The sequence below is a fragment of the Brachybacterium sp. 107 genome, from assembly GCF_052379725.1.
In the GTDB taxonomy this organism is placed as follows: domain Bacteria; phylum Actinomycetota; class Actinomycetes; order Actinomycetales; family Dermabacteraceae; genus Brachybacterium.
The window spans coordinates 1-56874 of record NZ_JBQSYW010000008.1 but is presented as its reverse complement, the minus strand read 5'-3'; the positions used below and the strand labels follow the sequence as shown (position 1 = coordinate 56874).

Genomic DNA, 56874 nt, shown 5'->3' with positions numbered 1-56874 from the left:
GAGGGGAGCCGTCACCCGGGGGCATGAGCCGTTCCCCGCGGCCGCCCCCGAGGTCTCCTGGCGGCGTCCAGACGGCCCCCGTATCCTGGGCGCATGATCGCTGCCATCCAGATGTGGATCTTCCTCGTGCTCGCCCTGGCCCTGCTGGCCGTCGAGATCTGGGCCTTCGTCAATGCCCTGCGCTTCCGCGCCGACGCCTATGTCGCGGCGAGCAAGCGCACGAAGGTGTTCTGGTGCATCCTCACCGGTGTCGCGATGCTGCTGGGCTTCCTCTCGCTGCCCTACCCGATCGGCCGCGGCGGCCCCTCGATGCTGTTCATGCTGGGCGGCGTCATCATCGCCGGCATCTTCCTCGCGGATGTGCTGCCCGCCCTGAAGCGGGTCATGGGGCGCGCCGCCGGCAACCGCTGGTGAGCTGACCCCAGCATCGCCTCACCCCCTCAGCACTGCATGCGTGCCGTAGAACGGCGATCCACTGCATTGCTGCTTCCCAGGGACCGGTGTGGCGTCGAGGAATGATCACCTCGTCCCCAGGAACGACGGAACCCCGGAGCCGAAGCTCCGGGGTTCCGTCGTCGTACGAGACCTGCCTATCGACAGCTCAGCTCATGGCTGCTCAGACGTGGGTGCCGGCCGAGCGGAGGTTCTCCGCCGCCTCGACCAGGCGTGCGGCCAGTCCGGCCTCCGCCTTCTTGCCCCAGGCGCGGGGGTCGTAGGCCTTCTTGTTGCCGACCTCGCCGTCGATCTTCATGACGCCGTCGTAGTTCTCGAACATGTGCGAGACCACCGGGCGGGTGAAGGCGTACTGGGTGTCGGTGTCGATGTTCATCTTGATGACACCGTTGTCGACAGCGGTCTGGATCTCCTCGATGGAGGAGCCCGAGCCGCCGTGCATGACGAGGTCGAACGGCATGTCCTTGCCGTACTCGGCGCCGACGGCCTTCTGGATGTCCAGGAGGATCGACGGGGTCAGCTTGACGTTGCCCGGCTTGTAGACGCCGTGCACGTTGCCGAAGGTCAGTGCGGTCAGGTAGCGACCGCGCTCGCCCAGGCCGAGCTTCGCGGCCGTCTTCAGGCCGTCCTCGGGGGTGGAGAAGAGCTTGTCGTTGGAGACGTCGGCCTGCACGCCGTCCTCTTCGCCGCCGACGACGCCGACCTCGATCTCGAGGATCTTCTTGGCCTCGACGGACTTCTCGAGCAGACGCTCGGCGATCTCGAGGTTCTCGTCGACCGGCACGGCGGAGCCGTCCCACATGTGCGACTGGAAGAGCGGGTTCAGGCCCTTCTTCACACGGTTCTCGAGGTCCCACTCGATCAGGGGCTCGACCCAGGTGGGCAGAACCTCCTTGGCGCAGTGGTCGGTGTGGAGCGCGACGTTGATCGGGTAGTTCTTGGCCACCGCGTGCACGAACTCGGCGAGCGCGAGCGAACCGGCGACGCGGTCCTTGACGGTGGAGCCTGAGAGGTACTCGGCACCACCGAAGGACACCTGGATGATGCCGTCGGTGTTCGCATCGCTGAAGCCCTGCAGGGCGGCGATGGCGGTCTGGGAGCTCGAGACGTTCACGGCCGGGTAGGCGAACTTGCCCGCCTTCGCGCGGTCGATCATCTCTGCGTACTGATCCGGGGTTGCGACTGCCATGGGGCATTCTCCTTCACTGAAGAGGGTCTGCGACGACCGGCGGCATGGAGTCGCCGCTCAGGGTCATTCGATCGTGCCCATTGTTCCACAGTGCGCTGGGCGGCCTCTGGTCGGAGGTCCCTCGCGGACACCGCCCTCAGCGCAGGGGTCGGTCGGGGATCTCCGCGTGCTGCAGGATCCAGCTGTGCATCGCGATCGCCGCCGCGGCGCCCACGTTGATCGAGCGCGTGGATCCGAACTGGGTGATGCCGACGACGAGGTCCGCCGCGTCCAGGAGCTCGGCGCTGACCCCTGGCCCTTCCTGGCCCACCACCAGCACGGCGTTGCGGGGCAGCGCCGTGTGCTCCAGCGGCATCGCGCCGGGGACCAGGTCGATCGCCACGAGGGGACGCCCCTGCTCCCGGGCCCACGCGATGAGGTGCGCTGCGTCGGGATGGTGGATCTCGTGCTGGTAGCGGTCGGTGACCATCGCGCCGCGGCGGTTCCAGCGGCGTCGGCCGACGATGTGGAACGCCCCCACCGCGAAGGCGTTCGCCGTGCGCACCACCGAGCCGATGTTGGCGTCGTGCTCGAGGTTCTCGATCGCGACATGCAGCTCGTGGCGATGGGTGTCGAGCTCGGCGATGATCGCCTCGCGCCGCCAGTACCGGAACCGGTCCTCGACGTTGCGCCGGTCCCCGCCGGCCAGGAGCTCGGGGTCGAGGTGGTCGCCCTCGGGCCACGGGCTCGGGTGCGGGCCGACGCCGACCACCCGCTCGGGAGTCGGCTGCGGCTCGGGAGTCGGCTGCGGCTCAGGAGTGGGCTCGGACTCCGCCATCATCGGCCGGCTCCGGCGCCGGGATCGCCCTCGACGGCCTGCTCCTGCTCCTGCTCCTGCTCCTGCTCCTGCTCCTGCTCCTGCTCCTGCTCCTGCTCCTGCTCCTGCTCCTGCTCGAGGATCTCGTCGTCGGGGTCCGGGAGCCCGAGCTTGCGGCGTCGGACCTCACGACGGATGATCTGGACCGCGAACACCACGATGACCAGGGCCACGATCACGTAGACCACGTTGGAGAAGATGTCGGTGTACGGCTCGATCACGGTCCAGTTGCTGCCCAGGAAGTACCCGATGGTCACGAACACCGTGTTCCAGATGGCGCTGCCGGCGAGGGTGAGCAGGCTGAAGGTCCACAGCGGCATCGCGTACAGACCAGCCGGGATCGAGATCAGGGAGCGCACCCCGGGGACCATGCGGCCGAAGAAGATCGCCTTGTGCCCATGCCGGTCCATGAAGTCGACAGTCTTGTCGTAGTCCTTCACGTGCAGGAGGGGAAGCTTGAGGAAGAGCGTGCGCAGGCGCTCCGGACCCAGCAGCCGGCCCAGCCCGTACAGCAGCCACGCCCCGGTCAGGGATCCGACGAGGGAGGCGAACAGCATCGCCCAGTAGTTCTGGTTCGGACCGGCCGCGGCCACACCGGCCAGGGGCAGGATCACCTCGGACGGGATCGGGGGGAACACGTTCTCGAGGAAGATCAGCAGGCCCACGCCCAGGGCGCCGAGGCTGTCCATGGTGCTCACGGCCCAGTCGACGATGTTCATGCGGATCTCCTCCGTGTGCGGTCCGGCCGTCAACGGCGCAAGGGGCGCGATGGGCGCAATGGTTGTGGGCGTACCGGATGCCTGCTGTCGTCGTCCGCCCGGTCAGGTTCTCCGACGGACGTCACGTCGCCTCGCCCGGAGCAGCATGCCGACCCACCGTCCATGGTAGGTGCAGGGATTCGCCCGACGCGGCACCGCGCGCCCGGTTGCGCAGGACCTTCACGAACACTGTTCCGCCTGACCACGGCACCGCCGCGGTCTACTCTGTCGCCATGACCTTCAATCCGAATGCGGAGATCCGCTCCGACAACGTCTCCCGTGCAGGTGGCGGCGGGGGCGGCGGAGGTTTCCGCCCCGGTGGGTTCCGCCCTGGAGGCCGCGGGCGCGGCGGGCTGAAGATCGGCGGTGGCAGCGGCTGCGTGCTGGTCGTGATCCTGGTGATCTACATCGTCCTGGGCGGCAACCCGCTCGAACTGCTCGGCGGATCCGACCCCTCGAGCACCCAGCAGGGCCCTGTCGCCGAGGGCGGCGCCCTGGAGGAATGCCAGACCGGCGAGGACGCCAACCGGCGCGACGACTGCCTGGTGCAGGCGACCGTCGAATCCGCGGACTCCCTGTGGGCGCAGCTCGCCCCGGACTCCGGCATCGACTTCGTCGAGCCCACCGGAAAGGTCTTCACCAGCACGGTCCAGACCGGATGCGGCGCGGCCACCGCGGACGTCGGCCCTTTCTACTGCCCCGCCGACTCGACCCTGTACGTCGACGTCTCCTTCTTCGACTCCCTGAGCTCGCAGTACGGGGCCGACGGCGGCCAGCTGGCGAAGATGTACGTGGTCGCCCACGAGTACGGCCACCACATCCAGTACCTCTCCGGCACGATGCAGGGCCTGGACCGTGAGCACACGGGGACGCAGTCCGACGGGGTGCGGCTCGAGCTCCAGGCCGACTGCTACGCAGGGGTCTGGGCGCACCACGCCTCGACCTCCACCGACGACAACGGCCAGACGATGCTGTCCCCGCTCACCGAGGACGACATCAGCTCGGCGCTGTCCGCGGCGAGCGCGGTGGGCGATGACCACATCCAAGGTGACGTCGCCGGCGGCGAGGTGCGTCCGGAGACCTGGACCCACGGCTCCTCGCAGCAGCGACGGGCATGGTTCACCACCGGCTACCAGGAGGGCACCGTGGCATCCTGCGACACCTTCTCCGCCGATCAGGTCTGAGGACCTGCGGGGCGGACGCGACCTACCGGGAAGCCCTGACTACTGGCCAGGTGCTGTCAGATCTCCAGCTCGGAGATGTCGTAGGCCGCGAGGTAGCGGTACCCGGCGGCCTCGACGGCCTCACGGGAGGCCTCGGAACGGTGCACGATCACCGCGACCGCGGCGATGTCCGCACCAGCCTCGGTGAGCGCCTCGCAGGCGGTCAGGACGCTGCCACCGGTGGTGGAGGTGTCCTCGACGGCGATGACCCGGCGCCCGGAGACCTCGGGGCCCTCGATACGACGCTGCAGGCCGTGGGCCTTGTTGGCCTTGCGCACCACGAAGGCGTCCAGCGGAGCGGCCGGGCTGCCCGCTGCGGCTTCGTAGGCGGAAGCATGCATGATCGAGGTGGCGACAGGATCCGCGCCCAGGGTGAGCCCGCCGACGGCCTCGACGCCGGGCACGAGGCCCTCGCGGCGCAACAGGTCCAGCATCACGCGGCCGACGAGCGGAGCCGCCTCGTGGTGCAGCGTGATCCGGCGCAGATCGACGTAGTGGTCGGCCTCGGCGCCCGAGGAGAGGATGACGTGACCACGCACCACGGCGATGTCGCGGATCAGCTCGCGCAGACGCTCGCGCGCGACATCGATCGGGGCGGACGGGTCAGGAGCAGAGGGGGTCTGAGGCATGCGGACAGGATAAGGGACCGTGCACAAGGGACCGCTCATCGCCGCAGGAGCTCAGCGCAGCCGCCGCTGCGCACTACGCCTCTTCGTCCCGCTGCCACGGCGCCCGGAGCGCACGACGCGATGCCTTCCGCTGGGACTGGAGGACCGCCCGCTGCTGGAACCGGCGGTACCAGTTCGGAGAGGTCATCGCCCGGATGAGCGGCCTGGGCGCGATGCGGGAGAACTCGCCGGCGGTGCGGTACTTGACCGAGGGGATCGACAGCACAGTGCCCTTGGCGGTGTCCTTGAGCGCCTGCTCGACCACGAACGGCGCCTTCAGCCAGGTGACACGAGGCATGCCGTCCATGGACATCGAGGCGCGCTCATGGAACTCGGTCTGCACGAACCCGGGCAGCAGCGCGGTGGCGCTGACGCCCGTGCCCTTGAGCTCCATCGCGAGCGACTCGGTGAAGACGGTGACCCAGCTCTTGGACGCGGCGTACGGGCCAGCCGTCGTATAGCCCGCCAGCGAGCTCACGTTGAGGATCGCGCCGCGCCGCCGCTGCACCATGGTGCGGGCCGCGGCATGGGAGAGCACCAGGACAGCCTTCATGAGGGTGTCCATCTGCTTCTCGTGGTCCTCGACGCCGATGTCGAGGAAGCCGCCGCGCAATCCGTAGCCGGCGTTGTTGATGAGCAGGTCGATCCGATCGACGGGGTCGGTGAGACGGACCGCGACCCGCTCCAGCCGCTCCCGGTCGGAGAGGTCCGCGGGGAGTATCTCGACGCGGACGTCGTGGACGTCGCGGATCTGCTCGGACACAGCATGGAGCCGGTCCTCGTCCCGTGAGACCAGCACGAGATCATGACCTGTGCCTGCCAGCTGCCAGGCGAATTCCAGACCTAGTCCTGATGTCGAACCGGTGACGAGTGCGCGCGCCATGGCCACAGCTTACGACTGCACGGAGCCTGCCGTGGCCCGCGGCGCCCCGCGCCGCGCCCGTCATGCCCCGTAGGATCACGGGCATGCGCATCGCCACCTGGAACATCAACTCGCTGCGGGCACGGATGGACCGTGTGCTCGCCTTCCTGGAGCGTCACGAGGTCGACGTCCTGGCATTGCAGGAGACCAAGGCCAAGCCCGAGCAGCTGGATCTCACGGCACTGCAGGAGGCCGGGTACGAGGTCAGCACCCACGGCCTGAACCAGTGGAACGGGGTCGCCCTGATCTCCCGCGTCGGCCTGAGCGACGTGCAGACCCAGCTGCCGGCCGTCCCTGCCTATCCCGAGGACGAGACCGGCGTGGTCGAGGCCCGCGCGATCAGCGGGGTCGTCGGCGACGAGCTGCGGATCTGGTCGCTGTACGTGCCCAACGGGCGCGAGGTGGACCACCCCCACTACGCGTACAAGCTGCGATGGCTCGAGGCGCTGCGCGCCGAGGGCGAGCGCGAGCTCACCGCGGACAAGGACTCCCGCACCGTCCTGGTCGGCGACTTCAACGTCGCCCCGCTCGACGAGGACGTGTGGGACATGGCCGCTTTCGAGGGGAAGACGCACGTCACCGAGCCCGAGCGGTCGGCGTTCCGCGCGATCGTCGACGCCGGCTATGCCGACGTGGTGCGACCTGACCACGAGGGCCCCGGCGTCTACACGTACTGGGATTACCAGGCGCTGCGGTTCCCGAAGAAGGAAGGGATGCGCATCGATTTCGTGCTCGGCTCCCCAGCGGTGCAGTCGGCGGTCACCGGTTCCTTCATCGACCGCGAGGAGCGCAAGGGCAAGGGCGCCTCGGACCACGCGCCCGTCGTGGTCGATCTGGAGTTCTGACCCCGCGGGGCCAGGCTCTGACCTCGGATCGGCTTCCGCGGCCCTGAGGGAAGGGCAGAGGCCCTCTGCACGTAGTGGAGCGGTGCCGCGATCACTCGCGACACCACTCCGCACGAACCGTTGGCATCGGTATCAGGCGTGCACATTTTTTGGCTGCGGTGGCGCTTTCGACGCCTCACAGCCGGTCCGTTGCGGGGACCAGTCGCACGTGGGTTCCGGTACTGGTATTCGTGTTATGCAGGTCACACTACGCCGGACCCGAGAGGCATGCAAGCCCTCGGCGTCGCGGTCCTTTCCTCCCCAGAGGGTGGTTGTCCACCGCCGCCGGGTCGGCCCTGCACCGAACGCTCCGTGGCGTCCACGATGACGGCATGACCAGCACCTCAGCACCAGCTCGACGAGCCATCACCCCCGCTCCCGGAGTGCTCGACAGCGGCGCGAGGGCCCTCCCGACGGGCTCAGCGCCCGGCAGTCCGGGTCGCCGGCCCGCACGCTTCCCCGGAGCGTCATCGCCCTCTCCCACCTCGGCCGACGGGGCTCCCCCGCGAGCGCTCTGGATCGGCGCGGATCCGGCATTGCACGAGCTCGTCCGCGACCACGCCACCGCCGTCGGCATCGACCTCCTCGACGCTCCCGGGGACGCTGCGCCGAGGTGTCTGGTGATCGACGACGTCGAGCTCGGCGGGCCCGGGGCACCTCCCTCCCCGGGGCGGCTCCCCCTGCTGGTGGTGACCTCGCAGACCGAGGTGGCCCGCGCGCTGTGGGAGCGAGCGCTGGCCGCGGGCGCTCGTGCCGTGCTCCCCCTTCCCGGCAGCTCCGAGGAGCTGCTGTCCCAGCTGACCGAGCTCGCCCGCCCCCGCGCGGCCACCACGGTGATCGCCGTGGCGGGTGGCTGTGGCGGCGCCGGCACGTCAAGCTTCGCCGCCCGGTTGGCGGCTGCGGCGCGGCCTTGCGGTCCCGTCGTCCTGATCGATGCGGACCCCCTGGGAGGGGGCCTCGATCTCCTGGTCGAGGGCACCGACGCGGTCGGCATCTCCTGGGAGGACGTGGCCGGTCTCGGTCCGGACGACGGCATCGCCCTGCGGGACGGACTCCCGCGGATCGACGAGATCGGCCTCCTGGGATCCCGGGCTCAGCTCGGGCCGGAGCCGAACGCGCTCTCCCGTGTCCTCTCCGCGCTCGCCCCGCTCGGAGGGACGGTCGTCGTCGACCTGGCCGACGACCTGGTGCCGGTCGCGGCGGAGCATGCCGATCACGTCCTCCTGGTCGTCCCCGCCTCCGATCACGCGGTACGAGCCGCCGCGCGCAGGCTGCGGACCTGGCACCTCCCGGACGCCATCACCGAGATCGTCGTGCGCCGACGAGGGCCGCTGACGCCCACCGAGGTCGCCGACGACCTCGCGCTGCCGCTGGCCACCTCCTACCGGGACGGTCCTCGAGGTGCCGTGCCGCTGCTCGACGTGCGCCGCCGAGGTGCCGACCGGGCCGCCCGTCGCCTGCTGCAGCGCCTGCTCGAGGAGAGCCGGTCATGACCCCGGTGACGAGTCGCGGTCCGGAGCAGGCGCTCGCACCGCTCATAGATCTCGTCCGCGAGGACCTGGTCCGCAGCCCTGGGATCGTCGACGTCCCGCGTGTCGCCCGAGCTCTGCGCCGCCAGGGCAGGGTCCTCGGCGCGGCCGCGACCCTCGACCTCACCGCCCGCCTCCGCGACCACATCGACGGGCTCGGCCCGTTGCAGCCCCTGGTCTCCGCCGGCGTCACCGATCTGCTGGTCAACGACGACGGCTCGGTCTGGATCGACGACATGGACGGTCTGCGCGCCGCCGACCTGCATCTGGGCCCTCAGCAGGCTCGCGATCTCGCAGTACGCCTCGCGACGTCGGGAGGTCGCCGCCTGGACGACGCCGTGCCCTGGGTGGATGCGCATCTGCCCTCGGGGATCCGCCTCCACGCCGTGCTCCCGCCGCTATCCCCCGGGGGCGCGATCGTGTCGCTGCGCCTGCCCGGCGGAGACGCGCTGGATCTCGACGCGCTCGAAGCGCTCGGCGCCTTCGGGAAGCACGGCCGGGACGTGCTGCTGGCGATCGTCGCCTCTCGTCTTCCGTTCCTGGTCACCGGAGGAACTGGGACCGGGAAGTCCACTCTGCTGGCCGCCATGCTGAAGGAGGTTCCGCCGGGCGAACGGATCGTCGTGGTCGAGGACGTGCTGGAGCTGACCGTCGACCACCCGCACGTCGTGCACCTGCAGTCCCGTCACGCGAACAGCGAAGGGGCGGGAGCCGTGGACCTCATCGCTCTGGTCCGGCAGAGCCTGCGCATGCGACCGGATCGGATCGTGCTCGGCGAGTGCCGAGGGGCGGAGATCCAGGAGCTGCTGCAGGCCCTGAACACCGGCCATGAAGGAGGGTGCGGCACGGTGCACGCCAATACTGCCCACGACGTCCCGGCCCGCCTCGAGGCCCTCGGCGCTCTGGGAGGCCTGGGCCGGAGCGCCCTCGCCGCGCAGGTCGCCAGCGCCCTCGAGGTGGTGATCCACCTCGGGCGCCGCAACGGGCTGCGGGTCCTGGAGGAGATCGCCCTGCTGCATCGTGAGGACGACGGCATGCTCCGGGCCACCACCGCGTGGCACATGGACGGCGAGGAGCTCCAGGACGGTCCTGCCGCCCCGGCACTCGCGGCCCGGCTCGGCCGCATCTCCCGAGAACACCCTCCAGGACCCCACCGGGCGGGCAGGAGAGCAGCATGACCCTCCTCGTCTCCCTCACCGCGGCCGCTGTCGCCACCACGCTCGCGGTGGCCTGGGTGGCAGCTCCGCCACGCCTGGCCGTCGGCCCTCGCTCCCGTCCGAGGCGAGTCCGCCGGGCAGCCGCCGGCCGTCTCGAGGTCGCCCGGATGGTGGAGCAGCTGGCCACGGTGATCAACTCCGGCGCCGGGCTCCGGCAGGCGTGGAGCGCCGTCGCCCTCTCGCTCCCCGCGGGCGAGCTGACCGACCTGGCCCGCGCGGCGGCCGCCGGCGCTGATCCTCGACGCGCCGCCACGGGCGCTCTTGCCTCCTCCGAGACGATCAGCTCCTTGGGCGCTGCGCTCGTGGTGGCCGAGCGCACCGGCGCTCCGACCTCCGGCATGCTGCAGAGCCTGGCGGAGGCCCTGCGGGACCTGCACGACGCCGCCCTGGCGCGCCGCAGCGCCTTCACCGGCCCGCGCTCCACGGCCCGCATCCTGCTCGTCCTGCCGCTGGCCGGTCTCGGACTGGGCATGCTGCTCGGGGGCGATCCGCTGCGCCTGCTGATCGGCTCGCCCGCCGGGAACCTGCTGGGCGCTCTGGGCATCGCACTGACGGGCCTGGGGTGGTGGTGGATGCAACGCCTGATCCACCGGGCCGATCCTCCATCGACGGGTCGGGTGGATCCCTCGGTGGTGCTCGAGCTGATCGCCGGGGCGCTGGAATCCGGGCTGCCCCTGGGGAGGTCCGTCCGCTCGGTCGCCGAGGCCCTCGCACCCGGTCCCGACACCGAGGCGCTCACCCGTGCGGCGACGGCTCTCGAGGCCGGCCTCGCCCCGGAACTCGCCACAGCGGGCCTGCCCGCCGAGTTCGCGGCGCTCCGAGAATCCGCGATCCTCGCGGAATCGGCCGGGGCGGATCTCTCCCGGGTGCTGCGCTCCGCCGGCCGGGATGCCCGCCGCGGACGCGCCCGGGACTCCGAGGTGCGCGCGGCACAGCTCGCGGTGCGCCTCGTCCTGCCCACCGGGGTGGCGCTGCTTCCCGCCTTCGTGGTCCTCGGGATCATCCCCACGGTGATCTCCCTGCTCGGAGGCACTATCGCCCTCACCACCGCAGGGGCCACGCCGCTATGAGCCGTACGCCCACCCGTCACCTGCCCTGTTCCGGCGAGCGCGGCGACGCTCGCAGGGCTCCCACTGTGCGTCGGTCCCTTCCCGGGTCGACGCCGGGCAGCCACGGCTGCCCTTCCGGACCGGCACCTGCCGGTCCGGGTCGAGCGGCACCTGCCGCTCGCCACTGGGCGGTGCCCACCGCCCACGAAGAGGAGGAGACACCATGTCCGCCACGAAGAACCGGATGCGCCGATCCCTCGATCGCGTGCTGCGCGACGAGACCGGCGCGTCCACCGCGGAGTACGCCATCACGGTGCTCGCCGCCTGCGGGTTCGCCGCCGTCCTGGTCGCCCTGCTGGCCTCCGGAGAGGTGCGCGAGCTCCTGATGGGCATCATCACCTCTGCGCTGTCGATGGGGTCGTGATGCCGCGGTCCGCCCGGTCGTCCCGTTTCCGGGACGACCGGGGGTCCGCCACGGCGGAGACGGCGATCGTGCTGCCCGTCGTGGTGATGATGGTCGTCGTCATCCTCCTCGCCGGTGCCGGGCTGGGAGCACAGCTCCGTCTCGAGAGCGCCGCCCGAGGAGCTGCGCGCGAGATGGCCCGCGGGGAGGAACCCGCGGCGGCGATCGCCACGGCGCAACGGATAGGCGGGCCCGGCACGCAGGTGCAGGTCTCCGGGGCCGGGGTGTGGGTGCGGGTGGACACCTCCCGTGCGCTCGAGGCCCCGAACGGCGTCCTCGGCGGGGCCCGCTGGGAGCTGAGCGCCGACGCCGAGGCGCGGCGCGAGCCGCATCTGATCACCGGCGGTGACGGATGAGCACGGGCGCGGCAGGAGTGCTCGCCTGGACGGGAGCCGCCACGGCGGTGGTGGCGGGGCTGTCCCTCCTGGGCACCGGAACCATGGCGCACTCACGCGCCGCCACTGCCGCGGACCTCGCCGCGCTGGCAGGGGCGGACTCCCTGGCCGCCGCCGGCGGGGAGCCGTGCGCGATCGCCGCCGAGGCCGCCTCCCGCAACGATGCCCAGCTGCTGCAGTGCGAACTGCGCGAATGGGACGTGCTCGTCCAGGTCCAGGTCGAGGCATCCCCGCTGCCACCCGCGACCGCCCGCGCCCGTGCCGGTCCAGGCCCCGCAGACCTGCCTGGGTCACAGGACCAGCCCGGGGCACAGGACCGGCCATGAGCCCGAGGATCTCAGGGGTGGAGCAGACCCAGCAGCCGTTCGGCCTCACGCTTCGACAACGGCTCGTTCCCGTTGCCGCACTTCGGAGAGACCACGCAGGCAGGGCAGCCTGCCTCGCATCCGCAGTCGGAGATCATGTCGGCCGTCGCCCGCAACCAGGCGTCGGCGTCGTCGGCCCCTCGCTCGGCGAACCCTGCACCACCGGGAGCACCGTCGTAGACGAAGATCGTCGGCTCCCCGGTGTCCTCGTGCAGTGCGGCGGAGAGCCCGCCGATGTCCCAGCGGTCACAGGTCGCCAGCAGCGGGAGCATCGAGATCGCCGCATGCTCGGCGGCGTGCAGAGCACCGGGCAGCTCCTCCCCCGGGATCTCCGCGCCGTCGGTGGTCGATCGCGGGATCACCCACCACACCGCCTTCGTGGTGAGGGTGCGCGGTGGGAGGTCCAGCGGGTGCTGGGCGAGCACCGCCTGGGTGAACACGTCCCGCACCTGGTATCCGGTGACCTGATCGGTGACGTCCACCGTGCCGAAGCACAGCTGCACCCCGCCGGACCACGCGACCTCACGGTCCGTCTGCCGGATGCGGACGGTCGACGTCGACTGCGGGTGCGTGGAGTGCAGCGGGTCCTCGCGATGCACGAAGGCGACCGCCCGCTCCACATTGAGATGGTTGACCACATAGCTCGTGCGCTGGTGGAGATAGACCGCGCCGTCGTGGACCTGGGAGTGGGCGCTCGCGGCATCGACGGTGCCGAGCAGGGTGCCGCTGGACTCTTCGACGATCCGCACCGGCTCCCCGCCGCTGCCCCGCAGATCGGTGAGCTCGTGGGCGGATTCGGTCATCGTCCAGAACCAGCCGGTGGGCCGCGCCCGCAGCACGCCCCGAGCCGCCAGCGTGGTCAGCAGCTCGCGTGCGCTCGGGCCGAAGATGACCTCCTCGCCGTCCCGGATGGCGAGCTCGGAGGCGGCCGCGCACAGATGGGGCGTCATCACATAGGGATTGCCCGGATCGAACACCGCCGCCTCGACCTCCGCCCCGAAGATGGTCTCGGGATGGTGGACGACGTAGGTGTCCAGGGGATCCTCTCGCGCCACGAACAGCGCCAGGGCGCCGCCGTCTCGGTCCTGTCGCCTGCCGGCGCGGCCGAACTGCTGCCACAGGGAGGCGCGGGTCCCGGGCCAGCCGGCGATCACCACCGCATCCAGGCCGGCGATGTCGATCCCCAGCTCGAGCGCATTCGTCGAGGCCAGTGCCTTCAGCTCGCCGGAGCGCAGGGAGTCCTCGAGCTCCCGGCGCTCACGGGCCAGGTACCCGCCGCGGTATGCGGCCACCCGCCGTGCGCTGTCCGCCAGCTGCGGGGAGAAGGTGTGCTCGGCCTTCTGCTCGAGCAGGCGCCGCGCACCGCTGGAGACCAGCTCCGCCCCGCGGCGGGAGCGCGCGAAGACCAGGGTCTGGACGTCCCGTTCGACGAGGTCGGCCAGCAGTGCACCGGCCTCGCTCGTGGCCGAGCGCCGCAACGGCTCCTCGGAGGATCCCCGTCGCGTGCCGCCTGCCGTCGCCTCCTCCGGGTCCGTGTCCCCGTCTGCGCCCATCCCCGCGTCCGCGTCTGCTCGCGCGTGGAGGTCTGTGCCGTCGTGCAGCTCCGTGCCCCCGTCGCCCGCACGTCCGGTGGTCATCGGACCCCGCCCGTCGACGCGGGCGATCGTCCCCGGTTCCCAGAGGCCGATCGTCAACCCGGCCCGTGGCGAGCCGTCCTCGGTCACCGCGGTGACGTCCTGGCCGATCAGTCGGCTCGCGGACAGCTCCGGGGTCGCGGTCGTCGCAGAGGCGAGGATGAACGTGGGCTCGGCCCGGTAGTGGGCGGCGATCCGCCGCAGGCGCCTGATCACCATCGACACGTGGCTGCCGAAGACACCGCGATAGCTGTGGCACTCGTCGATGACCACATAGCGCAGCGCACGGAAGAAGCTCGCCCACTGCTCATGGCCGGGGAGGATGCCGAAATGCAGCATGTCCGGGTTCGTCAGCACCACGGTGCCGTGCCGGCGCACCCACCGCCGCTGCTCGGTCGGGGTGTCGCCGTCGTACACCGCGACGCGGGCGTCGCGGATGCCCGCCCCGTCGGCCATCGCGGTGATGTTGGTGAGCTGGTCGGCGGCGAGCGCCTTCGTGGGCGAGAGGTAGAGCACGGTCGCGCGGCGCGCCGTCGGGTCCACCTCCCGCGCCCCGACCGCGGTGAGCGCGGGCAGCAGATAGGCGAGGGACTTGCCCGAGGCGGTCGCCGTGGCGAGGACCACGTTCGTGCCGTCATGGGCGAGCTGCGCTGCCTGCTCCTGATGGATCCAGGGGGCGGTGATCCCGCGCTCGGCCAGGTGCTCGAGCAGGCGAGGGTCGACCCAGTCGGGGAAGCTGCCCTGCCGGCCGGGCCTCGCAGGGCGCTGCTCGACGTGGGTGAGGCAGCTGCGACGGGTCAGGGGGCCGGTGAGATCGGTCAGGAGCTCGGACGCTCTGCCTGCCCGCATCGACTCCTCATTCCCTGTGCATTTCCCACACCTGCGCTCCGTTCCCGGGGCAGGCGGCTGGGGCACAATCGTAGCCATGTCCACCGACATCTCCAGCGCACCCCCGCAGGTGCTGCCCGACCAGGTCGCCGCCCTGCGCGCCGACCTCCGTGCGGCCCGCTACACGGTCGAGGCCACCGAGTCCCTCCTGGGCCCCGTCGCGCTCGCCGCGCTGCGGCGCGAGAACCCGATCCCCGCGCGGCGTGCGCTCGCCCCGCAGTCGGATCCGGCGTCGGCGGATTCGGCGCACTCGGATCCGGCGCTCTCGGATCCGGCCGCCGTGCTGTTCCGTCTGTTCGTCCTCGGAGACACCCTCCCGTACTCCCTCGTGCACGCCGTCCTGCCCACCCTCGGGGCGGACGGTGCGCTGCAGCTGGAGCTCGTCGGCCCTGCGGCGCCCCCCGCGCATCGGGGCGAGGGCGATCACGAGGCCGTCGACCCCGACCGCCCGCTGCGCGCTCTGCTCGATCTCGCGCCGTACTCCGCGAGCGACGATGCCGGCGAGATCTCCTGGTGGATCGCCTCGGACCTCTCCGAGCTCGCGACCGGCCGCGCGCTGGGGCCGGAGCACGTGCTGGGGGTCGGCGGCGCCTCGCTGACTCTCGCACGGATCACCTCGCGTGCCCCGGTGGGCCGCGTGCTGGACCTCGGCTGCGGCGGCGGCATCCAGGCGCTGCACGCCTCGCGTCACGCCGAGCATGTGGTCGCGACCGACCTCTCCGAGCGCGCGCTCGCCTTCGCCGCCTTCAACGCGGCCCTCAACGAGGTGGACCTCGAGCTGCGCCAGGGCTCCCTGCTGGATCCCGTGGCGGACGAGACCTTCGACCTCATCGTCTCCAATCCGCCCTTCGTGATCACCCCGCGGCGCGCAGCGGCAGCGCCGACGGTGCCGCCGGAGCAGCACGAGCACGAGCACGAGCACGAGCACGAGCCAGCAGACCCCGAGACGACCTGGACGTACCGGGACGGGGGACGCGCCGGCGACACCCTGCTCGCCGAGCTGCTCACCGGCCTGCCCGCCCACTTGGCACCGGGCGGCAGCGCCATGATGCTCGGCAACTGGGAGATCCCCCGCGGAGGCGACTGGGACGAGCATCCCCGTGCCTGGCTCGCCGCCGCCTCGGAAGACGGCGTGGACTCGTGGGTCATCCAGCGCGAGCAGGAGGACCCCGCGCAGTACGCGGAGACCTGGGTCCGCGACGGCGGCGTCACCGACCGCGATCCGCGCTGGTCCGACCTCCAGGCGGCCTGGCTCGACGACTTCGCCAGCCGCGACGTCGAGGGCATCGGCTTCGGCTACCTCCTGCTGCGCCGGCCGGCGGGCTCTGATGCCACGGGCTCTGGTGTCCCGGCACCGCGCCCGGGTGCGCTGTGCACCGAGGAGGCCACCGGCACGGGGACCGGGACGCTCGGCGTGCACCTGGCCGAGAGCCTGCGCGCTCTCGATCTGCTCGCCGGGACGGATGACGACGCCCTCGCCGCGAGCCGGCTGGTCCGCGCCGCCGACGTGGTCGAACGCCGTCACCTCACCCCCGGCCAGTGGGATCCGACGCTCATCGAGCTGATCCAGGGCGCAGGCTTCGCCCGCAGCGTCCAGGCCGACCAGGTGCTCGCCGCGACCGTCGGCGCCCTGGACGGGACCCTCACCCTCGGTCAGGTGCTCGCCGCGGTGTGCGCCCTCACCGACGCGGACCCCGACGAGGCGCGCGGGCGGGTGCTCCCCGTCGTGCGCGATCTCGTCCGCACGGGGATGGTCCACCTGTGAAAGCGCCCGATGACCACACCGGGGCCACTCCCCCGGAGCACGACGCCATGGCCCCTCCCCCGGAGCCGGGTGCCCGCACGCGGCGCCGCCGCACCGGGGCGCTCGCCCGCCCGCTGCTGGCTCTGCTGTGCGCCGCGATCGGCACCGGCCTGGCCGTGCTCCTGGCCCGGACCTCGGTGGGCACCACGCGCGGGCAGCGCCTGGACCAGCTGATCCTCTCCGGTGCGCAGGATCACCAGGGACGCCTGTCCCACTACGCCGAGCTCGCGGTCGGGACGGTGAGCGTGCCGATCATGGCGGGTCTGCTCGCCCTCGCGCTGGTCCTGGTGCTGATCCGTCGTCGGCTCTCCCTGCTCGTCCCGCTGGTGCTCCTGGTGCTCGGCGCGAACATCACCACCCAGGTGGTCAAGCATCTGGTCGTCACCCGCGATGCGCTGGGCCCGGGCATCGACGTCACCCCGAACTCGTTCCCCTCCGGGCACACGACTCTCGCGGCCACCGCGATGATCGCCGTCGTGCTCGCCTCCGGCCGTGCTCGCGCAGTCATCGCACCGCTGGGAGTCGTCTGGACCGCTGCCGCAGGCGTCGGCACCCTGGTGCTGGGCTGGCACCGGTCCAGCGACGTCGTCGGGGCGATCATCATCGTCGCCGCCTGGACCTTCCTGGTCCTCGCGATCGACGGCCTGCACACGCGCCACCGGCTGGCGCGGGATACGGACCGCCCAGGACGGCGGCGACGGCGCGGGGACGCATCCCGAGACGTCCCGGACTCTTTCCCGCAGCCCGCCGCGCGGTCCGCCGCCCTGCTGGATCTGCGCATCGGGGTCGTCGATCGGGTCGTCGCCGTGCTGCTGGGCCTGGCCTCGCTGGTCGGACTGGTCTACGGCGCGATCGCCCTGGCCGGTCTGGGCCTTCCCCTGGATCTCCAGGATACCGCGCAGCAGACCTCCTCCTTCATCGCCACGGCCGCCCTGATCGCCGGTGGCACAGGTTCCTGGATGGCGCTGGTGCTCGTTCTGCGCACGCCGACGTCACACAGGAGCAGCCCCGGCGACCGTGTACCGTGAACAATCGCCGAGCGCAGATGATGCGTCCGGTTGATCCCGGACCACGGCATTCGGCCACGGCGGACGGGCCGCGACGACTCGCGGCGAGGAAGGACATATCAACGTGACTGGCGGACGGCATCTGGTGATCGTCGAGTCCCCTGCGAAGGCGCGGACCATCAGCCGATACCTGGGGGACGACTACATCGTCCAGGCATCGGTGGGGCACATTCGTGACATCCCGGTGCCGCGCGACCTTCCTGCGGAGATGAAGAAGGGCCCGTACGGCAAGTTCGGGGTCGACGTCGATGGCGGGTTCGATCCGTACTACATCGTCAGCCCCGACAAGAAGAAGACCGTCGCGGACCTGAAGAAGGCCCTCAAGGACGCCGACACCCTCTACCTCGCCACGGATGAGGACCGGGAGGGCGAGGCGATCGCCTGGCACCTCCTGGAGACCCTCAAGCCCAAGAAGTCCCTGCCCGTCAAGCGCATGGTCTTCCACGAGATCACGAAGGACGCGATCCTCGCCGCGCTGGAGAACACCCGCGAGATCGACACCCACCTGGTCGATGCGCAGGAGACCCGCCGCATCCTGGACCGCCTGGTCGGCTTCGAGCTCTCGCCCGTGCTGTGGCGCAAGATCAAGCCGTCCCTGTCGGCAGGTCGTGTGCAGTCCGTCGCGACGCGCCTCGTGGTCGAGCGGGAGCGGGAGCGCATGGCGTTCGTCGCTGCCGACTACTGGGACGTGACCGGCACCTTCGGGGCCGAGTCCGAGCAGTTCACCGCGAAGATCGCGACCGTCGACGGCGCCCGTGTCGCCTCCGGCAGCGATTTCGCCGACGACGGCACCCTCAAGCCCAGGGCCGCCTCGGCGACCGTGCTCACCGAGGAGTCCACGCGGACCCTCATCGAGGCGCTGACCGATGCCCCGGCCACGGTCTCCTCGCTCGAGTCCAAGCCGTACACCCGCCGCCCGGCGGCACCGTTCACCACCTCCTCGCTGCAGCAGGAGGCCTCGCGCAAGCTGCGTCTCGGCGCCCGCCAGGCGATGCGGGTCGCGCAGTCGCTGTACGAGAACGGCTACATCACCTATATGCGTACCGACTCGGTGACGCTCTCCGGCGAGGCCATCAAGGCCTCCCGCGCACAGGCCGCAGAGCTCTACGGCTCCCAGTACGTGCCGGACAAGCCGCGCTACTACCAGACCAAGTCGCAGAGCGCCCAGGAGGCGCACGAGGCGATCCGCCCCGCGGGCGACCGCTTCCGCACCCCGGCCGACGTGTCCGGTTCCCTCTCGGGAGACGAGTTCCGTCTCTACGAGCTGATCTGGAAGCGCACCGTCGCCTCGCAGATGGCCGACGCGAAGGGCACCACCTCGACGGTCGAGCTGCAGCTGGAGCAGAAGGACCGCACCGCGACGTTCCGCGCCGCCGGCACCGTGATCACCTTCCGCGGCTTCCTCGCCGCCTACGAGGAGGGTCGCGACGCGAGCCGCTACGGTTCCGACGAGGCCGAGGGCAAGGGCGACAAGCGCCTGCCGCAGATGGAGGAGGGCCAGAAGCTCGACACCCGCGAGCTGACCCCGGACGGCCACTCCACCACGCCTCCCCCGCGGTACACCGAGGCCTCGCTGGTGCGGGCCCTCGAGGAGCGCGGCATCGGCCGCCCCTCGACCTACGCCTCCACCGTCGCCACCGTGCAGGACCGCGGCTATGTGCTGCGCCGCGGCACCGCCCTCGTGCCCAGCTGGGTGGCCTTCGCCGTGGTGCGCCTGCTCGAAGAGCACTTCGGGGCATTCATCGACTACGACTTCACCGCGCAGATGGAGCAGCAGCTGGACCGCATGGCCCAGGGCGAGCTGAGCCGGTCGGAGTACCTCAAGAACTTCTACCACTCCGATGGCACCGACGGCCCGATCGGCCTCAAGCCCATGGTCGACGACCTGGGCGACATCGATGCCCGCGCCATCAACAGCATCGACATCGGTGAGGGCATCACGTTGCGCGTGGGCCGCTACGGCGCCTACGTCGAGCGTGCCGCCCGGGACGAGAACGGCGAGCTCATCGAGGGGGCGGATCCGCAGCGGTCCTCGGTCTCCGACGATGTCGCCCCCGACGAGCTGACCGTCGCGCTCGCCACCGAGATGCTCGAGCGCGCCAAGGACGACGGCAAGGTGCTGGGCACCGATCCCGAGACCGGCCACGAGGTCGTCGCGAAGGACGGCCGGTTCGGCCCGTACGTCACCGAGATCCTGCCCGATCCGGAGGAGACCGGCGGCAAGAAGGTCGCCAAGGCCAAGCAGCCCAAGCCGCGCACGGGCTCGCTGCTGAAGTCCATGGACCTCGCGACCATCACCCTCGAGGACGCCCTGAAGCTGCTGAGCCTCCCCCGGGTGGTCGGCACGACGGAGGACGGCACCGAGGTCACCGCGCAGAACGGCCGCTACGGCCCGTACCTCAAGAAGGGCACGGACTCACGGTCGCTGGAGTCGGAGGAGCAGCTGTTCACCGTCACCATGGAGGAGGCGGAGAAGCTCTACGCGCAGCCCAAGACCCGGGGGCGCGCCGCCGCGAAGCCCCCGCTCAAGGAGCTCGGCACCGATCCCACCAGCGAGAAGCCGATCGTGATCAAGGACGGCCGCTTCGGCGCCTACATCACCGACGGCACCACGAACGTCTCGCTGCGCGCGTCGGAGACCGTCGAGGAGATCACCGAGAAGATCGCCATCGAGAAGCTCGCGGAGAAGCGGGCGAAGGGCCCCGCGAAGAAGCCGGCCGCCAAGCGCAAGGCTCCCGCCAAGAAGAGCACGACGACGAAGAAGAGCACCACCGCGAAGAAGTGAGACCGCTCGGCCGCTGAGCCACGGGGCCCGGACACGGGACCCGAGCACGGGGCCCGAACGGAGGCTTCGGAGCAGGTGCCTGCCGGAACAGGGGCACGGACCATGAGGTCCGTGCCCCTGTTCCTGTCCGTCCTGTCGCTATCCGTCCTGCCACCGCCGATCCTGTCGCCGTCTGCGCCCGACGCCCGGCACCCGGCACCCGGCACCCCACGCCCGACGGCCAGCGCCTGACGTCCCATGACCGGAATGTCAGGAATCATCCCCTTTGTGGTCACAGCCGCTCACCGGGGGTCACGAGGTGGTCACGGGGCTGTCGCGAATCGCCTTCACCGGGTCGCGATGGCCCGATAACCTGCGGAAGCGGCCTACAGTGTGACCAAGAGCTCGTTGTTGACTCACGAAGGAGTGATCATGGATCGACGTCTCAGCCGGCGCACGATCATGACCGGCGCCGCGGCCACCGCGGCACTGGGGATGACCGGATGCCTGCAGAACCCTGACCCCAGCGGCGGCGGAGGTGGTGGCGGCGGCGAGAAGTACAAGCCCGGCGACACCCCCGGTTCCGGGTCGGTGAGCATCCTGGGGGCCTTCGGCGGCCAGGAGCAGGAAGCCTTCATGGCCTCCCTGGAGAAGTTCGAGTCCGACTCGAAGATCACCATCAACTACACGCCGGACAAGGACTTCACCAACACCATCCAGCAGCGTGCCGGTGCCGGCGACGCTCCGGACATCGCCCTGTTCCCCCAGCCGGGCGGCATGTTCGACCTCGCGGGGAAGGGGCTGATCACCCCGATCGACGCGTTCCTGGACTACGACGAGCTGAACTCGACCCTGATCCCCGGCTTCCTGGACTCCGCACGGTTCGAGGGGCGCGTCTACGGTGCCCCGATGCGCATGGCCTGCAAATCGCTGATCTGGTACCCGAAGAAGGCGTACGAGAAGGGGGGCTACTCCGACAAGCCCGCCACCATGCAGGAGCTCACGAAGATCACCGATCAGATCAAGGCCGACGGCATCGCCCCGTGGTCCGACGGATGGGACGACGGCCAGGCGACCGGCTGGGTGGGCACCGACTGGATCGAGGAGTTCATGCTGCGCGTGCACGGTCCCGTCGTCTACGACGACTGGACCAAGCACCGGATCCCCTTCAACGCCAAGGAGGTCGTCGAGGTCTTCGACATCGTGGGCGACCTGCTCAAGGGCAAGGGCAACGTGCTGGGCGGAACGGACGCGATCATCAACACGCCGTTCTCCGAAGCTCCGCTGCCCCTGTTCGACGACCCGCCCAAGGCGATGCTCGTGCGCCAGGGCAACTTCGTCACGGGCTTCTTCCCCGAGGACGTCCAGGCGAACATGGACGAGGAGGTCGGGGTGTACGCGATGCCCACCTGGGAGGGCGGGTTCGACGGCCAGCCGATCCTCGGCGGCGGTGACCTCGCCTCGCTGTTCACCCTCAACGACGACACCGTGAAGGTCATGGAGTTCCTGACCTCCGATGCCTTCGGCGGCGAGTGGGCGAAGGCCGGCGGCTGGCTGAGCCCCCACCGCACCTTCGACCAGTCCCTGTACTCCGACTCGATCACCCAGCAGGTCGCGGAGATCGCCTCGAACGCCCAGGTGTTCCGCTACGACGGTTCGGATCTGATGCCCACGTCCGTCGGCGGCGGATCCTTCTGGACGGGCATGGTCGAGTGGCTGCAGGGCGCGAAGACCTCACAGGAGGTCTGCGACGAGATCGAGTCCGGGTGGCCGAAGTGACCACCGCGACGCCCACCCGACAGGGGCCCGGCGGGTCCTCGCCGATGGAGCTCAACGAGCACACGAGCTCCCCGGCCCGCCCCGTGCGCGTGATCATCGGAGCGGTCGGCATGGCCGTGACGGCCTGGTTCGTGTGCAACGTGTTCCTCGCCTTCGCGTACTACCCGCAGTACTTCGCGAACTCCGGGATCCTCATCGGGGTCCTCGGCCTGGTGGTCGGCATCGGCGGCTCGGTGCTGTTCTTCTACTTCCTGAACCTGTGCATCGAGGGCTTCCCGACGAGGTTCGCCGAGGGACTCATCCCCTATGCGTTCCTGCTGCCGGGATTCAGCCTCATCGGCCTCTTCCTGCTCTACCCGACGGTCCAGACCATCGTCTACTCGTTCGCGAACGACGACTCGACCGGGTGGGTGGGGCTGGACAACTACAAGGCGATCTTCAGCACCGGGCACTTCTGGTCCACCCTGCTGAACAACTTCCTGTGGATCCTCATCGTCCCGGTCCTCAGCGTGGCCTTCGGCCTCGCCGTCGCGGTGCTCGCGGACAAGCTCTCTCCGGTCGGGGAGAACGCCGCGAAGTCGATGATCTTCCTCCCCATGGCGATCAGCTTCGTCGGTGCGGCGACGATCTGGGGGCTGGTGTACGCCTTCAACTCCCCCGGCGAGGCCCAGACGGGCCTGCTCAACGCGATCGTCACCTCGCTCGGCGGTGATCCACAGCCGTGGTACCAGATCGACACCGCGCGCCTGAACTCGCTCGCGCTCATGGTGATCCTGATCTGGCTGCAGACAGGCTTCGCGATGGTCCTGATCAGCTCCGCCATCAAGGGCGTCCCCGAGGACACCATCGAAGCGGGCCGCATGGACGGTGCCGGCGAGATCCGGATCTTCTGGCAGATCGTGTTCCCCCAGGTACGGGCCACGCTGCTCGCCGTGCTGATCACGGTGCTGATCCTGGTGCTGAAGGTCTTCGACCTCATCTACGTCACCACCAACGGTCTGTACAACTCCGATGTGATCGCGAACCTCTTCTTCCGGAAGCTGTTCACCGATCAGCAGGCAGGGCAGGCCTCGGCCATCGTGGTCGTGCTGCTGATCCTGGTGATCCCGATCCTCATCTACCAGGTCAAGAGCTTCAGGGACCAGGAGGCGAACCGATGAGCATGACGATGAAGGACGGACGCAAGCGTTCGATCTTTGCCACCATCGCGATGCCGCTCCTGGCACTGCTGTGGACGATCCCCACGGTCGGGCTGCTCGTGACGAGCTTCCGCTCGCGGGAGGCCGCGGCGTCGACCGGCTGGTGGACGAGTCTATGGGAGGGCGGCTGGACGCTGGACAACTATGCCCAGGTGCTCGGCGACCCCTCGATCTCCGGTTCCCTGATCAACTCCATCGTGGTCGCGGTTCCCGCCACGGTGCTGCCGATCATGTTCGCGGCCTTCGCCGCGTACGCGTTCACGTTCATCAACTTCCCCGCCAAGGACGTGCTGTTCATCGTGATCGTCGCGCTGATGGTGGTCCCGATCCAGGTGGCGTTCCAGCCGATGCTGGACCTGCTGGGCCCGCGGGGTCTCGGGATCAACGGACAGTTCGTGGCGGTGTGGATGCTGCACACCGGCTTCGGCATGCCGCTGGCCGTGTACATCCTGCGCAACTACATGGCCACTCTCCCCAACTCGGTGGTGGAGAGCGCCAAGATCGACGGGGCCTCGCACTTCCAGACGTTCTGGCGTCTGGTCGCTCCGATGTCCTCCCCGGCGATCGCCGCCTTCGCCACCCTGCAGTTCCTGTGGGTGTGGAACGACCTGCTCATCGCCAAGCTGTTCCTGGGCGGCGGGGAGAACAAGACGGTCATCGTGAGCCTGCAGCAGATGCTGGGCACCCAGGGCCAGGGCGCCGAGCTCCTGACCGCCGGTGCCTTCGTCTCCATGGTGATCCCGATGCTCGTCTTCTTCGGGCTCCAGCGGTTCCTGGTGCGCGGCATGACAGCAGGCTCTGTCAAGGGTTGATCGACGTATCGCGAGGTACGAGGGATAGGAGATCAGCCATTCAGGCAGAGGTTGATCGACGTATCGCGAGGTACGAGGGATAGGAGATCAGCCGGAAGTCAAGGGTTGATCGACGGATTGCGCCGACGGCGGACCTTTCTCCACAGCGACCCCGACACCACCGCGGTGTCGGGGTCGCTGGGTAGATTGGACCCATGAGCGAGTCCGACGCATCCCGAGGCAGCGACGCAGCGCCCACCCTGGCCCTCCCTGCCTCCACCGTCCCCGATCCGGCCGCCGCACCTGGCCTGCGCTGGGGCGTGATCTCCCCGGGGCACATCGGCGACCAGTTCACGGCGACGGCGCACCGGGCGACAGCCTCGCGCGTGGTCTCCGTCGTCTCCCGGTCCCGGCAGCGCGCCAAGGACTTCGCCGCGAAGCATGGCATCGAGAGCGCTTTCGACTCCGTCGCAGAGATGCTCGCCGCGGGCGGGCTCGACGCCGTCTACATCGCCTCCCCGCACGCTCAGCATCATGAGCTGGCGCGCCCTGTTCTCGAGGCCGGCATCCCGGTGCTCGTCGAGAAGGCGTTCACGCTGAACGCGGGCCAGGCCCGTGACCTGCTGGACCTCGCGAGTGAGCGCGGTGTGTTCGCCATGGAGGCGATGTGGGCACGGTTCCTGCCGCAGTACGACGTGCTTCGCCAGGTGATCGCCTCCGGCGTTCTCGGCGACGTCATCGAGGTCGCGGCGGACCACGGGCAGACCTTCCCGGCAGATCCGTCCCACCGCATGTTCAACCCCGATCTCGGCGGCGGCGCGCTGCTCGACCTCGGGGTGTACCCGGTCTCCTTCGCACAGATGGTGCTGGGCGACCTCTCCGACCTCGCCGTGCGCGGGGACCTGACGGACACCGCCGTGGACGCCTACTTCGGCGTGCTCGCGACGGGGTCCGAGGGTGGTCGTGCCCGGCTCTCCGCCACCTTGCTCGCCCGCACCCCGACCGAGGGCGTGGTCAGCGGTACCGCCGGATCGGCGCGACTGTCCGGGGCCTTCTTCGCCCCGGGAACCCTCACGGTGTCCCTGCATGATGGGCGGTCCGCGTCCTTCTCCCATCCCGGCGCGCCCGGCGACGGCATGGCGTACGAGATCGCTGAGGGCGCTCGGCGGATCTCCGCCGGGGATCTCGAGTCGCCCCTGATGAGCTGGGCGGATACCCTCAGTGTCATGGACACGATGGACGCCGTACGCGCCGAGCTCGGCGTGGTCTACCCCTCGGAGGCACTCCCGTGAGCATCCTCGAGATGTCCCGTGGCCTGCGCATCCCGTCGCCGCATCCGCCCAAGCGGGGGGTGTTCATCTCCTTCGAGGGCGGTGAGGCCGCCGGCAAGACCACGCAGATGCAGATGCTGTGGGATCACCTGGTCACCCAGCGCTCCGTCGCCGAGGACCTCATCCTCACCACCCGCGAGCCCGGCGGCACCACGCTCGGCGAGAGCATTCGCGAGCTCCTGCTGCACGGCGAGCACGTCGACCCCCGCGCCGAAGCGCTCCTGTACGCCGCCGACCGTGCGCACCACATCGCCACCCTCGTGCGCCCCCATCTGGCGCGCGGCGGCCTGGTGCTCGGCGACCGCTATCTCGATTCGTCGATCGCCTATCAGGGCGCGGGTCGTTCGCTCGAGCCCGACGAGATCGGTTCACTTTCCCTGTGGGCGGCCGACGGGCTCCTGCCCCACCGCACGATCCTGCTGGACGTTCCCACCGATGCCCTCGACGAGCGCCGGCTGTCCGCCGACCACGACCGTCTGGAGAAGGCGGGCCAGGACTTCCATGCCACCGTGCGCCAGGAGTTCCTGGATCTCGCCGCCGCTGATCCCGAGCGCTTCGCCGTCATCGACGGCACCCTTGCGCGCGAAGAGGTCCACGCCCAGGTGCTCGAGGCCGTCAACGAGGTGCTGGGCATCTTCGACCCGACGTTCGAGCCGGCACCGCCCACGAAGCACCGGGACGAGATGTGACCGACCCCAGCACGACCGGGACGGCCGGGAACACTGCGACGACGCTCGCCCCCGGTGCGGGCGGCCCAGCGGCTCCTGAGGGATCCGCGCTCGGGGTGTGGGCCGACGTGGTCGGCCAGGACGCCGCGGTCGCCCAGTTCCGGCGCGCGGCCTCCCCGCAGGGCTCCCTCGCGCAGGCCTGGCTGATCACGGGACCGCCGGGCTCCGGCCGGTCCACGGCGGCGCGCGCCTTCGCGGCGACCCTGCAGTGCGAGACGGGCACCGGCTGCGGGCAGTGCCGCAGCTGCCGCACGGTGCTGGCGAACACCCACCCGGACGTCACGGTGGTCGCGACCGACAAGCTCTCCATCGCGAAGGAGGAGGTGCGCGGGCTGGTGATGACCGCCCAGCGCGCCCCGGCGACGGGACGCTACCGGGTGCTGATCGTCGAGGACGCCGACCGCATGAGCGCGGGCACCTTCAACGTGCTGCTGAAGTCCATCGAGGAGCCTCCCCCGTCGACCGTGTGGATGCTCTGCGCCCCGTCGGCCGAGGATCTCGCGCCCACCATCAAGTCCCGATGCCGCCTGGTGGCCCTCTCGGTGCCGCCCTCCGACGTGGTCGCCGAGCTGCTGCGGCGGCGGGACGGGGTGGACGAGAACCTCGCGATGCGGTCGGCGCGCGCCGCCCAGGGGCACATCGGCCTCGCCCTGCGCTACGCCACCCAGGAGGGTGCGCTCGCCGCGCGTGAGGAGTCCGCGCGAGCGCTGCTGGGGCTGCGCGGGGCGGGTGAGGCCGTGCTCGCGGCCCAGGCGCTCGTGGACCGTGCCACGGCGGAGGCCAAGGCCCATGCCGACACGGTCGCCATCGAGGAGAAGGAGCGTTTCCTGCGCTCCGCCGGCATCGACGACGGCAAGGTCCCGCCCTCGCTGCGCTCTCAGGTGCGCCAGCTCGAGGAGGACGCCAAACGTCGCCAGACCCGCCTCGTGCGCGACGTGCTGGACCGCTACCTGCTCGATGTCCATTCGGTGCTGCGCGACGTGCTCAGCCGTCAGCTCGGCAGCGGCAGCGAGCTGGTGAACATCGAGGTCGCCGACGAGATCGAGCGGTCCGCGGGCGCTGGCTCGGCGAAGACCACGCTCGGGCTGCTCGAGGCCGTGCAGGAGGCCAGGGCGCGCATCAGCGGGAATGTTCCCCCTCTGCTCGCGATCGAGGCGCTGCTCGCCCGCCTGGCGGTCTCACAGCGCTGAGGACTGCTCCTCCCTGAGCTCACCTCGAGCTCGTCTCGAGCTCATCCCGCACGACCGCGGTGCCGCCACCGCCCCAGGCTCTGGACGCATCCCCAGGCCCTGAAGCATCACTGGTCTTGAAGCAGCCTTGGTCCTGACCGCGTCCCAGACCGTGAACCCGAACCAGGCCCTGATCCCGCTCCGGACGTCGACATGTCCCAGACACGCCACTGTGCGCAGTGCTTCCCGTCGCGGAAGCACAGCGCACAGAGGCGTCGAGGGGTGGGTCAGGCTCCGGTCGGAGCCGCGTCGTCGTCCTCGGGGGCAACGGGAGCAGCGTCCGCCGCCGGGACGTCTTCTGCCACCGGAGCGACGTCCACGGAGGGAGCGTCCGCCGCGGTCTGCTGGACCTCGGGCGCCGCGGCCTGCACGTCCTCGGCGGAATCCGCCTCGGGCACCTCTGCAGCCGGCACGTCGGCCACGGGGGCGACGCTCGCCGGAGCGTCCGTCGCAGGTACGTCGGTCGCAGGCACGTCGGTCGCAGGGACCTCCGGCGTGGCCTCACCCGTCGCGGGTCCGACGGTCACGACAGCGTCGACAGGCTTCTCGGCAGCATCCACGGACGCTGCGTCCGGCGCCGCATCCGAGGTCGCCTCCGGTGCTTCGTCGGAGGAGCTCGTCTGGAGCTCGACGTCGAGCTCATCGACCACGACGCCGCTGGCACGCGGGATCTCGCGATCGGCGTCCTCCTGGCCGGTCTCGGAGTGCGACCCGCAGCCGAAGCCCAGGTGCACGACCTTGCCGTCGGCCGGGGACCACTCGTTGGTGCACACGCCGAACTCGCCGCGCAGCGAACCGGAGAGCTTCGAGAGGAACCCGCAGCTGGAGCAGTTCGCCGAGATCGTTCCGCGACGGCCGCGGCCCGAGGTCTCCCGCGGGCCGAAGTCGCCCTCGATCCACCGCTCAGCAGCTTCGGCGCGTCCCTGCGGGGACAGCACGCGCGGGCGGCCCAGACCGAGCTCCCACAGTGCGACGTTGTCGGCGTCGTCATCGCCGGTGGCCTCGTAGCCCTGCTCGAGCCGGGGGTCCTCGTCGCGGTACGGCAGCAGGTCGTCGGTGCCGATGTCCTCGGGCTTCAGACGCTCCGACCAGGGCTCCCACTCGGGAGCCAGGATGGCGTCCTCGCCCGGGAGCAGCGCGGTCTCCGCCACCGTGGCGGCCTTGGCCCGTGCTGCACGGGTGACCACCACGACCCAGGACCATCCGCGATATCCGGGCATCGTGCACTCGAAGACATGCGTGACGATGCGGTCCCCGCTGGCCTCGGCACGCAGGTGCTCGCCGACCTGGCCGGGCTCGGTGACCTCGAGCAGCGCCTCGCGGGCGAGCTCGACGGCGTCAGCCGCCACCGCGTCCAGCCGGGGCCGGACGGTGCGGGGGCGACGGGGGGCGGTGGTCGGCTGGGTCATAGGTTCAGGCCTCGAAATTATCGGCGACGGCGCGGAGCACGGTGGAGATCTTCTGCGAATGCCCGCGATCGGGGTAGCGGCCCTGACGGAGGCCGTTGGATGCATCGTCCAGCAGACGGATGAGGTCCTCGACCATCCCCGCCATCTCGTCGGGCTTGAGCCGGCGCGCACGGCTGACCGAGGGAGCGGGCTCCATCAGCTGCAGCGAGAGCACCTGCGGGCCACGGCGGCCGTCGACCATATCGAACTCGACCCTGGCTCCGGGACGGAGCGCGGTGGCTCCCTCGGGCAGGTTCGAGGCGTGCACGTACACGCTCTGACCATCCTCGTCATCGAGGATGAAGCCGAAACCCTTCTCGGCGTCGTAGAACTTCACCTTGCCGCGTGGCACGTGGATCCCATTCCTTGTCTGCTGATGTCGGTCTGCTGGTTCAGGTGCCCGGGCGATCACGGACCCGATGGGGATCCGACGGAATCCGTCCGTTCCCCGGGCGTGCCGGAGACCGTCCGGCAACGATCCAGTCTAGCGTGCGCAGCTCGGCCCGGGGCGAGCACGTTTCCCGGGCACGTGACCGTGGCCACGGGCGGGGCCTCCTGGTGAGCGCTCGGCCCTCAACCACTCGACCCATCGACCCCGCGACCCGTCTATCGCGAGTGCGCGTTCAGCGCCGCCGCTCGGGCGGGATGTCGCGGGTCGCGGAATCCGGCGGCACCGGGTCCAGGCCGAGACCCACCAGCATCTGCTCGAGGATCATCGCGGTGAACCCCCACACGAAGGCGTCCCCGGGCAGATCGAACACGGGGCCGACGCCCTGGCCGTGCAGCAGTCCGCGCCACCTGTGGGCAGGGTCGGCGAGAGACCCTGCCCCCGTCAGGGGCGCCCACACCACGCGCTCGACCTCGACCGGGTCCTGCACCCCGAGCTCGGGGAGCGTCGGGGACCAACCCAGGACGGGCGTGACCCGCTGAGCGCGCCACGGCATCGGGATCGGGGCGAACGCGCCGAGCACCTCGACGTCCCGAGGGGCCAGCCCCGTCTCCTCCTGCGCCTCGCGCAGGGCCGTGTGCACGTCGTCCAGGTCGCCGGGATCGGCGCCGCCTCCGGGGAGGGAGAACTGGCCGGGCTGGGAGCGCAGGGCATGACCCCGCTCCTCGAGCGCCACGTGCGCGTCCTCCAGTCCGGTGCCGGCGATGAGGATCAGCACGGCGCTGCGACGCACCGGCACGCCGTCGGTCGGCGGATCCCGAGGGTCGGCGTCGCGCCGCACGAGCACCTCGCCGCGACGAGCCCGAGCGGCGAGCGGGAGGAGGAAGTCCGGCAGGTCGACGGACTCTCCAGTTCCGGCGAACGGCACGGTCATGCGACACCCTCCTGCCGGGCCAGGCCGACCTGCGGGCACACGTCCACGAGCACGCAGCTCCCGCAGTGCGGTGCCCGAGCCGTGCAGACGCGCCGTCCGTGCAGGATGAGCCGCAGGCCGAGGATCGTGAGGTCCTCGTCGGGGCTCCCGGTGCCATCGGCCGCGACCTGGGCGACGACGTCGTCCTCGATCTTCCGCGGGTCCGTCTGCTCGGTCCAGCCCAGCCGGCGCGACAGCCGCCCCACATGCGTATCGACGGCGAGCAGGGAGTGCCCGAACCACGCGCCGCGCAGCACATGCGCGGTCTTGCGGCCCACCCCGGGCAGCGCTTCGAGGGCGGCCTGGGAATCGGGCACCTCGCCGTCGTGCGCGGTGACCAGGCCCTGTGCGAGGCCGATGATCCGACGCGCCCGGGTGCCGCCCATGCCCAGCGTCCGCACGATCTCCGTCACGTCGGCCTCCGCCGCTCCGGCGAGCGCCTCCGGATCGGGCCAGGAGGCGAAGAGGGCGGGGGTCACCTGGTTGACGCGCACATCGGTCGTCTGGGCGGACAGCACCGTCGCGACCAGCAGTTCGAAGGCGTCGGAATGGTCGAGCTCGGTGCGTGCGTCGAGATGGAGATCGCGCAGCCGCGAAGCGACGATGCCGGCGTCGGCCGGTCCGACCGGGCGGTTCGCGACGCCCTGTCGGGCGCTGCTCTGCACCATGCGAAATGCTCCTCATCCAGCGTGTGACACATAACAGGGGCTTCGGCGCGATAGTGTTTGGTCATCATGTGACAGCCACCACCGAAGTTCGTGGCATCGGTCACAGGGAAGCACAGTACGGTCCCGGCAGTCGGGGCCCCACCATCAGGAGGTTCCGTGGACGAGAACATCGTACGGTCATCGCCACTGTTCGCTGCACTCGACGAGGACGGCAAGCAGGCCGTCCTGGCGTCGATGAAGCAGGAGGACTATCACCGCAGCGCGATCATCTTCCGTGAGGGCGATCCCGGCGATCGGCTCTTCATCATCGGCTCGGGCAAGGTCAAGGTCGGTCACGCCTCCGGCGACGGCCGCGAGAACCTGCTCGCGGTCCTCGGCCCGGGCGAGACTCTCGGTGAGCTGTCGCTCTTCGATCCCGCCCCCCGCAACGCGACCGCGACCGTGGTCGCCGAGTCGACGCTCTACTCGCTGTCGCAGCAGGATCTGTACCGGGTCCTGGCCCAGCGTCCCGAGGTCGGCCGCCACCTGCTCGCCTCGCTCGCGCGGCGCCTGCGCAAGACGAATGAATCGCTCGCCGACCTCGTCTTCGCCGACGTCCCCGGCCGCGTGGCCAAGAACGTCCTCGATCTCGCGCAGCGCTTCGGTCGCCAGACCGACGACGGTGTGATGGTCGCCCACGGCCTCACCCAGGAGGAGCTCGCACAGCTCGTCGGCGCCTCCCGCGAGACGGTCAACAAGGCCCTCGCGGACTTCGCCTCGCGCGGCTGGATCCGCCTCGAGGCCCGCGCCGTCCTCATCTCCGACGTCGAGCGACTGCGCCGCCGCGCCCGCTGATCCTCGATGCCGGGCTGCGGCCTTCCCAGGGCTGCCGGGGCCCGGCACCCATCGGGCGCTCATGCCCCGACACGCACGTCGAATCCCCCGTTCCGCACCGTGGAGGTGACGAAACGGGGGATTCGACGTTCCCGGGGCGCTGTCGCCGCCCGCCTGGGTGCGCCGCCGTGGGGGCCAAGCCGCATGCCAGGAGAAGCCTCGCGCGGTCTCCGCGTCGGTGGTCCCGGCTCAGCCCACCTCGGCGAGGTACTCGAGCGTCGCCCGGAGGTTCCAGCGGGCCGCCTTCTGCAGGGGTTCGGGGAGATCCGGCCCGTAGACCGAGCGCAGCAGGCGCTCCAGCGTGAGAACTCCTGCGGTGCGAGCACGACGCACCTGGTCGATCCGTTCATGACGGTGCGCGAGCGCGATCTCGATCGCCTCGAGCGCGGCGAGCGGGTCCTCGTAGGCCGGACCGTGCCCGGGGTGGATCGAGCCGATCCTCCCGTCGAGCGCCATCACCCGCAGGATCGAGAGCGACTGCAGGTACTCGGCCAGGTTCCCCCCGTCGTCCGGCACGATCACGGTCGAGGAGCCTCCCAGCAGCGTGTCACCGCTGAGCAGGCGCCCGCCATCGACGAGCACGGCGACGGAGTCGTCCGTGTGGCCGGGGAGGTGGATGACGTGCCCGACGGTCCCCTGGTCGCCCTCGAGGGTGGATGGCAGGGGGCGGGACCCGGGCAGCGAGGTCTGGTCCGCGGCCCACAGGGGCACATCGCGCCCGCTGCGCGCCGCCAGCTGACGAGTCAGCGTCGCGGCGCCGGCGGTGTGGTCGAGGTGACGATGGGTCACCAGGACCCCCATCGGTCGTGCCTGCTCCCCGCAGGCCACCAGCAGGTCCGCGAGGTGCTCCGGGTCCTTGGGACCAGGATCGACCACCCAGACCTGGTCCTGGTCGCGCAGGAGGTAGCTGACGGTCCCGGTGAGCGTCATCGGGCCGGGGTTCTCGGCCCGGATCGCGATCAGCTCGACGGCACCGCCCTCCGGATCCCGCTGCGGCAGGTCATCGGACATGTCGCCCACCGCGCTCTCAGACCGCGGAGGCGGAGTCGGGCGCGGCAGGACCGTCCAGCTCCACCAGCAGATCCAGCTCGACGGGCGAATCCAACGGAAGCACGGCCACGCCGACGGCGCTGCGCGCGTGGCGACCGGCGTCCGCGAAGACCTCGCCGAGCAGCTCGCTGGCACCGTTGATCACCGCAGGCTGCGCCGTGAACGACGGATCGGAGGAGACATAGCCGGTGAGCTTCACGATCCGCACCACGCGGCCGAGATCACCGATGAGGTCCTCGATCGCGGCGAGAGCGTTGAGGCAGCAGACCGCAGCGAGCTCGGCGGCCCGCTCGGCGGAGACCTCCGCCCCGACCTTGCCGGTCGCGGGGAGTGCGCCGTCAACGAAGGGCAGCTGCCCGGAGGTGTGGACCTGGTTCCCGCTCGCGACGGCCGGGACGTAGGCGGCGACGGGAGCCGCGACGGCGGGCAGGCTCAGGCCCAGCTCGTCGAGCCGTGCTCGGACCCGGGTCCCGGGCCCCTGTGCTGGGGTGCTCATCGGTTCAGCCCTCGGAGAGAGGACGCTTGAGATAGGCGACGAGATTCTCGGGATTGGGTCCGGGGACGACCTGGACCAGCTCCCACCCCTCCTCGCCGTAGTTGTCGAGGATCTGCTTGGTCGCGTGGATCAGCAGCGGAACGGTCAGGTACTCCCAGCGGGTGATGGTGCTCATGGGGCGAGCCTACCGGCCGGAGCCGACGGTGGAGCGGCCGGGGCGCACGCCCCGTCCAGAACCGTCGGCCGCGTCCCGAGCCACCGACAGCGTCCCGAGCCGCAGGCCCCGTCCGGAACCGTCAGACACCCGGCGGGTCGTCGGCCGCCCGACGTGCTCCCGAACGCCCGGGACCCTTCAACTGCCCACGGCCTCCTGCGTCGCGCGGCGCAGCACGGAGGACCAGTCGCTGACATCCGGGTTCCGGCGCAGCAGCCGACGGCGCTCTCGCTCCGTCATCCCGCCCCACACCCCGAAGTCCACGCGGTTGTCCAAGGCATCGGCGAGGCATTCTGTCCTCACCGGGCATGCTCCGCACGCCGTCTTCACTGCATGTTGCTCCGCGCCCTGTACGAAGAAGCCGTCCGGATCCATGGTCACGCACGCTCCGCGTGTCGCCCAGCTCGAATCCTCAGTGATGGGAATGGCCCCGATCGTCATGTGCAACCTCTTTCGGAATCCTCGTTGACCCGTTTTCTTCGACCACTGTATGGAGACGCACGCCACAGTGCAAAATTTGAGGCCATCACGTGACCTCCGCGTGATAATCGCGCCCTGACTCCCGACCCCTCATCGGCCCCTCCGCCAGCGCCTGGGTCGGCTGCTCTGTCAGCTTCCGAGTCGGACCCCGAGTCGACCCCTGCGCCGGCCCTCAGCCCGCCTTTGGTCACCGAATCCACCGATTCGTCCCGCCAGCGGGACGTTCTCGTGGAATGGACCGGCGTGTCGCGCCAGCTGTCCAGCTCCTCGCCCTCGCTTTCGCCCTCGCCCTCGCCTCTCAGCGCCCGCCCCCGACGCCCAGCTCCCGGGCCGCCCTCGGCCACCCTCGGCCGCCCTCGGCCACCCTCGGTCACCCTCGGTCACCGAATCCACTGATCCGTCCCGCCAGCGGGACGTTCTCGTGGATTGGACCGGCGTGTCACGGCCGGCCGTCCCACGGCACCGCTGCCGCGCGATCTCGCCTTCCTCGCACATCTCGGACCTGCATCAGGTTGGTGAAGATTTCTCGCCCACGGGCATGCCTCGTGGCCCTGCGGGTGTCCTCGCCGTACTGTTGGAGCATGGCCCGTACTCCGTCCAGCTCCGGTTCCGGACGCTCCCTCCCCGTCGCTCTGGCACAGACCCTCTACCTGCTGCTGGGGATGCTCGCCGTCTCCGCTCTGGCCGGGGTGCTCCTGGCCGCGTTCTTCCTGCCGGCGGTCTCCGCCTCCTCGAAGGTCGCCGAGGACGGCGTCGCTCTGTTCGAGTCGTATCCGACGGAGCTCGAGGTCGAGCCGTTGAACGAGGCGAGCCGCATCGAGGCTTCGGACGGCTCGCTGCTGGCGACGTTCTACACCGAGAACCGCATCATGGTGCCGCTCGAGGAGATCTCCCCGTACATGCAGCACGCGGTGATCGCGGTCGAGGACCGCCGCTTCTACGAGCACGGCGGCGTGGACGCCAAGGGCATGATCCGCGCCTTCGCCTCGAACGCGAGCGGCAGCGCCACCCAGGGCGGCTCGACGCTCACCCAGCAGTACGTGAAGAACGCCCTGCTCATGGATGCCGTCCAGAAGGGTGACCAGGAGGGGATCGACGAGGCCACGGCGCAGACGTACAGCCGCAAGGCGAAAGAGGCGAAGCTCGCGATCTCGCTGGAGAAGCGGTGGAGCAAGGACGAGATCCTCAACGCCTACCTCAACGTCGCCCAGTTCGGCCCCTCGCAGTACGGCGTGGAGACCGGTGCGCGGCACTACTTCTCGAAGAACGCGAAGGACCTCAACCCCGGTGAGGCGGCGCTCCTGGCCGGCATCACCAACGGCCCGAACCAGTACGACCCCGTCAGCCACCCGGAAGCCGGCGAGAAGCGCCGCAACGAGGTGCTCGCCGATATGAAGCGCGAGGGGTACGTCACCGACGAGGAGTTCGACAAGTACACCGCCCAGCCGGTCGAGGACATGCTCAAGATCCAGAACCTGCGGGCCGGTTGCGCCGACGCCGGCGACGGCGGCTTCTTCTGCGACTACGTCACCCGTTCGCTGCTGAACGATCCCGAGTTCGCCCCGAGCTACGAGGAGCGTCGCAAGCTGCTCTACGGCGGCGGGCTCACGATCAAGACCACCCTGGATCCGAAGAAGCAGGCCACGGCCACGGACATCCTCCAGCGCAAGGTTCCGGGCGACTCCTCCAACGGGTTCGGGCTCTCGATCGTCACCGTCGAGCCGGGCACCGGCAAGATCCTCACCATGGCGGAGAACCGCGAGTTCAACCCCTACCAGGACGCCAAGCCCGGTGAGACCGCGATCAACTACAACGTGCCGCAGGCCCTCGGCGGGTCGAACGGGTTCCCCGTCGGATCGACGTTCAAGCCCTTCGTGCTCCAGGAATGGCTCAAGAGCGGGCGCGGCATCGACGACAAGGTCAGCACCAAGCGGGAGACCATGCCGAGCTTCCCGGCGCACTGCCTGGGCGGCGGAGCCTGGCGGGAGCGGCCGGGATACAACCCCGACAACGCCGTCTCCGTGAGCATCGCCCCGATGGAGACCGTCCTGAACGGCACCAAGTTCTCCATCAACACCGCCTACGCGAACATGGCCCGCCAGATCGATCTGTGCGACATCGCCGACGGGGCGCGCGACATCGGCGTCATCCCGGGCAAGTACAACCCGTACGACAGCACCACCTGGGACATGGACATCGCCGACATGTACGGCCAGACCCTGGCCCCCTCCGCAGTGGTCCTCGGCCAGCTCCAGGTCTCCGCCCTCGACATGGCGGGCGCCTACGCGACCTGGGCCGCCGGCGGCACCTATTGCAAGCCGCAGTCCATCACCGAGGTGACGGACCGCAACGGCGAGGCGATGGGGATCTCCGGCGCCGAGTGCCATCAGGTCGTCGACAAGAAGGTCGCGGACACCATCGCCTGGACCCTCGAGCAGGACCTCGAGGACCCCAAGGCCACCGGCAAGGGGAAGATCATCGAGGGCCACCCCGCGGGCGGCAAGACGGGCACCTCGAACAAGCAGTACCACACGTGGTACGTCGGCTTCACCCGTCAGATGTCGACCGCCGTGTGGTTCGGCCACCCCCAGGGCGACAAGCGTCCCGGCGGCTTCGCCATCGACGGCACCATGCTCACCAGCGGTCATGTCTGGGGCAACACCGTCTCCCTGCCCACCTGGCAGGAGTACATGACGAAGGTGCACGAGGGCCTGCCGAGCAAGCCGTTCCCCGCCGCGCCGGCATCCACCAAGACCGAAGCGAACGGAGCGGTGGAGAAGGGCAAGGTGCCCAACGTCTCCGGCAAGTACCTCTCCGAGGCCAAGTCCGCGATCGAAGCCGCCGGCTACGTCCCGGAGGTGCGCAACGAGTCCTCCGACTCGGTCGGCAAGTGGTACGTGATCGGCACGGATCCGGCCGCCGGCAGCTCGCTGCCCGAGGGTGAGACCGTGGTCATCCGTCAGTCCACCGGAAAGGGCTGAGATGCGGCCGCTCCTCACGGCCGCAGGTTCGGTAGGTCTCGCGGGGCTCGGAGTCGGCGCAGCGGCGCACCTCTGGGCACGCCACGTCGAGATCCACCGGTACACGCTGCGCGAGCTCACCCTGCGGATCCTCCCGCCGGGCACCCGGACCCTCCGTGTGCTGCACATCAGCGACATCCACCTGGTGCCGGACCAGGAGCGCAAGATCGCCTTCCTGGAGTACCTCTCGGCGCTCAACCCGCACCTGGTCATCGACACCGGGGACAACATCGCCTCGGCGGCAGCGATCCCCGTGCTCGCAGAGGCTCTGGACCCGCTGCTGCAGCGCCCGGGGGCCTTCGTGATGGGCTCCAACGACATGTTCGAGCCCGCCCCCAAGAATCCGGCTCGCTATCTCCTCCCCGATCCGCGCCCGGACGGCATGACCGCGCCGAGGGACTTCACGCTCCCCACCGAGGAGCTGACGCGTCGGCTGACCGCACACGGGTGGAAGGATCTCACCAACGCCCGCGCCGTGATCGAGCTCGGTGGACTCGAGGTGCGCCTGGCCGGCGTCGACGATCCGCACCTGGAGCGTGACGAGATGCCGGCTCCGGCGGACCCTCCCCCCGCCGCTCCGGATCATGGCCATGTCCTGCGCCTCGGTGTCGCGCATGCGCCCTACCGCCGAGTGCTGGATGCGCTGGTGGCCGACGGCTCCGATCTGCTCCTGGCAGGCCACACCCATGGTGGCCAGCTCCGACTGCCGGGGATCGGCGCACTCGTGACCAACTGCGACCTGCCCCGGCAGCAGGCGCGCGGCCTGTCCACCTGGCACGACGTGCCGCTCCATGTGAGCGCCGGCATGGGCGCCAGCCCGTATTCGAACTACCGGCTGTTCACGCCTCCGGAGGCGACCTTGCTCACGTTGCGTGCTCGCGAGGCGAGCGCGGGTTCCTGACACCGCAGAACCCCTGCTAAAGTTTCTCTTCGGTGCACCGCTTCGGCAGAGCACCACCGGGGTGTGGCGCAGCTTGGTAGCGCGCCTCGTTCGGGACGAGGAGGTCGCAGGTTCAAATCCTGTCACCCCGACCGGTTCTCAGGGCCGCGATGCTGTTGCCAGCATCGCGGCCCTGAGTCATATCGCCGGCAGTGCGGTCACGATCGGCACGGCAGTCGAGGTCGTCGCTGTCGTCACTGGCGTCGCTGCAGTCGCTGCAGTCGCCGCCATTACTTTCGTCGCGACCGTCGCTGCCGCCACATGCGGGCCGACTGATCCCCGACAACCGCCATCAGGGCATCCTGGATTCTCGAAACAGCACCCCTGAATAACAACCGTGTAACTATCATAGCGATGTCCGAATTGTGGGGACAACACGTCGAGAGTTCTTGATTTTTTGTAAAATCTTGGCAAAGACCTCGGACTTCCTGAGTCAAGCCACCTGTGGCCTGGAAACTACCTGCACATACAGTGACCTGTGGTGCTGCCTTGAGCTGGGCACCGACCGAGTCGCCGCCTTCCCGTCACCGGCCCGGTCCCTTCCTCGCTTCCCCGGGGTGACGGGCGCAGGTTTCTCCCGCGCGTATCGCGCGAGAATTCCACGAGGCGCCGGAGAAAGTGATCGCTCCAGATGTTCCGCACTGTCACTCGAGGTACGCACCGGGCAGCCGGCCGTGCCGTGATCGACTACCGGGGCCTCGCCGCTCCGGTCGGTCGAGGCGTGGGAGGTGTCGCCGTGATCGGCGCCGTCTCGGCCACAGCCGCCATCACGGGCACCGCGACCGCAGAGCCCGCCGCCCCCGCGGCGCCCCAGGGCACCGTGCGCGCCGCGGCACCGGCCATCGCGCCGGCCGCCCCCACCCAGTCCAACTACACGAGCGTCAAGCTGCGCCTGGGAGCTCGCGGTGACGCCGTGAAGCACCTGCAGCGCCAGCTGAACTCCCATGGCGCCTCGATCCGGGTCGACGGATCCTTCGGCTCCGCCACCCTGCGCGCCGTCAAGGCTCAGCAGTCCTCGGCCCGCATCAACGTCGACGGCGTCGTCGGACCCAAGACCTGGAACTCGCTCAGCGGCGGCTCCTCGTCCTCGGACTCCTCGTCGACGTCGCAGCCGAAGCTGCGTCAGGGAAGCCGCGGCGGCGCCGTGAAGACCCTCCAGTCGCAGCTCAACGCCCGCGGCGCCTCGATCTCGGTCGATGGCTCCTTCGGTCCGGCGACCGCCTCCGCGGTGCGCTCGCTGCAGTCCGCCGCCGGTATCCGTGTGGACACCGTCGTCGGCCCTGCGACCTGGAACGCGGCCTACAGCTCCGTGAGCATCTCCCAGGGCAGTTCCGGCCAGAACGGCGGTCAGGGACCGAGCTCCGGGACGTCGGTCAACGGGCAGGCCATCGTCTATGCGGCCCGCAGCCAGATCGGGGTCCGCTACCAGTGGGGCGGCTCGTCGCCCGCGACCGGCCTCGACTGCTCCGGGCTGGTGTACTACGCGTACAACCAGGCCGGCAACTCGATGCCCCGCAAGACCGCCAAGGGGTACACCTTCGGCGGCAGGATCATCTCGCAGTCACAGGCGCAGCCCGGTGACCTCGTGGCCTTCACCGGCAACAACTACGGTCACATGGGCATCTATGCGGGCAACGGGCGGATCATCGACGCTTCCGGTTCGCAGCAGCGGGTCGTCGAGCGCACCATCTGGAACGCACCGCATGTCTTCGTCACCTACCGCTGATCCTCGGACCAGCTGCACGGACTGACGTCCAGGACCACGACGGCCTGCTCGACGCGACAGCGTCAACGGGAAGGAGCAGGGCGACGTGAAGGGGCCCGGTCGGCACTGCCGACCGGGCCCCTGTGTGTCCGGACTCCTCCGGGCGACCGGGCCAGGGACCCCATCAGGCGTCTTCGCCGCACACTCCTGACGGGCACGGTCCACCGTGACGGGCGTCTCATGGCAAACTGGGAACGACCACTCGATCCGCAGTTCAGGAGAAGTTGATGCCCGACCCTCTCGCTCTCGTCCCGTACCCGCAGTCCGTCATCTGGTCGGACGGGACCTGGGAGACCAGCTCGCCGTGGGACGAGATCTCCGTGGGGATCACCGAGGATCTCCCCCGCACCGAGTACGCGCTGTCGATCTCCCCCACCGGCGCGAACCTCACCGCGGGCAGCGAGGCGGCCCTGGCCGACGGGCGCAACACCTTCGCCCAGATCGTGACCGGCTCCGAGGGCTCGATCCCCTGCGTGACCATCAGCGACTACCCGAAGAACGCCTGGCGCGGCATGCATCTGGACGTCTCCCGGCACTTCTTCGCCGTGGCCGACGTCGAGACGATGATCGACGCGATGGCGCTGCACCGGCTGAACGTCCTGCACCTCCACCTGACCGACGACCAGGGCTGGCGTGTGGAGATCAAGGGCTACCCGAAGCTCACCGAGATCGGTGCCTGGCGGAAGCAGACGCTCATCGGCCATATGAGCGGCGAGGAATCTGCCTGGGAGTTCGACGGCACCCCGCACGGCGGCTTCTACACCCAGGACGAGCTGCGCGGCCTCGTCGAGTACGCGCGCCGTCGCGGCATCATGATCATCCCGGAGGTGGATCTGCCCGGGCACATGCAGGCCGCGATCGCCGCCTACCCGGCCCTCGGCAACTTCCCCGAGCAGCAGGTCGGGGTGCGCGAGGTCTGGGGCGTCTCCGACCACGTCCTCGGGGTCTCCGACGAGGCCTTCGACTTCCTCCGTGACGTGCTCACGCAGGTCGCGGACATCTTCCCGGCCCCCTACGTCCACATCGGCGGCGACGAGTGCCCGCGGGTGGAGTGGGAGCGCTCGTCGGCCGCCCGCACCCGGATGAACGAGTGGGGCCTGACCCGGGTCTCCGAGATCCAGGGGCGCTTCACGCAGTTCGCCGCCGACGTCCTCGCCGAGGCCGGCAAGCGGATCATCGCCTGGGACGAGGTGCTCGAGAGCCACCTCCCCGACGACACCGTGATCATGAACTGGCGCCACGGCAACGGACTGAAGTCCGCCACCGGTCGCGGCTTCCAGACGATCATCGCCAACAACGAGCACACCTACTTCGACCACTACCAGGCCGGCCCGAAGGGCGAGCCCCTCGCCATCGGCGGCCTCACCACGGTCAAGGACGTCTACACCGCCTCGTACAGCCCGCAGAAGCTCGACGAGGACCAGCAGAAGCTGCTGATCGGCCTCCAGGGGCAGCTGTGGACCGAATACATGCCCACCGCCGAGCAGGTCCAGTACATGGCGTTCCCGCGCATGTGCGCCCTCGCCGAGCGCGCCTGGGGCTCCCCCGAGCAGAGCTGGGACGAGTTCGAGGAGCGCCTGCGGGCCCACCTTCCGCGCCTCGACGCGTTCGGTATCCGCTACCGTCCGCTGGACTGACATGTCCACCTCCCACCGCGATGCCCATCCCTACGGGCGCTCGGCCGATGACGTCCGCCGACGCGAGCAGCGCGTCCGGCGGACCCGTCGGCTGCGCGCGACGCAGCTGGGCATCTTCTCCCTGCTCGCCCTGCTGCTCATCGGCGTCGGCACCTACGCCGTCGGTCAGTTCCGCGAGCCCGTCCAGGAACCCGGGGTGATCGGGCCGACGTCCGCCACCGAGGAGTCCACGGGCCTCACCTGCCCGGAGCCGGGCGCGGTCCCGCTGCCGCCGAAGTCGGTGACCGTCACGGTGCTCAACGGCACCGGGCGCGGTGGTCTCGCCGGGGACATCACGGAGCAGCTCGCGGAGCGGGGCTTCGCGGTCGGGGACCCGGGGAACACGAAGAAGGCGAGCAGTGCCGCCATGGTGGTCTACGGCCCGAAGGGCTACCTCGCCGCCCAGTCCGTGCGGGCGCAGGTTCCCGACGCCACGCTGACGCTGGACGAGCGGGAGGACGAGGCCGTCGATCTGCTGCTCGGCAACGGGTTCTCCACCCTCGCCGAGCAGAAGGACGCGACCGCCGCTCTCGAGAAGCCGGTCGAGATCCCTGAAGGATGCCCGACGGGCTGATCGATCCGAGGCACGCCGACCCGCGCCGCTCGTTCTTCCCCGCGGCGGGGCTCACTCCTCCGAGCGGTGGCGCTCGTTCCTCCCCGCGGCGGGGCTCACTCCTCCCAGCGGCGGCGCTCGACCTCCATGCGCATGCCGATCCAGAGCGCGACGCCGCCGCCGAAGAGCAGCAGCGTCACGATGGTGCCGAACACCAGCGAGGTGGCAGGGGCCGAGGGCATGAGGCCGGAGAGCAGGACGTTGATGCCGGTGGCCTGGTTCACCGATTCCTTGGTGCCGGTGAGGGTGGGGTCCACCTCCACCACGAAGCTCGCGGAGGTGGTGTTCCCCCTGGCATCGAGCACGTCGTAGGTGATCGGGGTGGTGCGGCCGAAGAACCCGTCCTCGGGCATGAAGGTCACGGCACCGTTCGCCTGGACGGTGAAGGTGCCCTCCCCGGGGATCACCAGCTTCTTGCCCTTGCTGTCCACGAGCTCGCTGAGGTTGGTCGCCGAGAGCGAGGCGATCTGCACCGTCTGCGGGAGCAGAGCCTGCGAGGCGCTGCCGGCGGTGTCGTTGCCGAGCAGATCCACGGTCACCGGTGTTCCCGGCGCGGTGCGCTCCTCGTCGTCGCGCATCGTGGCGATCTCCGGCGTGAACCGGGCCGTGAGGGTCGCGTGGACGTCATTGTCGGCGAAGACGCCCTGGGCGGTGATGCCCACCGGTTCGGCACGGCCCGTGAACCCCTCCTCAGGGGTCATGGTCACCGCCCGCGTCTCGAAGTCGATGTGCCACGTCCCCTCGTCGCCGACCGTCACCGTCGTGCCGTCGTCGGAGATCTTGGCCCCCGTGGGCAGCTTGTCGGGGTCGAAGCGGAGCGACTCCGAGCGGACATCGCGGACCCCGGTGGTCAGGTCGAACTGGACCACGGATCCGAGTGTGGCCGCCGCGGACCGGTCCATGAGCATCGGGTAGGCGGTGCTCAGCAGTGCGACGGCGGAGGTCGCTCCCTTCCCGTCGCCGCCGGAGATCCCCATCGGGGCGGCGTCATGCACCTCGGCGCTCTCCGGGGAGAAGCGCACCGTGGCACGGTCACGATCCAGCGTCCAGGACCCCTGCCCCGGGACCACCACCGTCGTCCCCTCGTCCGTGCTCTGGGCGACCTCCTCGCCGGCGAGGGGCACCAGCTCCAAGGTGCTGGGGTCGATGAACTGCTGGCCCTCCCCCACCACGAACAGGATGTCCTCGCCATAGGGCGCGGACCAGTCCAGGTCGGAGATGATCGGGACGGTGAGGCTGACCTCGATCGCGCGCAGCACGGTCCCCTCCGCATCCTGGACGACGATCCGCATCGGATCGACCTGGCGTCCCAGTCCCGGCCCGGCCGGGGAGTGGGTGAGCGTGGCGCCATCGGCCGAGAGCTGCCAGGTGCCCTGATCGGGAACGGTCGCACGGCTCCCGTCGGAGACCAGCGTCGACCCCGGAGGGAGCCCTGCCAGCTCGAGGCGTGCCTTCCCGCCCTCCGGGACCTCTCCCTCCAACGGGATGTCCGTGTTCTGGCCGGCCGAGCCGCGCACCGCGATGTCCTCGAGCTCGACCATCTCCGGGGTGAACTCCGCCGGACGGGATCGGACGTCATGGAGGCCCTCGATGGTGAGCGAGATCGGGACGACGGGCCCGTCGACCCCGGCCAGCGGGGTGAACACCAGATCCGCCCCGAGCAGGGTCCAGGTCCCCTCCCCGGCCACGGTGACGCTGCGGCCGTCCTCGGCGACCTCCATCAGCCCCTGGACAGCGGGGTCGAGGTCCTTGGGGATGGCGAGGAGAGTGGTGTCGAGGTCGACCTCGGTCTCGAGCTGGTCCTCGATGAGAGCATCCAGCGGAATGTGGGTGACGGCTCCGGGCACCATGGCGAGGGTGTCCGTCTCCGCCGGGAAATCGAAGGGGCCGTCCTCGCCCAGAGCGGCGGCCGGCAGGATCAGGGATGCGGTGAGCGCTCCGGCCGCGCACAGGGCGGCGGCGCGCGCGGCGACCTGTCGCAGGCCCGCGCGCGAACAGGGACGCGACGTCGGCTCGGGCACGTCGTCAGGGTAGCAAGCGCAGAGGGTCCGCCGACAGGATGGTCAGGACCTCCTCCGGACCGTGCACCAGCCCCTACAGTGACCTCATGGACGAGCCGAGCTCCCCCGCCACTGCTCCTGAGTTCGACACCACGGCGCTGCCGCCGATGGGAGAGCTCCTCGATGCCCTCACCTCCCCGCTGGCCGCGTGGATGCCGCGCCAGCGATGGTTCGCGCACAAGGGCGCGGGAACCCCCGAGGTCTCGATCCGGGGGTGGGCCCCGCTGCGCATCGCACCGGATCACGTGGTCGTCCTGGTGGTGGTCGGCACGAGGTTCGCCGGCAGCGATCCGGCCGAGGCGCTGTACCAGGTCCCTCTCCTCCTGCGGCATCCGGACTCTGCGTCCGCTGATCGCGACGAGGGCTCCGAGGTGGGGGTCCTCGAGACGCCGGCGGCCCGGGTGCGCGTGGACGATGCCCTGCGCGATGCCGACGGTCGTGCGGCCGTGTTCGCCCTCCTGGTCTCCGGCGGCGAGGCGAAGGGCCCCGGGATGAGCGTGATCGCCGACCGACCCGCGCACGAGCCCCCGCTCCCCCACGGGCACGCGCTGCGCAGCCGGATCCTGTCCGGGGAACAGTCCAACACGTCGATCATCGTCGAGCCCGAGGGGACGTCTCCGATCATCCTCAAGGTGTTCCGTGTGCTCCACGACGGCGAGAACCCCGACGTGGTGCTGCAGGGTGCGCTCACTGCGGCCGGCAGCTCGCGCGTGCCGCGGCTGCTCGGTGCGGCGAGCCTCCAGCTCGGGGACCTGCGCACCCATTCCCTGTTCGCCCAGGAGTTCCTGCCGGGCGTCGAGGATGCCTGGCGCGGGGCTCTGCGGCTCGCCGTCGCCGGCGAGGACTTCAGCGCGGCCGCCCGCGAGCTCGGCGCAGCGGTGGCCGAGGTCCATCGTGACCTCGCCGGTGCCCTGGGCACGACGGAGACCGACGATGCGCTGCGTGCACGGATGGTCTATCAGATGCGCTCCCGGGCGGCGATGGTCGCCGCGGAGGTTCCCCAGGTGGCCGCGCATCTGCCGACGCTCGAGGCTCTGCTGGACTCCGCGCTCGAGGTGCCCTGGCCGCCGTTGCAGCCCATCCACGGGGATCTGCACCTGGGTCAGGTGCTCCTGGTGCCGGGCCGCGGCTGGGTGGTGCTGGACTTCGAGGGCGAGCCGTTGCGTCCGCTCGCGGAGCGCTCCCTGCCCGATTCCCCGCTGCGGGACATAGCCGGCATGCTGCGCAGCCTCGACTACGTCGGCGGGGCGGTCGCCCTCGAGCAGGGCGAGGACGCGTCGGCGTGGGTCCGCGCCGCTCGGACGGCGTTCCTGGAGGGCTGCCTGGAGGTCGACGGCGGGAGGGCCGGCACCTCGGCGCCCGATGCGGATGCGGATGCGGATGCGGATGCGGATGCTCTCAGCGTGCTCCTGGCCGCCTTCGAGGCGGACAAAGCGGTCTACGAGGCGCTCTACGAGTCGCGGAATCGCCCGGACTGGCTGCCGATCCCGCTGGCCGCCCTCGAACGGATCAGCGCACGCAGCACGACGGATGGACAGACGGCTGGGCCGACGGCTACCTAGACGACAGGGCCGACGGCCGAGTCGATGGCTGGACAGACGGCTACATAGGTGGCTGGGCCGACGGCTGGAGGGACGGCCGGGCCGACGGGCTCGTCGACACCACTGTGGCGGACGAGGCTGCGGCCAGGAACGGTGCGCTGATCACGCGCACCGCGACCCGCACTCCGACGATCACCTCGAGGAGATCGCCCCTCCCCGTGCGCCAGGTGGCACTGCTGATCCCCTGGGAGTCGGATTCTGAACGACGGTGCAGGCCCCGTGCCAGGGCAGCGCGGTCGGCGGCGGCCAGCAGGTCCCGGGCGTTGTCCCCGCTGAGGTCCGGCAAGCCTGCGCTGGCCAGCAGGGCGCTCACGTGGCAGAGCGTCCCCGCACCGCGCCAGGTCTCCCCCGAGGAGCGGTCGCGCTGGGGACGTCGGTCGACGAAGCCTCCCAAGCCGGGCTGCTCGTCCAGCACCGCGCTGGTCACGCCCGTGAGGAGTCCGCGGATCCAGTCGTAGATCTCGTGCTGCTCCGGCAGGGTCGCCGGGGATCCTGTGGGCGCTGTCGACATGCGTGCCCGCCTCTCGCGTCGCGCGCCGTCGGGGTCGCCGATGCGCTGTGCAGCCGGCCCGTCCGGGGCCGAGCTGTCGATCCGGTCGTGGATGGTCTTCTCGTCGAACCCGTCGATCACATCGATCACATCGATCACATCGATCTCGCCGATCCTGCTGATCCCGCCGGCTCCGTGGTCCAGCGTAATAGTCGCCCTGGGGGCCACCGATGGGGAGAACTCCCCATCGGGGCGATTCATTCCTGGACGGGGACGAACTCCACCGGAGCGACCGAGGAGTAGCGGTCCTGGCGGATCGAGACCACGCCGACGCCACCGATGAAAGGAGCCAGGGCCTGCGGGTTCTTCCCCGGGTTGGCCAGGATGACCTGGAATCCGAAGTGACGGAAGGACTCCATCGCCGCGGTGATGAACTTGCCGGCGCCCTTGGAGAACGCCTCGTCGATGATGATCGGGGCGAATCGCGGCACCTCCTGGCCGGTGCCGGCCAGCTGGTAGCGCAGCGCCGCGGCGAGGCAGAAGGTCGCCAGTCGCTCATTCTGACCGCCCGAGAGCGGGCCGCCGGACTCGTGCGCGTGGACCACCGTCCCCTCGGCGTCGACCTCCTCGGCGTGGAAGTGGACGTGACGACGCACGTCGAGGATGACCCGGGAGATCTGGTCGTCCCGCGTGCGCGCCGCACCGATCATGTCCATGAGGTGGCGCAGGGAGAGGAAGCGCTCCTCGGCCAGGTCCCGATCACGGCTGATGTCGTTCAGCGCCATGTCCGCCACGGCGTCCTCGAGGGCGCGCTTGAACTCGTCGAGCGCGGTGAGGTGCACCGGTCTCATCGACAGCTGCAGGAAGCGGCCGGAGTGGAACTCGACCTGCGCCAGCAGGGCGTTGATGCGCTGCAGGCGCTTGCGGATCTCGGCGGGCTCCCGGGCGATGGCGGTGGCCAGGGCCTGCACGTCCCCGAGGGTGTTGCCGGTGAAGAACTCGAAGAAGCGGTCCTCGACCTCGGGCAGCTTCTCCTCCTCGATCCGCTGGAGGATCGCCAGGAAGTCGTCGGCCGCCTCCAGGGTCGCCGCGGTGTCCCCGGCCTGCGCAGGCCAGCGGCGAGAGAACTCGCGCATCACGGTGCGGATGTCCTCCTCGGTGCGGGAGGTGCGCCGGGTCAGGGCCATCAGCTCCGCGTCCAGGGTCGCCGACGCATCCTTGGTGACCTGATCGATGTTCCCGATCAGCAGGGTCGGCGCGATCGCGGCGAACCGCTCGGCGAGCTCCTCCTCGACCTCGGGCTCCAGGCTCGACTCGGCGACGCGCTCCGTCGCCGCCGCCAGGCGCTCGTCGGCGCGCTCTGCCTGCTCGCCGAGCTTGCCGGCGGTGCGCACCACCTCCAGCAGCTCTTCGTCCGACTCCGCGATCGAGCGCTCGACGTCGTCGATCTGCCGCGCGAGCTCGCTCAGCGCCGCCGAGCCGTCCTCCGCTGCACGCACCATGTCGCGCAGGTTGGACACGCGCCGGGCGACCGAGGCGGCATCGATGTCGTCCCAGGTGACTGAGCTGATCGACTGCAGAGCATAGAGACGCTCCCGGCGCTGCTCGCGCTGGGACTCGACGTCCTTGCGCCGGGCCTGCGCCTCGAACAGGGACTGCTCGGCGCGGGTGCGCTCCTGCTCGAAGACGGCGCGCTTGGCGCGGTTGTCGAAGCCGAGCACCCACTGGGAGCGGTCGTTGATCTGACGGTCGGCGTTCTTCTCGTGCCGGGAGGCGGAGTGCTTGATCTGGCCCGAACGCAGCACCGCACGGTTCAGCCGGGTGAACTCCTCGAGGGTCTCCGCGCACGTGTAGTCCATGCGAGACGCGATCTCGCTGGTCAGCCACACATGGAACTCGCCGTCCTTGACCTCGAGCTTGGCGGCCAGCGACCGCTCGTCAATCGTCTTCGACGGGCGGCGCAGGTCGGTGTTGACGCGGTTGTAGGAGATCCGCCGACGCAGCTTGGTGCGGTCGATGACCGTGGCCACCTCGCGGTAGACACGATCCGGCACCAGGATCGAGCGGGCGAGTCCGCGCAGCGCCTGCTCGGCGGCCGCGGTCCATTCCTCCTCGCCGCCGCGCACCTGCAGCAGCTCGGCGGCGAAGGGCAGCTCGGTGGGGGCGATGCCCACCTCGGCGGCGATGTGGTCGCGCAGGGCCACGTCCTCGGAGTGCAGGTTCGAGGCGCGCGTGGTCAGCGACGCGAGCTCCTCGCGGGTGCGGGCAAGAGTCGTGGAGAGCTCGCGCACCATCGCCTCGGCCTCCCAGCGGGCGGAGTCCGCGCCCTTCTCCTCGGACTCCAGCGCCTCGCGCAGGGCGTCGACCTCGCGCTGCAGGGCCAGGAACATGTCCTCGCCGGAGGGGGTGCGCAGTTCGACGGTGGCCAGCAGTGCGGCGAACTCGGTGCCGCGCTCCCGGCGTCGGTCGCGCTCGACCTCGAGGCCGGCGATCTGCTGCTTCCAGTCGTCGATCTCGCCGCCGCCGGCCCGCTTGCGCTGCTCCTTGAGCTGACCGAGGTCCGCGCGGGCCTCGGCGACGTCCTGGGTCAGTCGTCGCTGCTGGGCCCCGAGCCGGTCGCGCTCGAGCTGGAGCCGGCCGGTCTCGTCGCCGAGCAGGCGCACGAGGTGCTGGGCGGCATAGACATCGATATCGGCGCGGCGATCCACGAGCTCCCCGCCGCGCGAGCGCATCGCGGTCCAGTCCTCGTGGTCCTCCCGCAGCCCGCGCAGCAGGTCGCGCTGCTCCCGGGCGGTGACCAGCGCCTGGTAGACCTCGGAGAGGTTCTGGAAGTTCGCGAGCGCCTGGTCGGCGAGCTCGAAGGTGCGGGGGGCGTCGAGCATGTAGTCGCGCAGCAGGGCGTTGACGTCGCCGAGCTCCTTGGCGGACTGGATCTTGTGCAGCAGGCCCAGCGCCTTCTCGTCCGGGATGCCCAGCAGCTGGCTGAAGGCGGCGCGGTACTCCCGGAACTGACGGAAGGTCTCCGTGCCGGGGTGCGCGTTCTCGAGGGCCTTGCCCTCGATCTGCGTGGAGACGAACTGGCGCAGGTCGGTGACGTCCAGGGGCGTGCGGGAGATGACGTAGAGGCTCTTCACGTCGGAGTCCGAGGTGTGCCCGGCATGCAGCAGGAGCAGGCGGGAGAGCTGGACGATGCCGCCCATCCCGTCGGAGTAGCGCATGGTGAGCACCGACAGGGTGGTCTTGTCGCGCAGCACCTCCTGGCTGAACTCGCCGGTGGCCTGGTCGTAGTGCATCGCCCAGGCACCGCGCACATAGCTGGCCACCGTGCGGCGGTACTTCGAGCGGGCCGGGCCGGCGTCGGACGCCGCGGCGTTGAACTGGAGCGTGCGCGGCGGGGTGAGCAGGGCGCTGACCGCGTCGAGCAGCGTCGACTTGCCGGTGCCGGGACCGCCGGTGAGGAAGAAGCCCTTGGCGGAGATCTTCAGATCATGGGTGCCGTGGAACGTTCCCCAGTTCGACACCTGCACCGCGATCAGGCGCCACTGGCCCGGATGCGGATGGTCGGGGTCGGTGCCCACCCGGGCGGTCGGCGCGTCGGCCTCGGGCATGCCCGGAAGATCGAGGGTCTCGGCTGCGGAATTCACCCTTGCAGGGTACCGGGACCGGCGCCTGTTCCGTGGCGCCTCCGCAACAGGGCCCCGCGGCGCGTCATCGGGATCGGCCGACGGGGCCCTGTGGCGCACCGTCGGGGTCGGCCAACAGGCCCCTGTGGCGCGCCGTCCCGGTCGTCCGACGGGGCCCCGCGGCGCACCGCCAGGGTCGGCCAGGAGCCTGTCCGTGGGTCATATCGCCCGTCGCCGGAGGTCCTGTCACCGTCGCCGGGGACCGGCGCGAGGTGACGCGCCGGTCGACATCGCCATGGCGTTCCTGTCGAGTGCACATTGCTATAGTCCAAGTCCCGGCCGTCCTGGGGGTTCTCCTCGCATGCGGCGTCACCGTCACACTCGGCGTCTCCCCGCGAGGACGGCGCGCGAGCCCCTGATCCAGCACACGTGGGAGGAGCGTCGACGAATGGCATCATGCCCGCACCGGCGTCGCCGCGACCCTCTGAGCGCCGCATGAGCGCCGCCCCGGATCCCTCGCCGCTCCTCCTCTCCTCGTGCACCTCCGATGGTCCCGGGGACACGACCACGCTCTGGGACCAGGCCTTCCCGGTGTCCGTCTGGCGCAGCGTGCTGGGGGCGAGCACCGTCACCGTGCAGGTCGAGGGCACCAGGACCACTCTGTGGGGGGCCCGGGACGGGCATCGGATCCCGCTGGGCCCGCTGGCCGACGGGCGCCGGGAGATCCCGCTCGCCACGGACGACCACGAATGGCTCTGGGTCGAGGGTGATCCACGCTCGGTGGTCTGGACGACCGACCACTCGATCGCCCTTGCGCAGGTCACCGTGGTGATGCCGACCTACCGCCGGGAAGCGGATGCGGTCGCGCAGGCGGCCCGCTTCGCCCGGATGCAGTGCGTCCGTCACGTGATCGTGGTGGACCAGGGCGGGAGCCTCGCGGAGCACCAGGATTTCCGTCGGCTCCAGGCATCCGTCCCGGAGATCCAGCTGATCACGCAGCCGAACCTGGGCGGCTCCGGGGGGTACGCCCGCGGCATGCTCGAATCCGAGAAGCACCCGCAGGACGCCGTGCTGGTCTCGGACGACGACGCGATCATCAGCGAGGAGTCGCTGCGCCGCATGCTGACCTACCAGACGCTGGCCGCGCAGCCCACGATCATCGGCACCCCGTTGTTCTCCGCGCAGGACCCGATGCGGCTGACAGCCCTGTCCGAGGCGGTCCGCACGAACGACTTCCAATGGCACGCGGCCGACGGTGTGCACGGCCCCATCGACCTCACCGGGACGTCCCCGGAGCGCTGGACGTTCCTGCGCGCCCACGGGGAGGTCAACTACACCGGATGGTGGGCGACGCTGTTCCCGCCCGGAACCGTCGCCGAGCTCGGCCTGCCAGCCCCCTTCTTCCTGAAGTGGGACGACGCCGAGTACGGCCTGCGCGCCACCCGGCACGGCTACCGCCATGTGGTGCTGCCCGGGACGAGCGTGACGCACCCGCCGTGGGATGCGTTCCGCACCCAGATGTCCTGGTCCTCGCGGGTCCTGCACCGCAACCGCCTGGCCACCGCCGCCGCGTACGACGCCTCTCGCGGCGTGATCCTCTCCTCGCTGCTGCACCAGCTCAAGCACATCCTGTCCGGGCACCACCTGACCGCGACCCTCTGGGACCACGGCATCGACGCCTTCCTCGCCGGGCCGTCCAGCTGGCTGGGGCACGATCTCGAGCGGGCCCGCGCCGACGGACAGGAGCTGGTGACGCGGTGGAACGCCCGGAACCCGACGTCCGCGGAGGCGCTGCCCGCCCCTCGCTCCGCTCCCCTGCCGCTGGCCCCTGCGCTGCTGCGCGCCCTGCTGCGGCTGGTCCGGCCGGATACTGAGCCCCGGGTCGTGGTGGCGATGACCGCCGAGCAGCTGCACTGGCGCTCCGCGCTGGGCGCCGACGCCGTGATCATCACCGACGCAGGCGGTCCGGACGGCGCCGTCCACCTCGTGCGGGGATCGACGGCCCGCCATCTGCTCGCACGGACCATCGGTCGCCACCTGCGGATGGCTCTGCACTGGTCGTCTCTGCGCCGGCAGTACCGACGGGCTCTCCCCCGCGTCACGACCGACGCGGCCTGGGCCGAGCAGTTCGACCGGGCCGCCGCACCGTCGCCCACCCCGTCGTCCGCCCCGTCGTCCGCTCCATCGCCCACCCCGTCCTCCGATCCGTCGCCCGCCCCGTCGCGCTCCGAGAACGGGAGCGTCTAGACCATGCAGCCCCGCGAGAACACCCTGAACCGTCGCATCCGCAGCGCCGGCGGCAAGTTCCTGCGCAGATTCGGTCTGCTGCCGGGCGGGATGCCCGACGGCCTCGGGGACGACGCGACCCTCCGCGACAGCACGCTCGACGGCGACGTGATCGTGTACTTCGCCGACACCGCCGACAGCCTCTACCAGCTGCGCGGCTGGTACGGGCCGCTGCGGGAGCTGCACCGTGCCCAGGGGGTGACCGTGGTGTGCATGGACTCCCGGGTCGCGGCGACCATCCGACAGGAATCCGGACTGCCGGTGGTGACGATCGCGCAGGACGCGACGCTGGACGCCCTGATCATCCGCAGCGGCACGAAGCTGATCCTGTACGTGAACTACAACCCGCTGAACATGGCCCCGCTGCGTGCGCGATCCGCACTGCACGTCTCCCTGCTCCACGGCGACTCCGACAAGGGCGTCTCCGTCTCGAACCAGGTCAAGGCGTACGACTACTCCTTCGTGGCCGGGCAGGCGGCGATCGACCGCTTCGCCCGGTACACCTCCCTGTTCGACGCCGAATCACGCTGCATCGAGGTGGGCCGCCCGTCGCTGGACACCGACAGGGTGGAACCCGGCACCTCCCACCTGCGCGGCGACGATCCGGTGGTGCTGTACGCCCCCACCTGGGAGGGCGGGCAGGCGAGCGTCGCGTACAGCTCGCTGCAGACGCATGCCGATCCCATGCTGCGCTCGCTGCTCGCGCAGGGCTATCGGATCATCTACCGCCCCCACCCGCTGACGGGGGTCCGCGTCCCGGAGTTCGGGGAGGCGGACCGCGCGGTGCGGGAGCTGCTCGAAGGCGGCTGGCACACCATCTCCGGCGACCGCCCGCTGCAGCGCGACTTCGCCGAGGCGGATCTGCTGATCTGCGACGTCTCCGCGGTGGCGAACGATTGGCTGGCCACGGGCAAACCGGCCATCGTCACCCGCTCCGCCGGGGCCGACGCCCGCGATGCGGGCACTCGGATGCTCGACGTGCTGCCGCGCCTGGACGCCGCCGATGCCGAGCATGCCGCAGAGATCGTCACCGAGCAGATCGAGGTCGATCCGGATCGCGAGGAGCGCCGGCGCCTGACCGAGTACTACCTCGGCGACACCCGTCCGGGCGCCTCGCTGGCGCGGTTCCTCGGCGCCTGCCGCGACCTCAGCGCGCAACGGGATCGGCTGTGGAGGCAGATCACGGAGAACGAGCACCCCTCGGATCCGCGCACCGCGACCAGCTGAGCCGCGCGACTCGCGAGCCCAGTGCCGTCGGAGTGCTCAGTTCTCGGGACGCCCCGCGCGCCAGTACCCCATGAAGGAAACCTGCTTGCGGTCCAGGCCGAGCTCGCTCACCAGGTGCCGGCGCAGCGACTTGATCACGCCCGCCTCCCCTGCCAGCCAGGCGTAGAACGAGCCGTGCCCCGTCGTGGTCTCCCACAGGATCGAGGAATCGACATCGACGTCCTCGAGCGCCTCGGGAGCAGCGGCACCTGGCGTCGCATCGACAGCGGCGCCGGCGGGAGCGCCCTCCCCGCGGAAGGCTTCTCCTCGGAACGCCTGCGCGTTCTCGCCCATGAGGCGCTGCACCTCGGCGGCGAGCAGCTCTCCATGGGGCCGATCCCCGCGGGGCAGCCAGCGCACCTGGACCCCGGAGCGGGTGAGGATCCGCTGCTCGTCGGCGGCGTCCGGGATCTCCACGAGGGCATGTCCCGTGATGGAGGCCGGCAGCGACTCCAGGATCGAGCCGATCGCCGGGAGGGCGGTCTCGTCGCCCACGAGCAGCACGGTGCGGGCGGTGCCCGGCCGGAACTCGATGCCGCTGTAGTCGGGGCCCACGAGGCGCTTGTTCGGGCCGAGCATGGAGATGGTGTCCCCGATCTGCGCCTGCTGCGCCCATCGCGCCGCCACACCGCTGCCCTGGATCACCTCCGGCTCGAGGTGGAGCACGAAGTCGACATCGATCTCGGGGTGCTCCCCATGGTTGCCGGGATGCCCGGCCGCCCGGAAGTCCCGCACGGTGTAAGTGCGCATCCAGCCGCGGTCCAGGGGATCGATCTGCAGCCACGTGCGGTACCACTCGGGCTGGGTCACCGGGTCGATCAGGCCATCCGGTCGCACGGAGGCGAAGTGGTCCCGGCTCCTCTCGGGGCCGGGGACGATCAGCTTGATGCGCATGTCCAGGGGATGGCAGTTGGCGCCGAAGTGGACCAGGTCAGGGCTCGTGAAGGTGAAGCGCACCAGGTTCTTCCCGAGCTGTTGCCGGGCGGCGACGGTGAGCTCGAAGGCGAGCAGGGAGCTGTGCTCGAGAGCGGGTGCCAGATCGGCGACGGGAGCTGACGGGTCGGCAGTGATCGTGGTCATCGCGTCCTCCTCGGAGGGGTTGTGGTGGGTGCGCCCTCGGCCGCGGGGCAGCACCATGGGCGTGCCCGAATGGGGGTCCGGGGCGATGTGGCAGTCGAGGGCGAAGACGTCGCGCACCATCTGCTCGGTGATGACGTCGGCCGGAGGGCCCTCGACATGGATGCGGCCGTCCTTGACGGCGATCAGGTGGTCGGCGTAGCGGGCCGCGAGGTTGAGGTCATGCAGGACGATGCCGACGGTCGTGCCCCGCTCGCGATTGAGGTCGCGCACCACGTCCAGCACATCGAGCTGATGGGTGAGGTCCAGGAACGTGGTGGGCTCGTCGAGCAGCAGCACCTCTGTCTGCTGGGCGAGCGCCATGGCGATCCAGACCCGCTGACGCTGCCCGCCGGAGAGCTCGGCGACGGGCCGGTCCCGCAGGTCCACGGTGCGGGTCGCCGCCAGGGCGTCCTGCACGGCCTGCTCGTCGTCCTCGCTCCACTGCGGGAAGAGACCCTGATGGGGGAAGCGGCCGCGGGCGATGAGCTCGCGCACCGTCACCCCGTCGGGGGCGAGGGGTGATTGCGGGAGCAGACCGAGGCGCCGGGCGAGCTCCTTGCCGGCGAGGGCATGGATGTCCTTGCCGTCGAGCACGACGTCGCCTCCGCGCGGCGCCATCAGCCGGGACAGGCCGCGCAGCACCGTGGACTTCCCGCAGCCGTTGGCCCCGACGATGATCGTGATCTGCCCCTCGGGCAGCGTCAGATCGAGATCGTGGATGATCTCCCGGCGGTCGTAGGCCAGGTGCAGCCCTCGGGCCTGGACCAGTGCCATCTGTCGGCCACCTTCCCGTCGCAAGGTCTTCGTGGCGTCCACGGTCCAGCGGGTCCGACGACCCTCCGCACCGGGATGCACCCGCGCACCGATGTGCGATGAGGCAAGCCTGACCTTATTCCGCAAGCCCCATGGCACGCAATTGCGGTCCACGCGCGGGCCGGCCGGTTCCACCATCGGTGCACGCCGCAGGCCTGCACCTCCGCGACGACGTGAGCGGGATCATGCGGGAGGGCGCTCCCCTCAGGGGCATTCCCTCGGGCGACGGCCTGTCGGGCCGGATGCCGCCCGTGAGAGGAACCACGGATTTCGCCGGCTCTCCGCGAGCCGCTGAACAAATGCCCCGCGACCTCGTACAGTGAACGCCGAGGGTCGCGCCGGTTGCGGCCCAGTGAACTCGACGGATGCGGTTCCTGCAGATGACCGTCGGTCATCCGGCAGCGCCGCCGACCCGCACGAAGGAACGACTCTATGTACTCACTCATTCTCCTCAATGGCGGAATAGGCAGCCGAACGGGCGCAAGTCAGCCCAAGCAGCTCCTGAAGCTCCGCGGTATCCCGATCCTGGTCTACGCACTCGTCACGGCCGACCGTGTCGAGCAGATCTCCCAGATCGTGGTCAACTACCCGCCGCAGTGGCGGGAGCAGATCGAGGAGGTCCTCGAGGCCTACGCGATCTCGACCCCGGTCACCCTGGTGGAAGCCGGCGACTCCCGGCATTCCTCGGTCGCCGCGATGCTCCCGCATTGCACCAACGACGACGTGATCATCCACGAGTCCGCTCGCCCACTGGTGCGTGAGCGCGACTTCCGCAATCTCATCGACTCCGAGCACAAGAACGTCTCGCTCATGTCGCCGATCTCCTTCACGGTGGCCCCGGTCGACCCGGAGACCTCCGAGGTCACCGGGTCCCTGGACCGCGACCGACTGCGCAACGTCCAGCTGCCGCAGAAGTTCTCGAAGTCCGACCTCGAGGCGTCGCACGAGCGCGCCGTGAACGAAGGCATCGAGTTCACCGAGGACGCCACCCTGGTGGCGGACAGCGGGTTCCCCGTCCACTTCATCGATGGCTCGGACGAGAACTTCAAGGTCACCACCAGCACCGATCTGAAGATGGCAGGGTTCCTCCTGCGACCGGAGGAGGACGACGATGAGTAAGACTGCACTCGTGACCGGGGCGTCGCGCGGCATCGGCCTCGAGACCACCCGCCGATTCATCCTGAACCACGACGACATCACCACCGTGGTCATGTTCGCCCGTGACTCGGAGGACTTCGACAACAACGTGAAGGAGCTCGAGAAGGAGCTCCCGATCGGCCGCAAGCTCGTGCCGTACAAGGTCGACGTCGGCGACCGCTCGGCCCTCAAGAAGGCGGTCAAGCAGGCGTACGACGAGGTCGGGAACATCGACATCCTCGTCAACAACGCCGGCTACACCAACCCGGTCCCGCTCCAGCAGGTCAAGATGGCGGACTTCGAGAAGACGATGAGCGTGAACCTCTACGGCCCGTTCACCATCGTCAAGACGCTGCTGAACCGGGGCAACCGCTTCGATCTCATCGTCAACATCGCGTCGACCGCGGGCATCAACGGCCGCTCCGGCTGGCTCACCTACTCGGCCTCCAAGGCCGCGGTGATCAACATGAGCCAGGTGATGCGCGAGGAGCTGTCGATCTACGGCACCCGTGTGGTCTGCCTGTCCCCCGGCCGGACGGCGACGGATCTGCGCAAGACCCTCGCCCCCGACGAGGACCCCTCGACGATCATGCAGCCCGAGCATGTCGCCCAGGTGATCAGCACCCTGTCCTCCGGCGTCGGTCGCTACATCGACTCGGAGAACATCGTCGTGCGGCTCTGACCTGACGC

At 70.3% G+C, this 56874-nt stretch carries 48 protein-coding genes and 1 tRNA gene (1 of these 49 only partly in view); 31 read left to right on the top strand and 18 right to left on the bottom strand.

Annotated features, from left to right (window positions below):
* Positions 1-2 carry a 2-nt sliver of an FUSC family protein gene (locus ACT3UL_RS10700; protein ID WP_444578215.1) on the top strand. 1288 nt of this gene lie to the left of the window's left edge, so only 2 of the gene's 1290 nt are visible here; the start codon falls outside the window, past its left edge; its stop codon straddles the left edge of the window (only 2 of its three bases are visible, at positions 1-2).
* Between the two features lie 91 nt (positions 3-93).
* Positions 94-414, top strand: coding sequence for a DUF2516 family protein (locus tag ACT3UL_RS10695; protein ID WP_444578214.1), 321 nt, complete (start codon positions 94-96; stop codon positions 412-414).
* Positions 415-616: 202 nt separating this feature from the next.
* Here ACT3UL_RS10695 and fbaA read toward each other — a convergent pair whose 3' ends face one another.
* The 3 genes from fbaA to ACT3UL_RS10680 form a co-directional block, all read right to left on the bottom strand.
* Positions 617-1642 (bottom strand): class II fructose-bisphosphate aldolase, encoded by a 1026-nt coding sequence (gene fbaA / locus ACT3UL_RS10690; protein ID WP_096165264.1) that lies wholly within the window; start codon positions 1640-1642, stop codon positions 617-619.
* 136 nt (positions 1643-1778) lie between these two features.
* Positions 1779-2459, bottom strand: a complete 681-nt coding sequence (locus ACT3UL_RS10685; RefSeq protein ID WP_444578302.1) for a TrmH family RNA methyltransferase — start codon at positions 2457-2459, stop codon at positions 1779-1781.
* A complete protein-coding gene (locus tag ACT3UL_RS10680) occupies positions 2459-3217 on the bottom strand; it encodes a DedA family protein (RefSeq protein WP_444578213.1) in 759 nt (252 codons plus the stop codon). Before ACT3UL_RS10680 ends, ACT3UL_RS10685 begins: the two co-directional genes overlap by 1 nt.
* Before the next feature lie 272 nt (positions 3218-3489).
* Between ACT3UL_RS10680 and ypfJ the strand changes: the two genes are divergently transcribed.
* Positions 3490-4440, top strand: coding sequence for a KPN_02809 family neutral zinc metallopeptidase (gene ypfJ, locus ACT3UL_RS10675; protein WP_444578212.1), 951 nt, complete (start codon positions 3490-3492; stop codon positions 4438-4440).
* A gap of 56 nt (positions 4441-4496) precedes the next feature.
* On the opposite strand, the gene ACT3UL_RS10670 is transcribed toward ypfJ, so the two are convergent.
* Together ACT3UL_RS10670 and ACT3UL_RS10665 are read right to left on the bottom strand one after the other, a co-directional pair.
* Positions 4497-5108 carry an orotate phosphoribosyltransferase gene (locus ACT3UL_RS10670; protein WP_444578211.1) on the bottom strand — a complete coding sequence of 204 codons (612 nt, stop codon included), beginning with the start codon at positions 5106-5108 and terminating at the stop codon, positions 4497-4499.
* 73 nt (positions 5109-5181) lie between these two features.
* Complete coding sequence (locus ACT3UL_RS10665) at positions 5182-6030, bottom strand: SDR family NAD(P)-dependent oxidoreductase (protein ID WP_444578210.1); 849 nt, start codon at positions 6028-6030, stop codon at positions 5182-5184.
* 83 nt (positions 6031-6113) lie between these two features.
* Between ACT3UL_RS10665 and ACT3UL_RS10660 the strand changes: the two genes are divergently transcribed.
* The 7 genes from ACT3UL_RS10660 (at position 6114) to ACT3UL_RS10630 (ending at position 11932) form a co-directional block, all read left to right on the top strand.
* Positions 6114-6914 (top strand): exodeoxyribonuclease III, encoded by an 801-nt coding sequence (locus ACT3UL_RS10660; protein WP_444578209.1) that lies wholly within the window; start codon positions 6114-6116, stop codon positions 6912-6914.
* Positions 6915-7285: 371 nt separating this feature from the next.
* Positions 7286-8446 carry a hypothetical protein gene (locus ACT3UL_RS10655; protein ID WP_444578208.1) on the top strand — a complete coding sequence of 387 codons (1161 nt, stop codon included), beginning with the start codon at positions 7286-7288 and terminating at the stop codon, positions 8444-8446.
* A complete protein-coding gene (locus ACT3UL_RS10650) occupies positions 8443-9660 on the top strand; it encodes a TadA family conjugal transfer-associated ATPase (RefSeq protein WP_444578207.1) in 1218 nt (405 codons plus the stop codon). Before ACT3UL_RS10655 ends, ACT3UL_RS10650 begins: the two co-directional genes overlap by 4 nt.
* Positions 9657-10769 carry a type II secretion system F family protein gene (locus ACT3UL_RS10645; protein WP_444578206.1) on the top strand — a complete coding sequence of 371 codons (1113 nt, stop codon included), beginning with the start codon at positions 9657-9659 and terminating at the stop codon, positions 10767-10769. The genes ACT3UL_RS10650 and ACT3UL_RS10645 overlap by 4 nt, the downstream gene beginning before the upstream one ends.
* Before the next feature lie 202 nt (positions 10770-10971).
* Positions 10972-11172, top strand: a complete 201-nt coding sequence (locus tag ACT3UL_RS10640) for a DUF4244 domain-containing protein (RefSeq protein WP_444578205.1) — start codon at positions 10972-10974, stop codon at positions 11170-11172.
* Positions 11172-11567 (top strand): TadE family type IV pilus minor pilin, encoded by a 396-nt coding sequence (locus tag ACT3UL_RS10635; RefSeq protein ID WP_444578204.1) that lies wholly within the window; start codon positions 11172-11174, stop codon positions 11565-11567. Before ACT3UL_RS10640 ends, ACT3UL_RS10635 begins: the two co-directional genes overlap by 1 nt.
* On the top strand, positions 11564-11932 hold the full coding sequence (locus ACT3UL_RS10630; RefSeq protein ID WP_444578203.1) for an Rv3654c family TadE-like protein: 369 nt from the start codon (positions 11564-11566) through the stop codon (positions 11930-11932). The genes ACT3UL_RS10635 and ACT3UL_RS10630 overlap by 4 nt, the downstream gene beginning before the upstream one ends.
* An 11-nt stretch (positions 11933-11943) precedes the next feature.
* Here the strand turns inward: ACT3UL_RS10630 and ACT3UL_RS10625 are convergent, their stop codons facing one another.
* A complete protein-coding gene (locus tag ACT3UL_RS10625) occupies positions 11944-14454 on the bottom strand; it encodes a DEAD/DEAH box helicase (protein WP_444578202.1) in 2511 nt (836 codons plus the stop codon).
* A 76-nt stretch (positions 14455-14530) separates the two neighbouring features.
* Between ACT3UL_RS10625 and ACT3UL_RS10620 the strand changes: the two genes are divergently transcribed.
* From ACT3UL_RS10620 to ACT3UL_RS10580, 9 genes are all read left to right on the top strand, one after another.
* Complete coding sequence (locus tag ACT3UL_RS10620; RefSeq protein ID WP_444578201.1) at positions 14531-16258, top strand: DUF7059 domain-containing protein; 1728 nt, start codon at positions 14531-14533, stop codon at positions 16256-16258.
* Positions 16255-17325 carry a phosphatase PAP2 family protein gene (locus ACT3UL_RS10615; RefSeq protein WP_444578200.1) on the top strand — a complete coding sequence of 357 codons (1071 nt, stop codon included), beginning with the start codon at positions 16255-16257 and terminating at the stop codon, positions 17323-17325. Before ACT3UL_RS10620 ends, ACT3UL_RS10615 begins: the two co-directional genes overlap by 4 nt.
* A gap of 103 nt (positions 17326-17428) precedes the next feature.
* Positions 17429-20149 (top strand): type I DNA topoisomerase, encoded by a 2721-nt coding sequence (gene topA, locus ACT3UL_RS10610; RefSeq protein ID WP_444578199.1) that lies wholly within the window; start codon positions 17429-17431, stop codon positions 20147-20149.
* Between the two features lie 411 nt (positions 20150-20560).
* Positions 20561-21907 (top strand): ABC transporter substrate-binding protein, encoded by a 1347-nt coding sequence (locus tag ACT3UL_RS10605; protein ID WP_444578198.1) that lies wholly within the window; start codon positions 20561-20563, stop codon positions 21905-21907.
* The gene (locus ACT3UL_RS10600) at positions 21895-23067 is read left to right on the top strand and encodes a carbohydrate ABC transporter permease (RefSeq protein WP_444578197.1); all 1173 of its coding nucleotides are present in this window, start codon (positions 21895-21897) and stop codon (positions 23065-23067) included. The genes ACT3UL_RS10605 and ACT3UL_RS10600 overlap by 13 nt, the downstream gene beginning before the upstream one ends.
* Entirely contained in the window at positions 23064-23918 is an 855-nt protein-coding gene (locus ACT3UL_RS10595) for a carbohydrate ABC transporter permease (RefSeq protein WP_444578196.1), read from the top strand. The genes ACT3UL_RS10600 and ACT3UL_RS10595 overlap by 4 nt, the downstream gene beginning before the upstream one ends.
* Before the next feature lie 194 nt (positions 23919-24112).
* Positions 24113-25189, top strand: coding sequence for a Gfo/Idh/MocA family protein (locus ACT3UL_RS10590; RefSeq protein ID WP_444578195.1), 1077 nt, complete (start codon positions 24113-24115; stop codon positions 25187-25189).
* Positions 25190-25200: 11 nt separating this feature from the next.
* Complete coding sequence (gene tmk / locus ACT3UL_RS10585; RefSeq protein ID WP_444578301.1) at positions 25201-25917, top strand: dTMP kinase; 717 nt, start codon at positions 25201-25203, stop codon at positions 25915-25917.
* Positions 25914-27146, top strand: coding sequence for a DNA polymerase III subunit delta' (locus ACT3UL_RS10580; RefSeq protein ID WP_444578194.1), 1233 nt, complete (start codon positions 25914-25916; stop codon positions 27144-27146). The genes tmk and ACT3UL_RS10580 overlap by 4 nt, the downstream gene beginning before the upstream one ends.
* A 266-nt stretch (positions 27147-27412) precedes the next feature.
* Here the strand turns inward: ACT3UL_RS10580 and ACT3UL_RS10575 are convergent, their stop codons facing one another.
* The 4 genes from ACT3UL_RS10575 to ACT3UL_RS10560 form a co-directional block, all read right to left on the bottom strand.
* A complete protein-coding gene (locus ACT3UL_RS10575; protein WP_444578193.1) occupies positions 27413-28594 on the bottom strand; it encodes a DUF3027 domain-containing protein in 1182 nt (393 codons plus the stop codon).
* Between the two features lie 4 nt (positions 28595-28598).
* The gene (locus ACT3UL_RS10570) at positions 28599-28985 is read right to left on the bottom strand and encodes a cold-shock protein (protein ID WP_193118235.1); all 387 of its coding nucleotides are present in this window, start codon (positions 28983-28985) and stop codon (positions 28599-28601) included.
* A 271-nt stretch (positions 28986-29256) separates the two neighbouring features.
* Complete coding sequence (locus tag ACT3UL_RS10565) at positions 29257-29955, bottom strand: NUDIX hydrolase (protein WP_444578192.1); 699 nt, start codon at positions 29953-29955, stop codon at positions 29257-29259.
* A complete protein-coding gene (locus ACT3UL_RS10560) occupies positions 29952-30662 on the bottom strand; it encodes an endonuclease III domain-containing protein (RefSeq protein WP_444578191.1) in 711 nt (236 codons plus the stop codon). The genes ACT3UL_RS10565 and ACT3UL_RS10560 overlap by 4 nt, the downstream gene beginning before the upstream one ends.
* A gap of 156 nt (positions 30663-30818) precedes the next feature.
* On the opposite strand from ACT3UL_RS10560, the gene ACT3UL_RS10555 reads away from it, so the two are divergent.
* Complete coding sequence (locus ACT3UL_RS10555) at positions 30819-31496, top strand: Crp/Fnr family transcriptional regulator (RefSeq protein ID WP_076808401.1); 678 nt, start codon at positions 30819-30821, stop codon at positions 31494-31496.
* Between the two features lie 228 nt (positions 31497-31724).
* Here ACT3UL_RS10555 and ACT3UL_RS10550 read toward each other — a convergent pair whose 3' ends face one another.
* The 4 genes from ACT3UL_RS10550 to ACT3UL_RS10535 form a co-directional block, all read right to left on the bottom strand.
* Entirely contained in the window at positions 31725-32546 is an 822-nt protein-coding gene (locus ACT3UL_RS10550) for an MBL fold metallo-hydrolase (protein ID WP_444578190.1), read from the bottom strand.
* Between the two features lie 16 nt (positions 32547-32562).
* Positions 32563-33081 (bottom strand): RidA family protein, encoded by a 519-nt coding sequence (locus ACT3UL_RS10545; RefSeq protein WP_444578189.1) that lies wholly within the window; start codon positions 33079-33081, stop codon positions 32563-32565.
* A 4-nt stretch (positions 33082-33085) separates the two neighbouring features.
* The gene (locus ACT3UL_RS10540) at positions 33086-33256 is read right to left on the bottom strand and encodes a DUF4177 domain-containing protein (RefSeq protein WP_444578188.1); all 171 of its coding nucleotides are present in this window, start codon (positions 33254-33256) and stop codon (positions 33086-33088) included.
* Between the two features lie 177 nt (positions 33257-33433).
* Entirely contained in the window at positions 33434-33736 is a 303-nt protein-coding gene (locus ACT3UL_RS10535; RefSeq protein ID WP_193118240.1) for a WhiB family transcriptional regulator, read from the bottom strand.
* Positions 33737-34356: 620 nt separating this feature from the next.
* On the opposite strand from ACT3UL_RS10535, the gene ACT3UL_RS10530 reads away from it, so the two are divergent.
* The 6 genes from ACT3UL_RS10530 (at position 34357) to ACT3UL_RS10505 (ending at position 41750) form a co-directional block, all read left to right on the top strand.
* The gene (locus ACT3UL_RS10530; RefSeq protein ID WP_444578187.1) at positions 34357-36756 is read left to right on the top strand and encodes a penicillin-binding protein; all 2400 of its coding nucleotides are present in this window, start codon (positions 34357-34359) and stop codon (positions 36754-36756) included.
* A gap of 1 nt (position 36757) precedes the next feature.
* The gene (locus ACT3UL_RS10525; RefSeq protein WP_444578186.1) at positions 36758-37696 is read left to right on the top strand and encodes a metallophosphoesterase; all 939 of its coding nucleotides are present in this window, start codon (positions 36758-36760) and stop codon (positions 37694-37696) included.
* Between the two features lie 57 nt (positions 37697-37753).
* Positions 37754-37827: transfer RNA gene (locus ACT3UL_RS10520), tRNA-Pro, on the top strand.
* Between the two features lie 539 nt (positions 37828-38366).
* The gene (locus ACT3UL_RS10515; protein WP_444578185.1) at positions 38367-39461 is read left to right on the top strand and encodes a C40 family peptidase; all 1095 of its coding nucleotides are present in this window, start codon (positions 38367-38369) and stop codon (positions 39459-39461) included.
* 266 nt (positions 39462-39727) lie between these two features.
* Positions 39728-41137, top strand: a complete 1410-nt coding sequence (locus tag ACT3UL_RS10510) for a beta-N-acetylhexosaminidase (protein WP_444578184.1) — start codon at positions 39728-39730, stop codon at positions 41135-41137.
* A gap of 1 nt (position 41138) precedes the next feature.
* Positions 41139-41750 (top strand): LytR C-terminal domain-containing protein, encoded by a 612-nt coding sequence (locus ACT3UL_RS10505; protein WP_444578183.1) that lies wholly within the window; start codon positions 41139-41141, stop codon positions 41748-41750.
* A gap of 95 nt (positions 41751-41845) precedes the next feature.
* Here ACT3UL_RS10505 and ACT3UL_RS10500 read toward each other — a convergent pair whose 3' ends face one another.
* On the bottom strand, positions 41846-43810 hold the full coding sequence (locus ACT3UL_RS10500) for an Ig-like domain-containing protein (protein ID WP_444578182.1): 1965 nt from the start codon (positions 43808-43810) through the stop codon (positions 41846-41848).
* A gap of 86 nt (positions 43811-43896) precedes the next feature.
* Between ACT3UL_RS10500 and ACT3UL_RS10495 the strand changes: the two genes are divergently transcribed.
* On the top strand, positions 43897-45411 hold the full coding sequence (locus ACT3UL_RS10495) for a phosphotransferase (protein ID WP_444578181.1): 1515 nt from the start codon (positions 43897-43899) through the stop codon (positions 45409-45411).
* Positions 45412-45451: 40 nt separating this feature from the next.
* Here the strand turns inward: ACT3UL_RS10495 and ACT3UL_RS10490 are convergent, their stop codons facing one another.
* Both ACT3UL_RS10490 and ACT3UL_RS10485 read right to left on the bottom strand, forming a co-directional pair.
* Positions 45452-46201 (bottom strand): hypothetical protein, encoded by a 750-nt coding sequence (locus ACT3UL_RS10490; RefSeq protein WP_444578180.1) that lies wholly within the window; start codon positions 46199-46201, stop codon positions 45452-45454.
* Positions 46198-49584 (bottom strand): ATP-binding protein, encoded by a 3387-nt coding sequence (locus ACT3UL_RS10485; protein WP_444578179.1) that lies wholly within the window; start codon positions 49582-49584, stop codon positions 46198-46200. Before ACT3UL_RS10485 ends, ACT3UL_RS10490 begins: the two co-directional genes overlap by 4 nt.
* Positions 49585-50058: 474 nt before the next feature.
* Between ACT3UL_RS10485 and ACT3UL_RS10480 the strand changes: the two genes are divergently transcribed.
* Both ACT3UL_RS10480 and ACT3UL_RS10475 read left to right on the top strand, forming a co-directional pair.
* On the top strand, positions 50059-51810 hold the full coding sequence (locus ACT3UL_RS10480; RefSeq protein ID WP_444578178.1) for a glycosyltransferase: 1752 nt from the start codon (positions 50059-50061) through the stop codon (positions 51808-51810).
* Between the two features lie 3 nt (positions 51811-51813).
* Positions 51814-53076 (top strand): CDP-glycerol glycerophosphotransferase family protein, encoded by a 1263-nt coding sequence (locus ACT3UL_RS10475; RefSeq protein ID WP_444578177.1) that lies wholly within the window; start codon positions 51814-51816, stop codon positions 53074-53076.
* A gap of 36 nt (positions 53077-53112) precedes the next feature.
* On the opposite strand, the gene ACT3UL_RS10470 is transcribed toward ACT3UL_RS10475, so the two are convergent.
* Entirely contained in the window at positions 53113-55008 is a 1896-nt protein-coding gene (locus ACT3UL_RS10470) for an SIP domain-containing protein (RefSeq protein WP_444578176.1), read from the bottom strand.
* A 471-nt stretch (positions 55009-55479) separates the two neighbouring features.
* Between ACT3UL_RS10470 and ACT3UL_RS10465 the strand changes: the two genes are divergently transcribed.
* The gene (locus tag ACT3UL_RS10465; RefSeq protein ID WP_443344921.1) at positions 55480-56166 is read left to right on the top strand and encodes an IspD/TarI family cytidylyltransferase; all 687 of its coding nucleotides are present in this window, start codon (positions 55480-55482) and stop codon (positions 56164-56166) included.
* Positions 56159-56866: an SDR family NAD(P)-dependent oxidoreductase gene (locus ACT3UL_RS10460; protein ID WP_343921992.1), complete on the top strand. Its 708-nt coding sequence runs from the start codon at positions 56159-56161 to the stop codon at positions 56864-56866. Before ACT3UL_RS10465 ends, ACT3UL_RS10460 begins: the two co-directional genes overlap by 8 nt.
* Positions 56867-56874 lie beyond the last annotated feature (8 nt).

What these genes read in the sequence shown, in the direction of transcription:
- ACT3UL_RS10695 (WP_444578214.1), top strand. Translation starts at nt 94, where the DNA reads ATGATCGCTGCCATCCAGATGTGGATCTTCCTCGTGCTCGCCCTGGCC.
- fbaA (WP_096165264.1), bottom strand. Translation starts at nt 1,642, where the DNA reads ATGGCAGTCGCAACCCCGGATCAGTACGCAGAGATGATCGACCGCGCG.
- ACT3UL_RS10685 (WP_444578302.1), bottom strand. Translation starts at nt 2,459, where the DNA reads ATGGCGGAGTCCGAGCCCACTCCTGAGCCGCAGCCGACTCCCGAGCCG.
- ACT3UL_RS10680 (WP_444578213.1), bottom strand. Translation starts at nt 3,217, where the DNA reads ATGAACATCGTCGACTGGGCCGTGAGCACCATGGACAGCCTCGGCGCC.
- ypfJ (WP_444578212.1), top strand. Translation starts at nt 3,490, where the DNA reads ATGACCTTCAATCCGAATGCGGAGATCCGCTCCGACAACGTCTCCCGT.
- ACT3UL_RS10670 (WP_444578211.1), bottom strand. Translation starts at nt 5,108, where the DNA reads ATGCCTCAGACCCCCTCTGCTCCTGACCCGTCCGCCCCGATCGATGTC.
- ACT3UL_RS10665 (WP_444578210.1), bottom strand. Translation starts at nt 6,030, where the DNA reads ATGGCGCGCGCACTCGTCACCGGTTCGACATCAGGACTAGGTCTGGAA.
- ACT3UL_RS10660 (WP_444578209.1), top strand. Translation starts at nt 6,114, where the DNA reads ATGCGCATCGCCACCTGGAACATCAACTCGCTGCGGGCACGGATGGAC.
- ACT3UL_RS10655 (WP_444578208.1), top strand. Translation starts at nt 7,286, where the DNA reads ATGACCAGCACCTCAGCACCAGCTCGACGAGCCATCACCCCCGCTCCC.
- ACT3UL_RS10650 (WP_444578207.1), top strand. Translation starts at nt 8,443, where the DNA reads ATGACCCCGGTGACGAGTCGCGGTCCGGAGCAGGCGCTCGCACCGCTC.
- ACT3UL_RS10645 (WP_444578206.1), top strand. Translation starts at nt 9,657, where the DNA reads ATGACCCTCCTCGTCTCCCTCACCGCGGCCGCTGTCGCCACCACGCTC.
- ACT3UL_RS10640 (WP_444578205.1), top strand. Translation starts at nt 10,972, where the DNA reads ATGTCCGCCACGAAGAACCGGATGCGCCGATCCCTCGATCGCGTGCTG.
- ACT3UL_RS10635 (WP_444578204.1), top strand. Translation starts at nt 11,172, where the DNA reads ATGCCGCGGTCCGCCCGGTCGTCCCGTTTCCGGGACGACCGGGGGTCC.
- ACT3UL_RS10630 (WP_444578203.1), top strand. Translation starts at nt 11,564, where the DNA reads ATGAGCACGGGCGCGGCAGGAGTGCTCGCCTGGACGGGAGCCGCCACG.
- ACT3UL_RS10625 (WP_444578202.1), bottom strand. Translation starts at nt 14,454, where the DNA reads ATGCGGGCAGGCAGAGCGTCCGAGCTCCTGACCGATCTCACCGGCCCC.
- ACT3UL_RS10620 (WP_444578201.1), top strand. Translation starts at nt 14,531, where the DNA reads ATGTCCACCGACATCTCCAGCGCACCCCCGCAGGTGCTGCCCGACCAG.
- ACT3UL_RS10605 (WP_444578198.1), top strand. Translation starts at nt 20,561, where the DNA reads ATGGATCGACGTCTCAGCCGGCGCACGATCATGACCGGCGCCGCGGCC.
- ACT3UL_RS10595 (WP_444578196.1), top strand. Translation starts at nt 23,064, where the DNA reads ATGAGCATGACGATGAAGGACGGACGCAAGCGTTCGATCTTTGCCACC.
- ACT3UL_RS10590 (WP_444578195.1), top strand. Translation starts at nt 24,113, where the DNA reads ATGAGCGAGTCCGACGCATCCCGAGGCAGCGACGCAGCGCCCACCCTG.
- tmk (WP_444578301.1), top strand. Translation starts at nt 25,201, where the DNA reads ATGTCCCGTGGCCTGCGCATCCCGTCGCCGCATCCGCCCAAGCGGGGG.
- ACT3UL_RS10575 (WP_444578193.1), bottom strand. Translation starts at nt 28,594, where the DNA reads ATGACCCAGCCGACCACCGCCCCCCGTCGCCCCCGCACCGTCCGGCCC.
- ACT3UL_RS10565 (WP_444578192.1), bottom strand. Translation starts at nt 29,955, where the DNA reads ATGACCGTGCCGTTCGCCGGAACTGGAGAGTCCGTCGACCTGCCGGAC.
- ACT3UL_RS10560 (WP_444578191.1), bottom strand. Translation starts at nt 30,662, where the DNA reads ATGGTGCAGAGCAGCGCCCGACAGGGCGTCGCGAACCGCCCGGTCGGA.
- ACT3UL_RS10550 (WP_444578190.1), bottom strand. Translation starts at nt 32,546, where the DNA reads ATGTCCGATGACCTGCCGCAGCGGGATCCGGAGGGCGGTGCCGTCGAG.
- ACT3UL_RS10545 (WP_444578189.1), bottom strand. Translation starts at nt 33,081, where the DNA reads ATGAGCACCCCAGCACAGGGGCCCGGGACCCGGGTCCGAGCACGGCTC.
- ACT3UL_RS10540 (WP_444578188.1), bottom strand. Translation starts at nt 33,256, where the DNA reads ATGAGCACCATCACCCGCTGGGAGTACCTGACCGTTCCGCTGCTGATC.
- ACT3UL_RS10535 (WP_193118240.1), bottom strand. Translation starts at nt 33,736, where the DNA reads ATGACGATCGGGGCCATTCCCATCACTGAGGATTCGAGCTGGGCGACA.
- ACT3UL_RS10530 (WP_444578187.1), top strand. Translation starts at nt 34,357, where the DNA reads ATGGCCCGTACTCCGTCCAGCTCCGGTTCCGGACGCTCCCTCCCCGTC.
- ACT3UL_RS10525 (WP_444578186.1), top strand. Translation starts at nt 36,758, where the DNA reads ATGCGGCCGCTCCTCACGGCCGCAGGTTCGGTAGGTCTCGCGGGGCTC.
- ACT3UL_RS10515 (WP_444578185.1), top strand. Translation starts at nt 38,367, where the DNA reads ATGTTCCGCACTGTCACTCGAGGTACGCACCGGGCAGCCGGCCGTGCC.
- ACT3UL_RS10510 (WP_444578184.1), top strand. Translation starts at nt 39,728, where the DNA reads ATGCCCGACCCTCTCGCTCTCGTCCCGTACCCGCAGTCCGTCATCTGG.
- ACT3UL_RS10505 (WP_444578183.1), top strand. Translation starts at nt 41,139, where the DNA reads ATGTCCACCTCCCACCGCGATGCCCATCCCTACGGGCGCTCGGCCGAT.
- ACT3UL_RS10495 (WP_444578181.1), top strand. Translation starts at nt 43,897, where the DNA reads ATGGACGAGCCGAGCTCCCCCGCCACTGCTCCTGAGTTCGACACCACG.
- ACT3UL_RS10490 (WP_444578180.1), bottom strand. Translation starts at nt 46,201, where the DNA reads ATGAATCGCCCCGATGGGGAGTTCTCCCCATCGGTGGCCCCCAGGGCG.
- ACT3UL_RS10480 (WP_444578178.1), top strand. Translation starts at nt 50,059, where the DNA reads ATGAGCGCCGCCCCGGATCCCTCGCCGCTCCTCCTCTCCTCGTGCACC.
- ACT3UL_RS10475 (WP_444578177.1), top strand. Translation starts at nt 51,814, where the DNA reads ATGCAGCCCCGCGAGAACACCCTGAACCGTCGCATCCGCAGCGCCGGC.
- ACT3UL_RS10470 (WP_444578176.1), bottom strand. Translation starts at nt 55,008, where the DNA reads ATGGCACTGGTCCAGGCCCGAGGGCTGCACCTGGCCTACGACCGCCGG.
- ACT3UL_RS10465 (WP_443344921.1), top strand. Translation starts at nt 55,480, where the DNA reads ATGTACTCACTCATTCTCCTCAATGGCGGAATAGGCAGCCGAACGGGC.
- ACT3UL_RS10460 (WP_343921992.1), top strand. Translation starts at nt 56,159, where the DNA reads ATGAGTAAGACTGCACTCGTGACCGGGGCGTCGCGCGGCATCGGCCTC.